Source organism: Micromonospora sp. NPDC048063 (assembly GCF_043202855.1).
Classification (GTDB): domain Bacteria; phylum Actinomycetota; class Actinomycetes; order Mycobacteriales; family Micromonosporaceae; genus Micromonospora.
On record NZ_JBIDBG010000002.1, the window covers coordinates 320,560 to 376,794 of the forward strand.

Below are 56,235 nucleotides of genomic sequence, written 5' to 3' on the forward strand. Positions count from 1 at the left end.
CTCGCCGGTCGCCACGTCCAGCAGCCAGAGCGCGTCGGCCGGGTCCTCCGGGCCGGCCGAGCGCAGGAAGACCACCCGGGAGCCGTCGTCGGCCACGGCGACCGCGCGCGGCGCTCCGCGGCTGAACCGGCGGGTGCGGGCGGCCAGCTCCGGAAAGTCCACAGGCCAGATCGTAGAGCGGCGCCGGGGGTGATGTGGCCGACCTGCGTGGACGCGTCACGGCCGGCGGAGGAGAACCGCCGGATAGAGTGACCACCGTGACGACGCTGCCCGACCGCCGCCTCCTGCTGGTCCACGCGCACCCCGACGACGAGTCCATCGGCACCGGCTCGACGATGGCGCACTACGCCGCCGCCGGTGCCCACGTCACCCTGGTGACCTGCACGCTCGGCGAGGAGGGCGAGATCCACGTGCCGGCGCTGGCCCAGCTCGCCGCCGCCGAGGCCGACCAGCTCGGCGGGTGGCGGATCGCCGAGCTGAACGCCGCGTGCGCCGCGCTCGGCGTCACCGACCACCGCTTCCTCGGCGGCGCCGGCCGCTACCGCGACTCGGGCATGATGGGGCTCGCCACCAACGAGCACCCCCGGGCCTTCTGGCAGGCCGACCTCGACGAGGCCGCCGGCCACCTGGTGGAGATCATGCGGGAGGTACGCCCGCAGGTCGTCGTCACGTACGACGGCAACGGCTTCTACGGGCACCCCGACCACATCCAGGCGCACCGGGTGACGATGCGCGCCGTCGAGCTGGCCCGCGCCGAGGGCCTCGCCCCGGCCAAGGTCTACTGGACGGCCATGCCGCAGAGCGTCCTGGAAGCCGGCATGGAGCACTTCGCCGACTCGTCGGACAACCCCTTCGCCGGCATCGACCAGGCCACCGAGCTGCCGTTCTGCACGCCCGACGCGCAGATCGCGGCGCGGATCGACGCCACCGACCAGCATGCCGCCAAGGAGGCGGCGATGCGCGCGCACGCCACCCAGATCCCCGACACCTCCTGGCTCTACTCGATCGCCGGCAACTTCGGCAGCGAGTTCATGGGCGTGGAGTACTACACCCTCGCGGTGGGCGGGAAGGGCCCGGGCAGCGGGCCGTACGGCTGGGAGGACGACCTCTTCGCCGGGCTCGATGTCGCCGACGGCCCGGACCGGTCCCCGGTCGGGGCGGCCGGCCTCCGGTGACACCGCCCGCCGCGCCGATGTCGGTCGTCCCCGAGGAGAGCGCCCCGCCACCGCCGCCCGGCCGGTCCCGGCTGCTGCTCGACCTGGCCCTGCGGGTGGCCGGCGGGCTGGTCGCCGTCCTCGGCGGGGTGCTGACCGGTGTGCTGGAGCTGCTGCTCGCCACGCTCCGGGTCGGCGGGCAGCTGATCGGCCTCTCGGTGGTCCTCGCCGTCGCCGCCAACATCGCGCTGAGCTGGTTCGCCCACGAGGCGGTCGGCCGTCGCTGGGCGGTGGCGCTGCCCGCGCTGCCCTGGTTCGTCCTGATGGCGGTCGCGGCGGTCCGCACCACCGAGGGGGACCTGCTCGTCGCCGGCGACAACTGGGTCGGCCTGGCGATGATCGTGGCCGGCGCGATGACCTTCGCGGTGATGGGCTTCCGGCAGGTCCTGGCGCCGCCGCCCGTCCGTCCGGGGGACTGACGAGACACCGGATCCGGTGGTAGACATTCCTGCCAGGAAGCCCGCCGCGGAGGCGGGCGGTACGGCGGGAGGCGTGCGATGAGGGAGCGGTGGCGCGCGATCGGGATACTCGCGATCGCGCTGTTCGGGGTCAACGTGGTCGCCCGGCTGGTCATCCGGTTCGGCTTCGACGGTGACGACACCGCCGCCGCCGACCGGGTGTCGCTCGGGATGTTCGCGGTGATCGGGCTGGTGCTGGCCGTGGTCGCCTTCCTCTGGGGCAGGCGTCGGCCGGTCGCCGCCTGGGGGTCCGACATGGCCGCCGCGGTCGGCGTCGCGCTGCTGCTGACGGTGCTGGTCGGGCCGCTGCTGGTCGGGGAGAACCCGTTCGGCGGGGGCGCGGGCACGTTCTTCGCCCAGATCTGGCTCTACCTCGCGGCCACCGGCGTCGGGGTGCTGCTCGGCTACCTGCTGCTCACGGCGCTCGGCCTCGACCACCGCTCGCAGTCCCTCAAGCGGTACGCCGAGCTGAAGGCCACCAAGCCCCGCAAGGTCGTCCGTCGCTGACCCGCGCGGCTCCGGTCCACGGGCGCGCGCCGGCCGCGCCGGGACCGGCCCTGGCGCTCGTGGCGGCAGCATGGCCCTGTGCGGCTCCTGTCGAGCTGCCCCACAGATGGGGCAGGGCCCCCGCCCAGAGGGCGCGGCCCGGATGCCGGGCGCGCCTCCCGTACGCGGCGGAAGGCGACGCGGTCAGTGCGGGGCGGTGCGGGTCAGGTAGGTGTGGTGGGTGGTGAAGCCGAGAGCCCGGTAGAGGGCCACCGCCGGGGTGTTGCGCTGCTCGACCTGGAGGAAGGCGCGCGAGGCGCCGGTCGCGGCGCCCCAGTCGGCGAGCGCGCGGATGACCCGGCCCGCCAGGCCCTGCCGCCTCGCCTCGGGCCGCACCTCGATCAGGCTGAGCCCGAGCCAGCGCCCCGACCCGGTGACCGTGCCGCGGCCGATGGCGACCAGCGCGCCGTCGGCGTACACGTGGGCGAAGCGGACCTGGCCCACGGCGGTGAGCACGTGCCGGGCGGCGTCCGGCAGGCCGCCCTTGCGGCCCGCGACGACGGCGAGCCAGTCGTCCGACGGCGCGGTGGCCAGCTCGACCGGCGGTGACCCGGCGGCGGCCGGCGGCAGCCCCGCCAGGGGCACGGTCTGCACCAGCACGGGCGGGCCGCTGCCCCAGCCCCGCGCGTCCAGTTCGGCGCCGACCGGGGCGGCGAGCGGCAGCGGGGTGTTGACCAGCGCCGGTTGGCCGAGGTCGGCGTACCAGCGCTCCACCGCGTCGAGCGCGGCGGGCAGCGGCCGGTCCGGGTCGCCGACCGGCAGCGCCGAGTTGGCCCGGCCGGTCCAGCCGTCGGCCGCGCGCAGCAGCCAGTCCCCGAGCCGACCCCGGACTGCGGCGGGCCACGCCTCGTCGGCGGCCAGTTCCAGCTCGACCACGGCCGCGGCGGTGGGCCGGCGGGTCGGCGGCACCCGCTTGGCCCGGTGCACCTCGGCCACCGGGACCCGGAGCCGGCCCTGTGCGGTGGCGAGAGTGAGATGGGTCTCGCTCAGCTCGACCAGCTCGCCGAGGGCGTCCGAGAAGAGGGGCCGGCCTTCGCGAATCCCCACAATCCGGCGAACCACGATCCGGTGTCCCACATCCTGCTGTCGGAGCACGATCGACCCCCTCCCCGGCGAGATACTAGGCTCTTACCGTCGCGGGTGATCGCGGCGTGTCTTGCGGAGGAGAAGACCGGTGACCTACATCATCGCCGAGCCGTGCGTGGATGTGCTCGACAAGGCATGCATCGAGGAGTGCCCGGTCGACTGCATTTACGAGGGCAACCGGATGCTCTACATCCACCCCGACGAGTGCGTCGACTGTGGTGCCTGTGAGCCCGTCTGCCCGGTCGAGGCGATCTTCTACGAGGACGACGTCCCGGAGCAGTGGAAGGACTACACCGGCGCCAACTACGAGTTCTTCGAGGACCTGGGCTCGCCCGGTGGCGCCTCGAAGATCGGCAAGGTGGAGAAGGACGCGTCCTTCGTCGCCGCGCAGCCGCCGCGCGGCGAGGGACACTGAACCGTCCCGTGCCGGTCTCGTCGCGGCTGCCCGAGTTCACCTGGGACACCCTGGACGCCGCGGCCGCGCTGGCCGCGGCGCACCCGGAGGGCCTGATCAACCTCTCCATGGGCACGCCGGTCGATCCGGTGCCCGAGGTGATCCGGCGGGCGCTCGCCGAGGCGGCGGACGCCCCGGGCTACCCGCTGACCGCCGGCACGCCGGCGCTGCGCGAGGCGATCGCCGCGTGGGTCGCGCGGGCCTGCGGGGCGGGCGTCGACGGCCTCGGCGTGCTGCCGACGATCGGCACCAAGGAACTCGTCGCCTGGCTGCCCACCCTGCTCGGGGTGGGCCCCGGTGACGTCGTCGTGGTGCCGTCGGTCGCCTACCCGACGTACGAGGACGGCGCCCGGCTCGTCGGGGCCACCGTCGTGCGCGCCGACTCGCTGACCGCGGTCGGCCCGACCCCCCGGGTGCGCCTGGTCTGGGTCAACTCGCCGGGCAACCCGACCGGGCGGGTACTGCCGGCGGCCCACCTGCGCAAGGTGGTCGACTGGGCCCGGGAGCGCGGCGCGGTGGTCGCCAGCGACGAGTGCTACCTGCCCCTGGGCTGGTCCGCCGAGCCGGTCTCGGTGCTCTCGCCCGAGGTCTGCGGCGGGTCGTACGACGGCGTGCTGGCGGTGCACTCGCTCTCCAAGCGGTCCAACCTGGCCGGCTACCGGGCCGGGTTCGTCGCCGGTGACCCGGCGCTCGTGGCGGAACTGCTCAAGGTCCGCAAGCACGCCGGCATGATCGTGCCCGCGCCCGTGCAGGCCGCGATGGTGGCCGCGCTGCGCGACGAGCGGCACGCCGACGAGCAGCGGGAGCGCTACCGGGCCCGGCGGGAGATCCTGCACGCCGCGTTCACCGGGGCCGGCTTCACCGTCGAGCACTCCGAGGCGGGCCTCTACCTCTGGCTGACCCGGGGTGAGGACGGCTGGGAGACGGTCGACTGGCTGGCCCGCCGGGGCATCCTGGCCGCCGCCGGCACCCTCTACGGCCCGGCCGGCCGGCAGCACGTCCGGGTGGCGCTGACCGCGTCCGACGCGCACGTGGCGGCGGTCGCCGGCCGGCTGCGCGGCTGAGCACGGCCGGCGTCCTCGACATGTACCGACCGAAACGCCGAGGTGCCTGATGCGTGAGAGACCCGGCGGGCCGTTGCGGGCCGCCGTGGTGGGCACCGGCCTCATCGGCGGGTCGATCCTGGTGCGGCTGCACGAGGCGGGCGTGGACGTCGCCGGCTGGGATCCCGACGAGGCCACCCGGGCGGAGGGGCGCCGGCGGGGGATCGCCTTCCCCGACGAACTGGTCGAGGCGGTGCGCGACCGTGACCTGGTGTTCCTCTGCGGGCCGCTGCCGACCCTGCCGGACGCCCTGGTCACCGTCGCCGCCCACACGCCCGAGGGCTGCGTGGTCACCGACGTGGGCAGCACCAAGGGCGGGTTGGCGGCCTTCGCCGTCGAGCGCGGCCTGACCGGCCGGTTCGTCCCCGGGCACCCGATGGCCGGCACGGAGCGGTTCGGGCTGACCGCCGCCGTGCCGGCGCTGTTCGAGGGGGCGGCCTGGGTGCTCTGCCCGGAGCCGGAGGGCATCGACGCGTTCCGGCTCCTGGCCGGCCTCGTCGTGGACGTCTTCGCGGCCCGGGTGGTGCCGATGTCCCCATCCGTGCACGACGCGGTGGTGGCCCTGTCGTCCCACGTCCCCCACCTGCTGGCCGGCAGCCTCGCCGGGGCGGTGGCCCGGTCGGACGTCCGGGACGCCGTGCTCGGGCTCGCCGCGGGCAGCTTCCGGGACGGCACCCGGATCGCCGGTACGCCCGCGAAGCGGACCGCGGACATGTTGTTCCACAACCGCGAGCAGGTCGTCCGGCAGCTCGACCGGGTGCGCGCCTACCTGGACGAGTTGTCGGCGGCATTGGTCGGCGACGACCTGGACGCGCTCGTCGAGGGCTACCGGCAGGCCCGCGACCTGCGGACGGCCCTGCTCGACCGGGACCTGCACGCGTCCCGGCGGGAGTTCCCGACGAGCGGGGACCACGCCGACGAGCTCGCGTACCTGCTGGCGCTGGGCGAGGCGGGCGGGCACCTCACCGGCTGCCGCGTCGGCCCCGGCACCGTCGCCTACACCGGCCACCTCCCGGCATCCGCCGACCCCGCCTGACCGGGCGGCCCGCAGGGTCTCCTGCACCCGCGAACCGGCGCCGAGGACGGTCGGCGCGCCGCGGCACGTCGGCCGGTCGTCGCGCGCGTCGCTTCCCGCGCGTGGCGGGCGGGCGGGCGGGAGCGCGGTTAGGGTGAGGGCATGGTGGACGGGCCGGTGGTGGCGGTGCGCGGCGAGGCGTACCGGGAGGTCCCTCCCGAGATCGCCCGGTTCACGGTGACCGCCACGGCCCGCGACCGGGACCGGGAGGCCACCCTGACCCGACTGGCCGAGCGGGCCGCCGCCGTCCGGGTGCTGCTCGACGGCTACGGCCCCGCGATCGACCGGCGGGAGACCGGCGAGCTGCGGGTCCGGCCGGAGACCCGGCGCTCCGGCGAGCGCGTGGTCGCGTACCACGGCAGCGTGGCGACCACCGTGACGGTCAGCGACTTCACCGCGCTCGGCGACCTGATGCTGCGCCTGGCCGACCAGGACCAGGTCGAGGTGGCCGGGCCGTGGTGGTCGCTGCGGCCGGACAGCCCGGCCCACCGGGAGGCCCGGCACGCCGCGATCGCCGACGCGCTGTTGCGCGCCCGCGAATACGCGGAGGCGCTCGGCGCCCGGGTGACCGCCCTGATCGAGCTGGCTGACGTGGGCGCGGCGGAGCGGCCCATGATGAGCCGGATGGCGTACGGGATGGGCGGCGGCGTCGAGGGCGGGCCGCCGGAGCTGGAGCTCGACCCGCAGCCGCAGACCGCGCAGGCGGCGGTGCAGGCGCGGTTCGCGATCAGCGAGCCGGTTCTCGGCTGATGACGGCCGCCCGGGTCGTCGGGGTCGACGAGTTGGTCGCGCGGGCGCGCGCCCTCGCCGACGCCGGCCCGCGTCAGCTGCTCGGCATCGCCGGGGCGCCCGGCGCGGGCAAGTCCACGCTGGCGGAGCGGATCGTCGAGGCGGTCGGCCCCGCCGCCCGGCTGGTGCCGATGGACGGCTTCCACCTGGCCCAGGCCGAGCTGCACCGGTTGGGCCGGGCCGAGCGCAAGGGCGCCGTCGACACGTTCGACGCCAACGGCTATGTCTCGATGCTGCGGCGACTGCGCCGGCTGGAGCCGACCGCCGTCTACGCGCCGGCGTTCCGGCGGGACCTGGAGGAGCCGGTGGCCGGGGCGATCGAGGTGCCGCCGTCGGTGCGGCTGGTGGTCACCGAGGGCAACTACCTGCTGCTGGGCGCGCCGCCCTGGGACGAGGTGCGGTCGTTGCTGCACGAGGCGTGGTTCCTCGACCTGGACGTCGAGCTGCGGCTGCGCCGGCTGACGGCCCGGCACCAGGCGTACGGGCGGTCGGCGGAGCAGGCCCGGGCGTGGGCGACGGGCAGCGACGAGGCCAACGCCGCCCTGGTGGCGGGCACCGCGCACGCCGCCGACCTGGTCGTCCGGCTCGACGAGCCGCCGCCGGCCTGACCCGCGCCCCGCCCACCGCCACCGGCCGGGGTCAGCCGGCGCCGCGCCGGGGCGCTGGCACGCCCCGCCGCAGCAGCCGCGCCACCCGCGAGCGCTCCCGCTGGAACTCGGCCGCCTCCGGATAGCCGCTGTGGTTGCGGATCGGCGGGTCGGCCACCTCCCCGTCGCTGGGGTGCAGCGCCTCCGGGTCGCGTACGGCGACCTCGCGTTCCCCCGCCGTCACCTGCCAGCCGAGGGGGTCGGTGGCCCGCCAGAAGTTGGTCCAGCGGCTGCGCCCACCGGGCGGCGTGAGCGCGTCGGCCAGCACCGGCAGCCGGTCGGGCCCGAAGTACGCCGGGAAGACGCGCCCGTAGAGCCGGGTGAGCTGGCAGCCGTAGGAGAAGTACCAGATCCGCCGCCGCGACCGGGCGGGAAGCTGGAGGATCACCGCGGCGCAGATCACCGTGCCCTGGCTGTGCCCGGAGAGGATGATCCCGTCCACGGCCCGGGGGTCGTGCTCGTCCAGCGCCAGCAGCCCGGCCGTACGGGTCTGCAACTCGGGCACGGCCCGCTCGGCGTAGCTGGGCGGGGCGAGCGGGTGCGCGGCCCGGGGCCAGAAGGTGCCGACGTCCCAGAGCACGCCGACCGAGCGGCGGACGAGGTCGTTCCGGTAGACCAGCAGACCCACCGCGCCGACGAGCACCGGCAGCCAGCCGAGCATCCGGTCGCCCACGCCGGAGATCCACTCGACCACGGCGGCGCCGCCGGTCGCCGCCGTGGGGTGGGGCCGGCCGCCGGAGAGCGCGGCGGCGTAGCCGAGGGTGACCAGCACCCCGGACGCGGCGGCGTAGCGGCCGACCAGTCGCACCGCGTGCTCGCCGACCAGGCGGTGCAGCGCCCGCCAGGCGCTCGCCTGCCGGCAGCGCCGCAGGTCGTGGCCGGAGAGCCGGTGACCGGCGGGCACCAGCTCCGCGTACTCGTGGCGGCGCAGGCGGAGGAAGATCAGGCCGGCCCGGGCGGCCGTGGCGACGAGCGTGAGCAGGGCGACGGCGAACGCGAGCCCGGCCCAGGTCACCGGGACCGGGGGCGTCACGGGGGAGACCGCGTCGGCCGTCGCGCCGCCGCCGAGCCGGCCGGTGACCCAGTAGAGCAGGCCGGCGCAGTAGGAGACGCAAAGCACCCAGCCGAAGCCGGCGATGAGCGCCGGGGCCCGGCCGCCCCAGGCCAGGTCGGTGTGGGGCTCCGGCGGCTGCCGCTCGGCCGGCGTCGGCACGCGCGGCAGCAGCAGGCCGGTCGCGGCGAGCGCGACGACCCCGACGGCGAGCATCCAGACCTCCAACGGCGGAGGCGCGGGCGGGATCCCGGGCAGTCGGCCCGCGATCCAGGCGACGCCGAGGGCGAGCAGCAGGGCGGCCGCCGCCGGCGCGGCGAGTGCCCGCCGCCCCGACCGGCTCACCGACCCGATCGCGATCAGCAGCAGCAGTTGCCCGGTGCCGAGCCAGGCGACGACCCGGTCGACGCCGGGCAGCGACCGGTCGGCCGGGCACGGTGGCGCGGCGGGCTGCCGGCCGCAGCCGGGAACCTGGCGCAGGTCGGCCAGCGGGGTGCCCGCGGGCCCGTCGGGCAGCAGCAGGATCAGCAGGGTGCCCGCCAGCCCGGCGCCGGTGAGCACGGCGACCGCCACGCTCCAGCGGCCGAGCGGGGTGCGGCCGGCGCGCCGGGTCAGCCAGGGCCGCGCGAGCGCCACGACCGCGATCAGCACGGCGGCGGCGAGCGCGGCCACGGTGGGCCAGGCGACGGCGGCCCGGGCGCCGTGGGGCGGGTCCATCGCGAGGACCGCGCCGAGCGGTACGGCGGCGGCCACGACGGCGCCGGTGCAGAGGTGCAGCACGGCCGCGCGGCGGAGCTGCCCCTCCCCGTCCCAGAAGGTGGGGTGCTGGAGCGGGTTGCCCAGCGGGCCGGGTGGCGGCTCGGGCGCCGGTGGCTCCGGCACGGGCTGCCCGGGCTCGCCCGTCGGGGTCCCGTCGGGCGGCCGGGCGCCGGTGAGGGGGACCGGCTCGGCCGGCATCTGCGCCTCGTACTGGTAGGTCCGCCAGCTCACCAGCCCGAGCAGGGCCAGCACGCCGAGCGGTGCGAGCAGGCCGACGGCGAGGGGCCGCGCGTCCTCGCTCCACCAGCCCTGCCCGAGGAACTCCCAGGGGCCGGGGATCCGGCGCAGGCAGTCCTCATCGACGCACTGCCAGCCCACGAGGTCGACGCCGACACCGGTGAAGGTGAGCGCGAGCGTGCCGGTGAGGCTCAGGCAGAACAGCCGGATCAACCAGGCGGTGACCCCCGACCTGCCGGCCGGGCGTTCGTCGTCCGGGTCCGCCGGGATGCCCGGCCGGGCGTGCAGCGCGACGTTGGCCAGGGTGAAGGGCAGCAGCAGCGTCCACAGCGCCCGTTCCACGTCACGCGCGGTCCGCCCGCCGGAGGTCAACTGCCCCCAGCTGTACGCCTCGACGACGATCGGGTCGTCCGGCCCGGCGGCGGGGGAGCGGTAGAAGCCGGTGACCGGGTCGCCCGCGACGCGCCACGGCGGGGGCGGGTCGGCCCCCGGCGCGGGCCGCAGGCCGAGGATCTGGCCCGGGGGCGTGTTGGAGACCCCGTGCACGCGCAGTTCGAGCACCCGACCGATCATCCCCGCCTCCTGGTGACGACGTCACCACCCACAGTGCCGTGGACGGGTTGTCCGCGCCAGTCGCGGATGGACGTTTGTGCAGGTGGTGGGCTTGATCGGGGGTCAGTCGAGCTGGCGTACGACGCGAGCCGGATTACCCAACGCGACGACGTTGGCCGGCAGGTCCTTCGTCACGACGGCACCCGCGCCGACGACGGTGTTCTCCCCGACGGTGACACCGGCGAGCACGATCGCGCCGCCGCCGAGCCAGACGTTGTCGCCGATGGTGATCGGCTTGGCCGCCTCCCACTTGTCGCGGCGCGGCCCGGGCTCGACGGGGTGGGTGGGGGTGAGCAGTTGCACGTTCGGTCCGATCTGGACGTCGGCGCCGATGGTGATCGGGGCGACGTCGAGGAAGACCGCGTTGAAGTTGACGAAGCTGCGCGGCCCGATCCGGATCTGCCAGCCGTAGTCGCAGTGGAAGGGTGGCCGCACCCAGGCCTCCTCGCCCACCTCGCCGAGCAGGTCGCGCAGGGCCGCGAGCCGGCCCTCGGGGTCGGCTGCGGGACTGGTGTTGAAGCGTTCCATCAGCCGCGCGGCGCGGTCCAGGTCGGCGACGATCTCCGGCTCGTTGGCGATGTACGGCTCGCCGGCCAGCATGCGTTCCTTCATGGAGGTCACCGGTCGATCTTCCCGGAGGGCGGGCACGTCCGTTGGTTGGTTCGTCATCTTCGCGTCTTCATTTTGCATACCCGGTATGTAAATATGATGACCGTCAATGCGCGTCTCTCCACAGGTAGTAACGCCCGACGAGGAGGATCCGTTGCAGCGAACAAGAAAACTGGCCGGTCTCGGTCTCGTGCTCGGCCTGGTGCTCGGCACTCCGGGAATGGCCGTGGCCCAGGCGCCCGTCGGCCCCGCCGCCCGTCCTGACCCGACCGCCGGCCCCGGTGCCGCAGCCCCGGCGCCGCAGCCGGGCAGCCGTCCCACCACCGTCACCCTGATCACCGGGGACCGGGTCACCGTGACCGGCGCCGGGGCGAGCGTGCGTCCCGGGCCGGGGCGCGAGAGGATCCGCTTCCTGACCCGCCGCGAGCAGGGCCGGCTCAGCGTCGTGCCGCAGGACGCGGTGGCGCCGATCCAGGCGGGGCGGGTCGACCGGCGGCTGTTCGACGTCACCGGGCTGATCGAGGCCGGCTACGACGACGCCCGCCGCGACGACCTGCCGGTGCTGATCACCGGCGGGTCGGGCGCCGCCCGGCGTGTGGCGGCGCCGGCCGGGGTGACCGTCACCCGCGAGTTGCCCGCCGTCCGCGGGGTCGCCGCGACGGCGGCCAAGGACCGGGCCGGCCAGGTGTGGGCGGCGGTCACCGCCGCCGGGGCTCGGGTCGGCGCGGCGGGGGGTGTCGACCGGATCTGGCTCGACGGCCGGCGGCGGATCACCCTCGACCGCAGCGTGCCGCAGATCGGCGCGCCGGCCGCCCACCAGGCCGGTCTCACCGGCCGGGGCGTGCGGGTGGCGGTGCTGGACACCGGGCTGGACGCCACCCACCCGGACCTGGCCGGCCGGGTGGCGCAGGCGCACAACTTCACCGAGGAGGCCGCGTCCGGCGACGTGGTCGGGCACGGCACCCACGTCGCCTCGATCATCGCCGGCAGCGGCGCCGCCTCCGGTGGCCGGCACCGGGGCGTGGCCCCCGACGCGACGCTGCTCGACGGCAAGGTCTGCGAGACGTACGGCTGCCCCGAGTCGGCGATCCTCGCCGGCATGCAGTGGGCCACGGTCGAGCAGCGGGCCGACGTGGTCAACCTGAGTCTCGGTGGCTTCGACACCCCGGAGATCGACCCGCTGGAGGAGGCCGTCAACGCGCTCACCGCGCAGACCGGCGCCCTCTTCGTGATCAGCGCCGGCAACGACGGCACCTTCGCCCCGGTCAGTTCCCCCAGCACCGCCGACGCCGCCCTCTCGGTGGGTGCCGTCGAACGGGACGACAGCCTCGCCAACTTCTCCAGCCGTGGCCCCCGGGTCGGCGACGACGGGCTCAAGCCGGACCTCACCGCCCCCGGCGTGGGGATCGTCGCGGCGCGCAGCCGGGACGGGGTGATCGGCGAGCCGGCCGGGGACGGGTACGTCGCCCTGTCCGGCACGTCGATGGCCGCCCCGCACGTCACCGGCGCGGTGGCGCTGCTGGCCCAGCAGCACACCGACTGGACCGCCGGCCGGCTCAAGGCCACCCTGATGGCCTCGGCGAAACCCCGCCCGGAGCTGACCGCGTACCAGCAGGGGGCCGGGCGGGTCGACGTGGCCCGCGCGATCGGCCAGACGGTGACCAGCGACCCGCCGAGCGTCTCCTTCGGCCGGGCGCTCTGGCCCCACCACGACGACACCCCGATCACCCGCACGGTGACCTGGCGCAACGACGGCCCGGCCGCGGTCACCCTGGACCTGGCCGTCGAGGTGAGCCGCCCGGACGGCGAGCCGGCCCCGGCCGGCATGTTCGCGCTCGACGCCGAGCGGGTCAGCGTGCCGGCCGGCGGCACGGCGAGCGCCACCGTCACCGCCGACACCCGGGTCGACGGGCCGGACGGCCACTACACCGGCCGGGTCGTCGCCCGCTCCGGCGACACGGTGGCGGTCACCCCGCTGGCCGTGCACCGGGAGGTGGAGAGCTACAACGTGACGGTCCGCCACCTGGGCCGGGACGGCGCGGCCGTCGGCGAGCACGGCACCACGCTGGTCTCGCTGGACGGATTCGCCACGTACGACGTGTACGACCCGGACGGCACCGCCGAGCTGCGGCTGCCGAAGGGCCGGTACGGCCTGAACAGCCTCGTGTTCGAGCTGGACGGCGAGCAGTTCGCCGGGGTCACGCAGATCGTCCAGCCGGAGCTGGTGGTCGCCGGGGACACCCGGGTCACCGTGGACGCCCGGCAGGGCAGGCCGGTCCGGATGAGCGTCCCGCAGGGCGCGGCCACCCCGGTGCTGGTCGACACCGGCGCGAACTTCCTCCTCGACGAGGGCAGCTACGGCTTCGGCCTGCTGGCCTCCGACTTCGACGGTCTCTTCAGCGCCGGTCTCGGCCGGTCGGTGTCCGGGGAGCGCTTCGTCGCCACGATCAGCAGCCAGTGGGCCGACCGGGAGGCCGCCAGCAGCCCCTACCTCTACGCCCTCAGCGAGGCGACGCCCGGCCGGATGCCGACCGGCTTCGTCCGGGACTATCGGGCGAAGGACCTGGCGACCGTCACCCACCGGTTCCGGGCCGCACCGTCCGGGCTGGTGACCGAGCGGATGGTCTTCCCGCACCTGGAGCCCGACGTCGGCGGCTGGGCGGTCGTCCTGCCCACCGCGACGCCGGGGCAGCGGGTCGAGCACTACAACACGCGGGGCGTGCGCTGGTCCTCCGAGCTGAACTTCGGGGTGCCGACCGAGGACGGCTGGACCGACGTCAAGGCCGTGCTCGTCTCCGAGGAGCGGAGCCTGCGGGCCGGCCGGCACTACCGGGAGAGCTGGAACGGCGCGCCGTACGGGCCGTCCCTCCCGGGGGCCGCGATCACCCGCCAGGGCGACCACATCGAGGTCGGCGTACCGTTGCACGGTGACGCCGAGGGGCACCCCGGCGGCTCCGTCGCCGACACCGCCCGCACCGCCCTCTACCGCGACGGCGAGCTGGTCGGGGAGACCCCGGAACCGGCGTACGGCCGGTTCGAGGTGCCGCCCGGCGCGGCGGACTACCGGCTGGAGGTGCTGTCGAAGCGGAGCTTCACCGACCTCGCCACCGAGGTCGCGGCGACGTGGACGTTCCGGTCCCGGCACGTCGCCGGGGACGACCCGGCCGCACTGCCGGTGTCGGCGATCCGCTTCGCGCCCCGGCTCGACCAGGACCACGCGGCCCCGGCCGGGCGCACCTTCGCCATCCCGGTGCTTGTGCAGCGGCAGCCGGGCGCACCGTCGGCCCGGGTGGCCGCGTTGACCGTCGACGTCTCCTACGACGGCGGGAAGACCTGGCAGCCGGCCCGGGTCCGGCCCGGCGGGGACGGCTGGACGGCCATCGTCGAGCACCCGGTCGGCGCCGGACACGTCTCGCTGCGGGCCACCGCCCGGGACACCGCCGGCAACACGGTCACCCAGCGCGTCATCCAGGCGTACCGCCTGCGGTGAGGCGTACCCCCTCCGGGTCCGCGGCCGGCCGCGGACCCGGAGGGGCGGCCGTCAGTCGTTGGCGTGCAGGGCGGCGTTCAGCTCGATGCCCCGGCCGGTGCGCTGCTTCGCCTCCAGCGCCCCGGTGACCGAGTTGCGCCAGAACAGCAGCCCGTCCACGCCGGAGAGCTCAAGGGCCTTGACCACCCGGCCGTCCGGCAGCGTGATCTTCGACGCGGCGGTGATGTAGCACCCGGCCTCGACCACGCAGTCGTCGCCGAGGGAGATCCCGACGCCGGCGTTCGCGCCGATCAGGCTCCGCTCGCCGATGCGCACCTTCTCGGTGCCGCCGCCCGAGAGGGTGCCCATGATGGAGGCACCCCCGCCGATGTCGGAGCCGTCGCCGACCAGCACGCCCTGCACGATCCGCCCCTCCACCATCGAGGTGCCGAGCGTGCCGGCGTTGAAGTTCACGAATCCCTCGTGCATGACGGTGGTGCCGGCGGCCAGGTGCGCGCCGAGCCGCACCCGGTCGGCGTCGGCGATCCGGACCCCGGAGGGCACCACGTAGTCGGTCATCCGGGGGAACTTGTCCACCCCGTAGACGGCCAGGTGGCGGCCCGCCGCCCGCTCGACGACCCGCAGCTCGTCCACCCGCTCCGGCGGGCACGGCCCGGCGGAGGTCCACGCGACGTTCGCCAGCTTGCCGAAGATGCCGTCGAGGTTCAGCTCGTTGGGACGCACCAGGCGGTGCGAGAGCAGGTGCAGCCGCAGGTACGCGTCGGCGGCGTCCTTGATCGGGTCGTCCAGCGAGCCGATCACGGTGACCACCTGGACGGTACGCAGCCCGGGCAGCGCCCGGTCGCCGACCGCCCCCGGCGGCAGGTCCAGCACGTCCGCCTCGTCCTCGCCGGCGACCAGCGGCAGCTCGCCGAGCCCCAGCTTGCCGGTCGGGTACCAGGTGTCGAGCACCTGGTCGTCAGCGGTCACGGTGGCCAGGCCGATGCCCCAGGCGGATTCGGACGTCACTGATTCACCTCTCGTTCGTGACTGCGGGTCGCGGGTTCCCCTCGCCCCCGCGCGGCCGTGTCCCACGCCGGCCGCCCGGGGAGCGCTCGCTCCTCGCGCTCACCCGACCTGACGGTACCGTGCGAACCATGGAGAACCCGCTGACCCCCGAGGTCCTGGCCGATCCGGTGGCCCTGACCCGTGCGTTGGTCGACATAGAGTCCGTGTCCCTCGACGAGAAGGCCATCGCCGACTGCGTGGAGGAGGTGCTGCGGGGCGTGCCGCACCTGACCACCTACCGGCACGGCAACACGGTGATGGCGCGGACCGACCTGGGCCGGGACCAGCGGATCGTGCTCGCCGGCCACCTGGACACGGTGCCGCTGAACAACAACTTCCCGTCGAGCATGCGCGGCGACCTGATGTACGGCTGCGGCACCTCCGACATGAAGTCCGGGGTGGCGTACGCGCTGCACCTGGCGGTGACGCTGCCGGACCCGCGCTACGACGTGACGTACTTCTTCTACGAGGCCGAGGAGATCGAGTCGAAGTACAACGGCCTCTTCCTCGTCGCCGAGGCGCACCCGGAGTGGCTGGAGGCGGACTTCGCGGTGCTGCTGGAGCCGACGTACGGGATCGTCGAGGCCGGCTGCCAGGGCACCATGCGGTGCGTGGTCACCACCACCGGCGTACGCGCCCACTCGGCCCGCTCGTGGCACGGGGTGAATGCGATCCACGCGGCGGGCGAGGTGCTCGACCGGCTGACCCGGTACGAGGCGCGGCGCGTCACCATCGACGGCTGTGACTACCGGGAGGGGATGAACGCGGTCCGCATCAACGGCGGCGTGGCCGGCAACGTGGTGCCGGACCGGTGCGAGGTCGAGGTCAACTACCGGTTCGCGCCGGACCGTACGCCGGCCGAGGCCGAGGCGCACCTGCGGGAAGTCTTCGCCGGCTTCGACGTGCGGGTCACCGACTCGGCCGCCGGCGCCCCGCCCGGGCTGGAGGCGGCCCCGGCCCGGGAGTTCCTCGCGGCGGTCGGCGCCGCGCCGATCGGCAAGCTGGGCTGGACGGACGTGGCCCGGTTCGCGGCGATGGGCATCCCGGCCCTGAACTTCGGCCCCGGCGACCCGAACCTGGCCCACCACCCGGACGAGCACGTCGAGATCAGCAAGATCCGGGACGGCGCTGCCACGTTGCACCGCTGGCTCGCCCCCGCCTGACGGACTCCTGGGCGGTCGTCCTGGCGTCTGCCGGCCGCCCGCCCCGGTGGTCGCCCCGTGCGCGACCGGGAGGCCCGCGTCACTGGGCGGTGCCCGGTGACGCGAACCTCCCGGTCGTGTGTCGTCGGTGCGGTCGGACGGCGGCGGTGCGGTCAGACGGCGGCGGTGCGGTCGGACGGCGGTGTGGTCAGACGGCGGCGGACGCGTCGGCGGTGGGCCGGGCGTCGGCCGGGCCGCCCTGGTCGGCGGCGGACGGCTCCATCAGGCGGGCGCGGCGGCGCTCGGCCACCACGTCGCGGATCCGGCGCTGCATCTGTCGCCGGATCCGGATCATCTCGCTGTTGCTGATCACGCTGGCTCCTCCCCCGAAGGCGCGCGCCGGGGCATACCCGGTATGTGAATAGTAAGACGTGCGGGCGACCGAATTAGTTGCCCATGATCCGGAACTAATTTCCGGGCTCGTCGCCCCGCGCACCCGACGGGTGTCGCTCCACTACGGTTGCTCCCATGGGTCAGAGCAACGGGCGGGAGGCCGGCCGCGAGCCGGGACGGGAACGGCACCGGGGCGCCGTGACGCTGCGTCGGCAGGCGATCACGAACAGCACCGCAGACCAGCGCCTGCTCGACTCGCGGGGGCGCGGCGACTGGAAGACCAAGGACGCCTGGCGGGCCCTGCGCATCCTCTCCGAGTTCGTGGAGGGCTTCGACACCCTCGCCGACCTGCCCCCGGCGGTGAGCGTCTTCGGCTCCGCCCGCAGCCGGCCCGAGAGTCCGGAGTGCCGGCTGGCCGAGGCGCTGGGCGGGGCCCTGGCCCGGGCCGGCTACGCGGTGATCACCGGCGGCGGGCCGGGCGTGATGGAGGCGGCCAACCGGGGTGCCAGCGAGGCGGGCGGGCTCTCCGTCGGGCTCGGCATCGAGCTTCCCTTCGAGCAGGGCCTCAACGACTGGGTCGACCTGGCCATCGACTTCCGCTACTTCTTCGCCCGCAAGACGATGTTCGTCAAGTACGCGCAGGCGTTCGTCGTGCTGCCCGGCGGGTTCGGCACCATGGACGAGCTCTTCGAGGCGCTCACCCTGGTGCAGACGGGCAAGGTCACCCGGTTCCCCGTGGTATTGATGGGCGCCGACTACTGGCGTGGCCTGCTCGACTGGCTGCGCGACACCATGGCCGCCGACGGCAAGATCGGGTCGATCGACCTGGAACTGATCTGCGTGACCGACGACGTCGACGCGGCGGTCCGGCACATCGTGGAGGCCGAGGCCGCCCTCTCCGTCGAGCAGGACGCGGTCCGCGATGAGGCCGTCGCCGTCGCCGCCGCCGAACAGCAGGCTGCCGCCGCGGCCGGGGCGGCGAACGGCGCCGGGTCGACCGGCGGCGCCGACGTGCCCGGCGACGCCCCGTCGCGCGGCGCTGCTTCGGGTGGCGCTGCTTCGGGTGGCGGTGCGTCGGCCGGGGCCGCGTCGGCCGGGCCGCGCCGGGCGGGCGACGCGAGCGGGGAGCGCTGAGGCGTGGCGGCGATCTGCGTGTTCTGCGCCTCCTCCCGTACGCTCGACCGCCGCTGGCTGGACCTCGCGGCCGAGACGGGCGCGGAGATCGCCCGGCGCGGGCACACGCTGGTCAGCGGGGGCGGGTGCGTCGGCATGATGGGCGCGTTGGCGGACGGCGCGCGGGCCGCCGGCGGGCGGACGATCGGGGTGATCCCGCAGTCGCTGGTCGACCTGGAGGTCGCCGACCTGGCGTCGGACGAGCTGCTCGTGACCGACTCGATGGCCAGTCGCAAGACTTTGATGATCGACAAGTCGGACGCGTTCCTCACGCTGCCCGGCGGCCTCGGCACCCTCGACGAGCTGTTCGAGGTCTGGACGACGGCGACGCTCGCCCTGCACGCCAAGCCGATGGTGCTGGTCGACACCGACGGCTTCTACCGCCCGATGCTCGACTGGCTGCGCGCCCTGGCCGACCAGACCTTCCTCAAGCCCGCCGGCCTGGACCTGCTCACCCTGACCGACACGGTCCCCGCCGCCCTGGACACCCTCGAACTCCGCCTAACCTGACACACCCCACCCTCCCCTGTCCCGCCGCGATCTTGCACTTGTGGCCCCTGTTGTGCCCCTTTCGTATGCGTTCGTCGGGGCCGAAAGTGCAAGATCGCGGAAGGAAAGGAGGCGGGGCGGGGTGGCGGGGCGGGGCGGGGGTGTCGTACCGGCGTGGTGGGATGGGGGGATGCAGGCGTACCGGCTGGTGCGCCGGCCCGCCGAGGCGGCCCCGGGGGGCCACCGGTCCGGTGGGCCGGCCCGGGGGGACGGGCGGCCAGGTGGGCCGGCCGGCGGTGACGCGCACCGGGGGACGGCGCGGCTGACCGACCCGCGCCAGGCCGAGATCGTCGCGCACACCGACGGGCCGATGCTGGTGCTCGGCGGCCCCGGCACGGGCAAGACCAGCACCCTGGTCGAGGCGGTCGCCGCGCGGGTGGCCGAGGGCGTCGACCCGGAGCGGATCCTGGTGCTCACCTTCGGCCGCCGGGGCGCCACCGCGCTGCGCCAGCGGATCGAGGCCCGGGCCGCCCGGGGCGGGCACCGCGTGCTGCGCGAGCCGCTGGTGCGCACCTTCCCGGCGTACGCCTTCGGGCTGCTGCGCCGGGCCGCGGCCGAGCGGGGAGAGCCGTCCCCCCGGCTGCTCACCGGCCCCGAGCAGGATCTGATCATCCGCGAGCTGCTCGACGTGGTCGGCGAGGAACCGGGCGACGACCCGGTCGGCTGGCCGGAGGACCTGCGCCCCGCGCTGCGCACCCGGGCCTTCGCGGCACAGCTACGCGACCTGCTGATGCGCGCCGCCGAGCGCGGGGTCGGCCCCGTCGAGCTGGCGCGGCTGGGCGAGAAGCTCGGCCGCGCCGACTGGCCCGCCGCCGCACGCTTCCTCCGGGAGTACGTGGCCGTGCTCGCCCTGCGCGACGTCAGCAACCGCGGCTCCGTCGCGTACGACCCGGCCGAGCTGGTCCGGGCCGCCACCGGGATGCTGCTCGACGACCCCGAGCTGCTCGCGGCCGAGCGACGCCGGCTGGCGTACGTCTACGTCGACGAGCTGGCCGACACCGATCCCGCCCAGCAGGAACTGCTCGCGACGGTGGCCGGCGGCGGCAAGTCCCTCGTCGCGTTCGCCGACCCTGATTCGTCCACGTACGCCTTCCGCGGCGCGGACCCCGCCGTGGTGACCACGTTCCCGCACCGCTTCCGCACCGCCTCCGGTGCGCCCGCGGCGCAGGTGGTGCTGACCACCTCCTACCGGGCCGGCCCCCGGCTGCTCGCCGCGTCCGGTCGGCTGGCGCGGCGGCTGCGCGGCCCGGCGGCGCACCGCAGGCCGCACCCGCTGCCCGACGCGCCGCCCGGCTCGGTGGAGGTGCGCACCTTCCGCTCGGCCACCAGCGAGGCGGCCTGGCTGGCCCATGCCCTGCGCGAGGCGCACCTGCTCGGCGGCGTGCCGTGGTCGGAGATGGCCGTGCTGGTGCGCTCCACCGGGCGGCAGCTGCCCTCGCTGCAACGCGCGCTGCACGCCGCCGGGGTGCCCACCGTGGTGCACGGCGAGGACCTGCCACTGCACCTGCAACCGGCGGTCGCGCCGCTGCTGCTCCTGTTGCGCTGCGCGCTGGAGCCCGAGCGGCTCGACGAGGAGGCCGCGGTCGCCCTGCTGCACTCGCCGCTCGGCGGCGCCGACCCGCTGGCCGAGCGGCGGCTGCGGCAGGGGCTGCGGGCCCTGGCGCTGGCCGCCGGCGACCGCCGGCCCTCGGGCGAGCTGATCGTCGAGGCGCTGCGCGACCCGGCCGAGCTGGCCGGGATCGAGCGGCGCTGGGCCGAGCCGGCGCAGACGGTGGCCGGCCTGCTGGCCGTCGCCCGGGAGACCGCCGCCCGGCCCGGCGCCACCGCGGAGGACGTGCTGTGGGCGGTCTGGCGGGCCAGCGGGCTGGCCGAGCTGTGGTCCGCCGCGATCGGCCGGGGCCAGACGGTGGCCGGCGAGGGGGACGTGGCCCGGCGCCGGCGCGCCGAGGCTGCCGACCGGGACCTCGACGCCGTGATGGTGCTCTTCGACGCGGCGGCCCGGTTCACGGACCGGCTGCCCGGCGCGCGCACCGAGGTCTTTCTCGACCACGTCCTCGGCCAGGACCTGCCGGCCGACACGATCGCCCCCACCGCCGACCGGGGTGAGGCGGTCCGGCTGCTCACCGCGCACGCCGCGAAGGGGCTGGAGTGGGACCTGGTGGCGGTCGCCGGGGTGCAGGAGGGCGTCTGGCCCGACCTGCGGCTGCGCGGCAGCCTGCTCGGCTCCGAGCGGCTGGTCGACGTGCTCGCCGGCCGGGCGGCCGGCGCCGGCACGGTGGCCACCCTGGTCGGGCAGACCTCGGCGCTGCTGGACGAGGAGCGGCGGCTGTTCCACGTGGCGGTCACCCGGGCCCGGCGCCGGCTGCTGGTCAGCGCGGTCGCCTCCGCCGCCGTCGGCGGCGACGACCACGAGGAACAGCCGAGCCGCTTCCTCTACGAGCTGGGCCCGACCGACCCGCCCGCGCCGGACGACGGCCCCCCGCCCGGCCGGCCGGACCCGGCGGGGCCGACGCAGGCCGGGTCGACGCAGGCCGGGTCGACGCAGGCCGGGCCGGGCGCCGCGGGGCCGGTCCCGCCGGGGGCGGGCGACGGCCCAGTGGTGACGGGCGAGGAGGAACCGGACCGGCCGAGGACGCTGCCGGTGAGCCGGCCGCCCCGCGCGCTCACCCTGCCGGCGCTGGTGGCGGAGCTGCGTACGGCGGTCAGCGACCCGGACGCGCCCTACGCCCGGCGGCAGGCGGCGGCGGCCGAGCTGGCCCGCCTCGCGGCCGCCGGGGTCGCCGGTGCGCACCCGGACGACTGGTGGGGGCTGCGGCAGCTCTCCGACGACCGCCCGCTCGTCGACGAGGGGGAGCCGGTCCGGGTCACCCCGTCGGGCATGGAGAGCGCGCTGCGGTGCAGCCTGCGCTGGCTGCTGGAGCGGCACGGCGGCAGCGCTCCGGCCAGCGCCGCCCAGGGGGTCGGCAACCTGGTGCACGCCGCCGCGATGCTCGCCGAGGACGCGAGCGTCGACCGGGGCGCCCTGCTGGACTACGTCGCCGCCCGGTTCGACGCGATCGAGCTGGCCGCCCGCTGGATGGTCGGGCCCGAGCGGGCCCGCGCCGAGGGGATGGTCGACAAGCTGCTGCGCTGGCTGGCGGCCAACCCTCGCCGGCTGCTCGCGATCGAGCACGAGTTCGCGGTGCGCCTCGACGACCCGCACCGGCCCGTCGAGCTGGTCGGCCGGGTGGACCGGCTGGAGGTCGACGCCGACGGCCGGCTGGTCGTGATCGACCTGAAGACCGGGAAGTCCACCGCGGTCACCGCGCACGACCTGGCCGAGCACCCGCAGCTCGGCGCGTACCAGGCGGCGGTCGAGGCGGGAGCGTTCGTCGAGTTCGGCGAGGAGTCCGGCGGGGCGGCGCTGGTGCAGCTCGGCACCGGGGCGAAGGACGCGAAGGAGCAGAGCCAGCCGCCGGCCGGGGAGGGCCCGGAGGCCGGCTGGGCGACCGCGCTGGTGCGGCGCACCGCCGATACGATGGCCGCCGCCACGTTCGCCGCCGTCGCCAACTCGAAGTGCCGGGTCTGCCCGGTGCGGTCGAGCTGCCCGGTGTCCGGGCAGGGCCGCCAGGTGGTCGAGCCCCCGACCGACCGCCGCCCCGACCAACCGTGAGCCTGAGTATGCGGTTGCGAGCCCCGCAGTCGCGAACCAGGACGGCACCGTGAGTGTGAGGAGTGAGCTTGCGAGCCCCGCAGTCGCGAACTGAGGCGGAGCGGTGACCCAGCCCGCCCTGTTCGGCACGGCGACACCGACGCCCCGGGTCGCCGACGCCGGCCCCCGGTACACGCCGGTGGAGCTGGCGAAGCTGCTGCGGCTGCCGGCGCCCACCCGGGAGCAGGCGGCCATCATCGCCGCGCCCGTGGAGCCCCTGCTGGTGGTCGCGGGCGCGGGCTCGGGCAAGACCGAGACGATGGCGGCCCGGGTGGTCTGGTTGGTCGCCAACTCGCACGTGCGGCCGGAGCAGGTGCTCGGGCTCACCTTCACCCGCAAGGCCGCCGGCGAGCTGGCGCACCGGGTGCGTACGCGGCTCGACCAGTTGGTGCGGCGGCTCGGGCGGCGGGGGCGGGACCCGCTCGACGACCCGCTGGTGGGGGAGCCGACCGTCTCCACCTACCACTCGTACGCGGGCCGGATCGTCACCGAGCACGGGCTGCGGGCCGGCTACGAGCCGTCCACCCGGCTGCTCACCGAGGCGTCCCGCTGGCAGCTCGTCGACCTGCTGGTGCGCAACTACGACGGCGACATGTCCGAGGTGGACCGGATGCCGAGCACGGTCACCGACGCCGTGCTGGCGCTCGCCGGCGAGCTGGACGAGCACCTGGTCGACCCGGACGAGCTGGCCGCCTGGACGGGCCGGTTCTTCGCCGAGGTGCAGGCCCGCCCCGGCCGGGTCTACGCCGACGTGCGCAGGGCCCTGGCCCTCCAGCAGACCCGGCTGAAGCTGCTCCCGCTGGTGCGCGCGTACGCCCGGCGCAAGGAGGACTTCGAGGCGATGGACTTCGCCGACCAGCTCGCCCGGGCGGCCCGGGTGGCCCGGGACCACCCCGGGGTCGGCGAGATCGAGCGGGACCGCTTCCGGGTGGTGCTGCTGGACGAGTACCAGGACACCAGCCACGCCCAGGTGGTGCTGCTCAACGCGCTGTTCGGCGGCGGGCACCCGGTGACCGCGGTCGGTGACCCGTGCCAGTCGATCTACGGCTGGCGGGGGGCGAGCGCCGGCACCCTGGACCGCTTCCCCACGGAGTTCGCCCGCGCCGACGGCGCGCCGGCCGAGGTGCTCGGCCTCACCACGAGCTGGCGCAACCGCCCCGAGATCCTCGGCGTCGCCAACGCCCTGGCCACCCCGCTGCGGGCCGCCGGCGCCCGGGTGCCGGAGCTGCGCGCCGCCATGAGCGTCAAGGACCCGGTGCCGCACCGCAGCGCCCGCGGAGCCGCCGGCGGCACCGTCCACTGCGCCCTGCTCCCGACGTACGCCGACGAGGCCGACTGGATCGCCGACAGCGTGCTGCACGCCTGGCGCGGGGCGGCTGCCATGCCCGGCGCGCTGCCCGAGCACATCCCGGTGCCGCTGCGGCCGACGACGGCCGTGCTCGTGCGGCTGCGCAGCCAGATCCCCGCGATCGAGTCGGCGCTGCGCGAGCGCGGGCTGCCCGTCGAGGTGGTCGGCCTGGGCGGCCTGCTGGACACCCCCGAGGTGCGGGACGTGGTGTGCACGCTGCGGGTGCTGGCGGACCCGACGGACGGGGCGGCCCTGCTGCGGCTGCTGACCGGGGCGCGCTGGCGGATCGGCCCACGTGACCTGGTGGCCCTGCACCGCCGGGCGAAGGGCATCGCCGCCGCCCGGCGGAAGCTCGCCGACGACGGCGGCCCGGAGATCACCCCCGACCTGCTCGACGAGGCGACCCTGGTCGAGGCGCTGGCCGACCTCGGCCCGGCGCAGGCGTACTCGGCGGAGGGCTACGCCCGGCTACGCGCGTACGCCCGGGAGCTGGGGCTGCTGCGCTACCGGCTGGACCAGTCTCTGCCGGAGCTGATCGCGGACATCGAGCGCACGATCGGCCTGGACGTGGAGGTGGCCGTACGCGCCGGCCGGGACGGCGCCGGGGACGCCGGCCTGGCCCGGGGCCACCTGGACGCGCTCGGCGACGTCGCCGCCCGGTTCGGCGGCGAGACGCCGGGCGCCACCCTGTCGGGCTTCCTGGCCTACCTCGCCGCCGCCGAGGACGAGGAGCGCGGCCTCAGCCCGGGCGAGGTGGAGGTGGTCGAGGGGGCGGTGCAGATCCTCACCGCGCACGCCGCGAAGGGCCTGGAGTGGGACGTGGTCGCGGTGGCCGGGCTGAGCCGGGGCGTGTGGCCGGGGCCGGTGCGCAACTCCGACCACTGGCTGGGCGGGCTCGGCGTGCTGCCGTTCCCGCTGCGCGGCGATGCCGACGGGCTGCCCGAGCTGGGCCTGGGCGGCACCGAGGACCAGCGCGGAGTGGCCCGGGCGCTGGAGGACTTCACCGACGCCTGGCGGGCGCACGACGAGCGGGAGGAGCGCCGGCTGGCGTACGTGGCGGTGACCCGGCCCCGCCGGCTGCTGCTCTGCTCCGGCCACTGGTGGGGGGAGGGGACCAAGCGGCCGCGCGGCCCGTCGGTGCTGCTGCGGGAGGTGCACGACGCCTGCCTGGACGGCCGCGCGGGGCACCTGGTCGACGAGTGGGCGCCGGAGCCGCCGGGCGACGCGGTCAACCCGACCACCGAGGTGGTGCTCCGCGCCGAGTGGCCGGCCGACCCGCTCGGCGCCCGCCGCCCGGCGCTGGCCGAGGCGGCCGTCCTGGTCCGCCGCTTTCTCGCCGACGGCGACGCGGCGGGCCGCCCGCCGGCCGGCGAGCGGGGCGCGGCCGGCCCGGAACCCGGCGACGGGGCGGGCCCGGAACGCCGGGCCGCCGGCGACGACGCCGCCGGGGCGGCAGCCGAGCCGCCGGCCGGCGACCCGGACGTGGCGCGGTGGCGGCGGGAGGCCGACCTGCTGCTCGCCGAGCGGGCCGAGCTGACCCGGCAGGGCGGCGCGGTCGAGGTGGCGCTGCCGGGGCAGCTCTCGGTGACCCAGCTGGTGGTGCTGCGCCGGGATCCGGCGGCGCTGGCCCGGGCCCTGCGCCGGCCGGTCCCCACCGAGCCGAGCCCGTACGCCCGCCGGGGCACCGCCTTCCACACCTGGTTGGAGCAGCGGTTCGGCGCCGACCGGCTGCTCGACCTGGACGAGTTGCCGGGCGCGGCCGATGCCGACGCCGCGCCCGACGAGGCGCTGGCCGAGCTCCAGGAGCGCTTCCTGGCCAGCGAGTGGGCCGACCGGGTGCCGGTCGAGGTGGAGGTGCCGTTCGCCACGGTGATCGCCGGGGTGGTGGTGCGGGGCCGGATGGACGCGGTCTTCGCCCGCCCCGGCGGGCGGTTCGACGTGGTCGACTGGAAGACCGGCCGGCAGCCTGCCGGCCCCGCCGCCGAGGTGGCCGCGGTGCAGCTCGCGGTCTACCGGCTGGCCTGGGCGGAGCTGGCCGGGGTGCCGGTGGAGCGGGTCGGCGCGGCGTTCCACTACGTGCGCGACGGCGTCACCGTGCGCCCGGCCGACCTGCTCGACGCCGACGGGCTCACCGCGCTGATCACCTCGGTGCCGGAAAATCCGGCAGACGGTGGGCCATCCGGCGAATCCGTGATAGGTTGATCGCGTTGCAGTTATGGTTCCCAGAGACTCTGTGTGCGCCTGGAGGATTGTGGCCCAGGCGCTCTTTGTTGTGTCCGGAGTTCTCCGGGCGGGGCGACCAGAAGCGACAAGCGAGCCAGGCAGTTCCGCGTGGCGCGCTCCTCTTCGAGCCCGCAACAAGTGCGGGTTCGACGTTCCGTCAAGGAGACGAAACAAAAATGGCTATTGGCACCGTCAAGTGGTTCAACGCTGACAAGGGCTTCGGCTTCATCACCCCGGACGGCGGCGGCGCCGACGTCTTCGCCCACTTCTCGGCGATCCAGTCCTCCGGCTACCGGAGCCTGGACGAGAACCAGCGGGTCGAGTTCGAGGTGACCCAGGGCCAGAAGGGCCCGCAGGCGGAGAACATCCGCCCGCTCTGATCTTCGGATCTTCCAGGTAACACCCACCGCGCCCTCCGGGCGCGGTGACGGGACCGGTCCGCCGCACCGTCGACCTGCGTGAGCAGGCGGCGAACGGCGGCGGGCCGGGGCCCGTACCCCTTTCGGTTCGTGCTTGTGAGTCACCCGCGGCCTGGTCCGCCGGTGACAGCGCCGCCTCCGGCGCCCTCCCTCGACACGTGCCGCGTCGAGGAAGGCTTCCGCATGACCACTGTCGTACCGTCGTTCGCCCATACCGGGCTGGCCCCGGCGCTGCTCGCCGAGCTGGCCGCCCAGGGCATCACCGAGCCGTTCCCGATCCAGTCGGCGACGCTGCCGGACTCGCTCGCCGGCCGGGACGTGCTCGGCCGGGGCCGCACCGGCTCCGGCAAGACGCTCGCCTTCGGGCTTCCCCTGCTGTCCCGCACCGCCGGCCGCCGGGCCCGCCCGGGACGGCCGCTGGCCCTGGTGCTGGTGCCGACCCGGGAGCTGGCCCAGCAGGTCACCACCGCGCTCGACCCGTACGCCCGGGCCGTCGGCCTGCGCTGCGCGACCGTCGTCGGCGGCCTGTCGCTGCAACGCCAGGCGGACGCCCTGCGCGCGGGCGCCGAGCTGGTCGTGGCCACCCCCGGGCGGCTGCACGACCTCATCAACCGCGGCGACGCCCGGCTGGACCAGGTCGCGATCACCGTGCTCGACGAGGCCGACCAGATGGCCGACATGGGCTTCCTGCCGCAGGTGACGAAGCTGCTGGAGCAGGTCGCCCCGGACGGGCAGCGGATGCTCTTCTCGGCCACCCTGGACGGCGGCGTGGACAAGTTGGTCCGTCGCTTCCTCACCGACCCGGTCTCGCACTCGGTCGACCCGGGCACCGCCACGGTGACCGCGATGACCCACCACGTGCTGCACGTCGACGCGGTGGACAAGCCGGCCGCGCTGACCTGGATCGCCGCCCGCGAGGGCCGCACCATCCTGTTCATGGGCACCAAGCACCGCGCCGACCGGGTCGCCCGCCAACTGTTGGCCAAGGGCGTACGCGCTGCCGCGCTGCACGGCGGCAAGTCGCAGCCGCAGCGCACCCGGATCCTGGAGCAGTTCCGCACGGGGCAGGTGACCGCGCTGGTCGCCACCGACGTGGCGGCCCGGGGCATCCACGTCGACGGGCTGGACCTGGTGGTCAACGTGGACCCGCCCACCGAGGCGAAGGACTACCTGCACCGCGGTGGGCGTACCGCCCGGGCGGGGGAGTCGGGCACGGTGGTCACCCTGGTCCTGCCGGAGCAGCGCCGGGACGTGTCCCGGCTGATGAGCACTGCCGGCATCCGCCCCGAGTCCGTCCAGGTGCGCCCCGGCGACGAGGCACTGGCCCGGGTGACCGGCGCCCGTGAGCCGTCCGGGGTGCCGGTGACGATCGCGCCGCCCCCGCCGCAGGCCGCCTCCTCGACGTCGGCCGCCGGACGCTCGGGTGGCCGGGCCGGCGACGGTGGGCGTGGCGGCGAGGGTGGTCGGGCTCCGCACCGCGCCTCGGGACGGCCCCGCCGCCCGCGGCGGCCCCGGACGCCCCGCGCCTCCTGACGCCCGCCCTCCCTCGGTCCGGCCCCGGTCGCTCTCGGGCGTGGGCAGGCACCAGTAACGGACCGGTCGTGCCGGTCCGTGAACACCCGTTCCAGACCGGCGTCGGCTGAGTCGGGAATCAGCGGACGTTACGTCCGATCGGCGACTGTTCCGGTGGCCGGTGGTGGTGGAAGCTGGGGGCCGGGGGGAACGACCCGGGCGGGACCGCCCGGCGCGGGAGGGGTGATCATGGCGGGCGACGTCGGCACGGGCGCGGTGCGTGAACTGCTGCTGGTGCTCGCGGTCGCGCTCGCCGGGCTGCTGCTCGCCATGGTCGCGGTCTTCACGCCGTGGCACGCCACCCCGGACGGGGCCGCGCCGGCCGCTCCGGTCGAGCTGCACAGCCCGACCGGGGGGCCGACCACCATCGCCGGCTGAGTCACGGCCATCGCGGTGAGCCACCGCCGTCGCCCTGGGCCGCGCCGTCGCCCTGCGTCATTGCCGTCGCTCTGGGCCGCCGCCGTCGCCGGCTGAGCCACCACCGTCCGAGCGCTGCGGCGGGGCCGCCGCCGGGGGCGACGGTCAGCGGGTGGGGGCCTGCCGCGTGTCGACCGCCGGGTGCTCCGTGCCCAGCAGGTCGGCGAGGGTGGTCCGGTCGACCACCAGGGCGACCGCGCCGTGCACGGCCAGCCAGACGTCCCGGAGGCCGGTCGCCGCGCCCCGGTAGCCGGCCTGTTCGGCCGGCAGCCCGCGGACCGTCGTCAGCGATCCGCCGACCGCGCGGAGCACGTCGCCGACGCTGATCTCGGCCGCGGGGCGGGCGAGGGTGTACCCGCCGTCCGTGCCGCGGTGGCTGTGCAGCAGGCCTGCCCGGCGCAGGTCGACCAGGATGCCCTGGAGGAAGCTCAGCGGGATGTCCTGGCGGCCGGCCAGGGCCGCGGCCTTGACCAGCCCGCCGCCGCCGACCGGGTCGGCGGCGGCGACGGCGAGCATGGCCTGGAGTGCGTAGTCGCTGCGCGCGGAGACGTACACGTCACTGACCGGCCTGGTCCAGTACGCCCCAGCGGCGCCGGATCGCCTTGTCGGCCGCCCCGAACGCGGCGTCGACCACCAGACCCAGGACCAGGATCACGATCATGGTGGAGATCAACCAGGGCGAGTCCGACAGCTCCCGGGAGTAGGTCAGCTGAGCGCCCAGCGAGGTCTGCGAGATGCCGACCACGATCAGCTCGCCGGCCATCAGGCTGCGCCAGGAGAACGCCCAGCCCTGCTTGAGGCCGGCCACGATGGCCGGCAGCGCGGCGGGCGCGATGACGTACCGGTACAGGTTCAGCCCCCGGGCGCCGAGGTTGCGGCCGGCGCGCAGCAGCAGCGGCGGCACGTAGTCCACGCCGGCGATCACGCCGTTGGCGATGGACGGGGCGGCGCCGAGCACCACCACGAAGAAGATCGCCTTCTCGCTCAGCTCGAAGAGCAGGATCGCCAGCGGGAACCAGGCGATCGAGGGCATGGTCTGCAGTGCCGTGATCATCGAGCCGATCGCCGCCCGCAGGATCCGCGACCGGGCCACCGCGAGGCCGACCAGCAGGCCCACGGCGACCGAGAAGAGGTAGCCGACCGCCGCCCGGCGCAGCGTGGTGGCGAGTCCGTCCCAGAGCTGGACGCCGCTGACCTGCCGGAGCAGCTCCTGCCCCACGGCGGCCGGGCCGGGCAACGCGTACTCGGGCTTCCAGCCGGTCCAGACCACGACCTGCCAGGCGCCGACGGCGATGCTGAGCGCGGCCAGCTTCGGCCAGGTCGCGGCCCAGAGCCGGGCGGCCCGCGGCCGGCTCTGCTCCCGGCCGGCCAGCTCCAGGGCGTCCAGCCCCGAGATCTCCGCGTCGGTACGCGGGACGGCGGCGAGGGTGTCACCGGCCATGGCGGCCCACCTCCGTACGCAGGCGGTCGGTGACCTCGGCGGCGACCGCGGCGACCTCGGGGGAGTCGATGCGTCGCGGCCGGGGCACGTCGACCGCGGTGGACCAGATGATCCGGCCGGGCCGGCTGGAGAGCAGGATGATCCGGTCGGCGAGCCGGGCCGCCTCCCGGACGTTGTGCGTCACGAAGAGCACGGTGAGCCGCCGCTCGGTCCAAATCCGTTCCAGCTCGTCGTGCAGGATGTCGCGGGTCATCGCGTCCAGCGCGCCGAACGGCTCGTCCATCAGCAGCACCGGCGTGTCCAGGGCGAGGGTGCGGGCCAGCGCCACCCGCTGGCGCATGCCGCCGGAGAGCTCGTGGGGGCGCTTGCGGCCGAAGTCGGCCAGGTGCACCGTGCCCAGCAGCTCGGCGACCCGTTCCCGGCGCGCGGCCCGGGGCAGCCCGCGCAGCTTGAGCGGCACCTCGACGTTGCCCTCGACGGTCAGCCAGGGGAAGAGGGCCGGCTCCTGGAACATCAGCCCCGGCTCGACCCCCTCGCCGAGGGCGATCCGCCCGCCGCTGGGCCGGTCCAGGCCGGCCACGAGGTTGAGCAGCGTGCTCTTGCCGCAGCCGGAGGCCCCGACCAGGCAGACGAACTCGCCGGGCGCGACGTCGAGGGAGACCCCGTCCAGGGCGAGGACGGCGTTCGCCCCGCGCCCGTACACCTTGGTGACGCCGTGCAGCGCGACCGAGCCGGTCGCGCTGCGGGGCGCCGTCGTCGTCGACGTCATGGTTGGACGACCTCGGCCTTGCCCTGGCCCTTGAGCACCTCGTTGAGGTACGTCAGGTCGTAGAGCCCGTCGAGGCTGACCGGCTGGGTCAGCCCGACCGCGACGGCGTGGTCGAGCCCGGTCTTCAGCGAGGAGGCGATGGGGTCGTTGGTGAACTCCAGCGTCGGCCAGGCCTGCTTGATCAGCTTGAGGTCCAGCGGCTTGCCGCTGATCTTGCCGATGTGGTCGGAGATGGCCTGCTGCGCCTCGTCGGGCTTGCCGTTGACGAACTCGTTCGCCGCCACCTGCCCCTCGACCAGCTTCTTCACCACGTCGGGGTGGGCCTTGAGGAACTTGGTGCTGACGATCAGGTTGGTGATCACGAACTTGCCGTCCGGCCAGAGGTCGCGCTCGTCGACGAGCACCTTGCCGCCCGCGTTGACCAGCCGGGAGACGAACGGCTCGGGCACCCAGGCGCCGTCGATCGCCCCGCTGCCGAACGTCTCCACCGTCTGGGCGTTCTCCTGCGGGATGATCTTGACGTCGCCGCCGCCCTCCTTGGTCGTCGTGAGGCCCTTCTCCTTGAGCCAGTGGCGGATCGCCACGTCCTGCGTGTTGCCCAGCTGCGGGGTGGCGATCTTCTTGCCCCGCAGTTGCTCGACCGACGTGATCTCGGGCTTCACCACGAGCGCGACGCCGCCGGAGGCCGCGCCGGAGACGACCCGGACCGCCTCGCCCTTGGACTTCGAGAAGGCGTTCACGGTGGGGTTCGGGCCGATGTACGTGGCGTCGAGCGCGCCGGAGAAGATCGCCTCGATCGCGGCGGGGCCGGCGTTGAAGGTCTTCGTCTCCAGCGTGACGCCGGTGCCGAGCTTCTCGGCGAAGATGCCCTTCTCCACGCCGACCACCGCCGGCGCGTGGGTGATGTTGGGGAAGTAGCCGAGCCGCAGGGTCACCGGGCCGGAGCCGCCACCCGCGCTCTCGCTGTCGTCGCCGCAGGCGGCGGTGCCCAGGGTCGCCGTGCCGACGACGGCGAGGGTGGCCAGGGAGACCAGCCGACGCAAGGGGAGCCGTCTCATCGTCCATCCAATCCGCAGTATTCCTACTTAGTTGGTAGGAAGAATGGGTCAGGCGGTGAGCTGGCGTCAAGGGTCAACCGCATGACGGGACTGGCGTCTCATCAAAGACGGCAATCTCTACCTATTGGATGGGTTTCGCGGCGTCCGGGACCGGCGTCGCCGCCGGCCGCCGAGACCGGCGGGCGCGCCGGTTGGTACGCCGGCCGCGGCGGCTGGCCGAAGGTCGGCGATGGCGCGGGTGTCGACGCGCTAGGGTCGATCCCGTGGCGGCGCGGAGATCGAGAATTCCAGCGACGAAGTACCCGGTCGAGCGGTTCACCCTCGACAACGGCCTGCGGGTGGTCCTGACCCCCGACCGCAGCGCCCCGGTGATCGGGGTGGCGGTGGTCTACGACGTCGGCATCCGCTCGGAACCGGAGGGGCGCACCGGCTTCGCCCACCTCTTCGAGCACCTGATGTTCCAGGGCTCGGAGAACCTGGAGAAGCTGGCCCACTTCCGGCACGTGCAGGGGGCGGGCGGCACCTTCAACGGCTCGACCCACCTCGACTACACCGACTACTTCGAGACGCTGCCGAGCAACGCCCTGGAGCGGGCGCTGTTCCTGGAGGCCGACCGGATGCGCGGCCCGCGGCTGACCGAGGAGAACCTGCGCAACCAGGTCGACGTGGTCAAGGAGGAGATCCGGGTCAACGTGCTCAACCGGCCGTACGGGGGCTTCCCCTGGCTGACCCTGCCGCCGGTCATGTTCGACACCTTCCCGAACGCGCACGACGGCTACGGCTCCTTCGTCGACCTGGAGTCGGCCACCGTCGCCGACGCCGCCGACTTCTTCCGCCGCTACTACGCCAGCGGCAACGCGGTGCTGGCCGTCAGCGGCGACATCGACGTCGCCGAGGCGACGGCGCTGGTCGAGCGGCACTTCGGCGACGTGCCGGCCCGGCCCGCGCCGGAGCGGCCCGACTTCGCCGAGCCCGACCTGACCGCGGAGCGGCGCACCTCGTGCACCGACAGGCTGGCCCCGCTGCCGGCGGTGGCCGGCGCCTGGCGGGTGCCCGACCCGGTCACCGACTTCGCCGGCTACCTGCCGTACGTCGTGCTGGCCGAGGTGCTCACCGACGGCGACGCCTCCCGGCTGGTGGAGCGGCTGGTGCAGCGGGACCGGGCGGTGACCAGCCTCGGCGGTTACCTCGGCTTCATGGGCGACCCGTTCGACGTGCGGGACCCGACGGCGCTGCTGCTCCAGGCGCACCTCCCACCCGGCGGGGACGTGGACAAGGTGCTGCGCACCATCGACGAGGAGCTGGACCGGCTGGCCACCGACGGTCTGACGGAGGGTGAGCTGGCCCGCACCCAGGCCCGGATGGCGACCCACCTGCTGCGCGACACCGACGCGGTGCTCGGCCGGGCGCTGCGGATGGCCGTCCTGGAGCAGCAGCGCGGCGAGCCGGGGCTGCTCAACGACCTGCCCCGGCTCGTGGGCGAGGTCACCGACGAGCAGGTCCGGGCCGCCGCGGCCACCCTGCGGCCCGAGCGCCGTGCGTCCATCGAGGTCATCGCCGGAGGTGCCCGGTGAGCGCGAGGAGTGAGCCGGGTTTGCGAGCCCCGCAGTCGCGAACGAAGGCGGGTCCGGTGAGCGCGAGGAGTGAGCCGGGTTTGCGAGCCCCGCAGTCGCGAACGGAGGAGGGCCGATGACGGTAACCGCACCGGCCGGGCCGCGGGAGCTGCCGCCGCTCGGCCCGAACCGCAGGCTCAAGCTGCCGAAGCAGGCCGAGCGCACGCTGGGCAACGGGCTGACCGTGATCGCCGTACGCCGGCCGGCGGTGCCCCTGGTCGAGCTGCGGCTCTGGATGCCCTTCGGCCGCAGCCACCTCGCCCGGGGCGCGATGCTCGCCCAGACCCTGCTCTCCGGCACCGAGGGCATGTCCAGCGTGCAGATCGCCGCCGAGCTGCAGAAGGTCGGCGGCGGGCTGTCCGCCGGGATCGACCCGGACCGGCTGATGCTCTCCGGCGCCGGCCTGGTCACCGGACTGGACCGGATGCTGGAGATCCTCGCCGACGTGCTCACCGGCGCGACCTACCCGAACGAGGACGTGGCGACCGAGCGGGACCGGCTGGTCGACCGGATCCAGGTCGCGCAGAGCCAGCCCTCGCACCTGGCCCGCACCGCCCTGCTCAAGCGGGTCTACGGCAGCCACCCGTACGCGGTGCAGACCCCGGACCCGGAGGCGGTCCGCGCGGTCCGGCCGGGGGTGTTGCGCACCCTGCACGCCCAGCGGGTGCATCCCGCCGACGCGGTGCTGGTGCTGGTCGGCGACGTGCAGCCGGAGCGGGCGCTGGACGCCGCCGAGAAGGCCCTGTCGGGGTGGAACGGCGCCGGGCACACCGCCGACCTGCCGCCCGCCCCGCCGCTGGAGCCCGGGCCGCTGCTGCTGGTCGACCGGCCGGGGTCGGTGCAGTCCTCACTGCGCATCGCGCTGCCGGCGGTGCCCCGCACCCATCCCGACCACGCCGCGCTGCAACTGGCCAACCTGCTCTTCGGCGGCTACTTCTCCTCCCGCTGGGTGGAGAACATCCGCGAGGACAAGGGCTACACCTACGGCCCCCACTCGCTCGTCGAGCACTCGGTGGCCGGGTCGGTGCTGGTCGCCGCCGCCGAGGTGGCCACCGAGGTCACCGGGCCGGCGTTGCTGGAGACGACGTACGAGCTGGGCCGGCTGGCCAGCCTCCCGCCCCGCGAGGACGAGCTGGAACAGGCCCGCCAGTACGCGCTCGGCACCCTCCAGCTCGGCATGTCCACCCAGGCCGGGCTGGCCTCGTTGACCAGCGCGTACGCCGGCAACGGGCTGCGGCTGGAGTTCCTGGCCGAGCACGCCGCCCGGCTGGCGAAGGCCACCGTGGCCGACGTGGCGGAGGCGGCGGCCCGCTACCTCGCCCCGGCCCGTGCGGTGACCGTGGTGCTCGGCGACGCCGAGCGGATCGCACCGCAGCTCGCCGCGCTGACCCCGGTCGTCACCGAGCCGGCGCGGCCGTGAGCGGGGAGCCCACGCCGCCGCTGGCCCGCTCCACCCTGGACCGGGCGGCGCACCGGCGCACGGACCCGGGATGGCTGGCGCAGGCGTGGGCCAGGGCGCGGGTGCTGGTGCTCGACTCCGGCGACGAGGGCCGGGCGCTCGTGCGCACCGACACGTCGCCGCCGGCGTTGGTGCTGCTGGACGCGGCCGACCTGCCGCCGGCGGCGTCCCCGATGTTCCTCGGCGTCGAGCCCGACGGCGTGCCGGTCTTCGCCGTGGACGCCCCGCTGCCGGCGGTGCCCGGGGCCCGGCCGGCGCACCTGCGCGAGGTCGGTCACCTGCTGGTCGACCGGGACGCCGGGCTGTTCACCACCGCGCTGGCGCTGGTCAACTGGCACCTGCGGCACCGTTACTCGTCGGCCACCGGGCATCCGACGGAGGTGGACGAGGCCGGCTGGTCCCGCGTCGACCGGGCCGGGGAGCGGATCTGGCCGCGTACCGACCCGGCGATGATCGTGCTCGTGCACGACGGCGTGCCGGGGCCGGGCGGGCGGTGTCTGCTCGGCAACAACGCCACCTGGCCGCAGACCCCCGGCGAGCGCCGTTTCTCCTGCCTCGCGGGCTACGTCGAGCCGGGGGAGTCGGCCGAGGCCGCCGTGCTGCGTGAGGTCCGTGAGGAGGTCGGCGTCCCGGTCGAGGACATCGCGTACGCGGGCAGCCAGGCGTGGCCGTTTCCCGGCTCGCTGATGCTGGGCTTCCTCGCCACGGCCGACCCTGAGCACCCGGTGCGGCTCGACCCGGCGGAGATCGCGTACGCCCGGTGGTTCACCCGCGCCGAGATCGGGGCGGCCCTGGCGGGGCGGCCGGTGGAGGTGGGCGGCGCCCGACTGGTCCTGCCGCCGCGGTCGTCCATCGCACTGTTCCTGATCCACCGCTGGCTCGACGGCCACTGCTGAACCGGCACCTGCTAGGCCGGGCCGGTGACCGCGCGGACGTGCGGTCCCGGCCCGTGGCCGCCGTTGCCGCGACGGTCACGGGCCGGGAACACGGGCCGTCGTGGTCGGCTGGGCAAGGAACGCGGCGGGGGAGCCGGTCGGCCACGACGGACGTCTCGGGCCGGGTCAGCTACCCCGGTCGCTTCGGGTTCGCCAGCCGAGGGCCGGCTCGTCGAGCGGGAGCACCTTGACCCGCTGTTTCCCGGAGCGGACCGCGCCCACCGTGGACAGGGCCCGGGCCAGCAGCAGCGCGGCGTCCCGGTCCTCGGCGTGCACGATCTGTCGGCGTGGTTCGGGCGTGGTGGTCTCGTCCCGCAGGCGGCCACCGCACGCCCAGGTGGCGGCGATGTCCACGTCGGCTGCGGCGCGGATGTCGGTGCGAACGATCAGGAAACGCATGTGGGTCTCCGGATGAACCGCGACGGTGGGGAACGGGTGGAAGTTCCACGTCACACTCTGTCGCCATGCTACGCCCCGCACACGTCTCAGCAAGTGAAACCCGACGATCGGTGCGGAGCCTCGTCCGATCAGCGGATGCCTGGTCAACGCGGACGCGGGCCGGAGACGCGGCGGGGCCGCCGGCATCGTGCCGGCGGCCCCGCGACGGTCGGCGGATCAGTTCAGATCGAACTGTCCGTTCTTGGCACCGGCGATGAAGCCCAGCCAGCCCGCCCGGTTGAACAGCAGCACCGGGCCGCCCTGGTCCTTGCTGTCCCGCAGGGCCACCGCGGCCGGCCCCGTCCCCAGTGGCGCGACCTCGACGCAGTTCGAGGTCTGGCTGCGCGTGCTCTTGCGCCACGGGGCGTCGGCGAGCCGCGCGCGGACGGACGGCGTGTTGCGGATCTCGTTCATGGTCTCACTCCTGAGGTGAACTGCACCGATGGAACGAGTGGCGTCGCACGACCCGACGGTGGTCCCCCGTGATCACCGTTCCGTCAGGCGCCCTGAGTGCCGGCGGCGCTGGGTCGGCGCCGTTGCCGACCCGTACGCCACCGTGGACGCGGTCGCCGTGCCGGGCAGCCGCCCCGTCGCCTCGATCAGCCAGGAGAGGGTGTCCGATGCGGAGAGTGCCGCCGTGCATAACCACTCGAACACCACTTTATAGCGATTTAGCGCGTTTACCTCGGTCGACATGACGTCGGTGAACCCCCCTTCGATGGCCAGCGTCTCCGGATCGAGGGGGTCCGCGAACCGGTAGACGGAGAACGCCGTCGGCGGGAGGTACCAGTTGTCGATCTGGGTGTCGCGGGGCAGCACGTGCAGCGTGATGTTCGGCAGCATCGCCAGCTCGCAGAGCTGCCCCAACTGCTCGCGCAGCACCTCGGGCGGCGCGGTCCGGACGCCGAGCGCCGCCTCCTCCAGCACCGCCGTGTAGCGGGGCGCGTCGGACGTGCGGGTCAGCAGCGACTGGCGGGCCAGCCGGGCCCGCACCTCGGTGTCGACGTCCTCCCCGGCCTCCGGGTCGCCCGCCTCCTCGTCGACCTGGCGGGCCGAGGCGATCCGCACCGACGCGTAGCCCGGCGTCTGGAGCAGGCCCGGGACCAGGACCGGGTTGTACTCGGAGATCTCCGCGCAGCCCGCCTCCAGCTCGGCGAAGCTGCGCTGCTGCTGGGTCATCACCGGGTAGTTCTTCAGCCAACCGCGTATGTCGCCGGCCTCCTGGGTGATGCCGAGGAGTTCCTCGCGCAGCGCTCGCTCGGCGCCGTAGAGGTCGAGCAGGACGCGGACGTCGTCGGGATCCGGACGGCTGCGGCCGTTCTCCAGGCGGGACAACTTGGACGCGGAGGCCCAGCCGATCCGCTCGATGACCTGGTCCCCGGTGAGACCGCTGGCCTCGCGCAACCGGCGCAGTTCGGTGCCCAACCTGCGGCGGCGCAGGATCGGGCTGGGTGAGGCAGGAGGCACGACGTCCTCTTTTCCGTGGACCGCCGCAGACGCGACGGTAACTGTATGAAATTCGCCCCCCACGGTCAGTATGGACGGCGCAACCCCCGCCGGAGGTCCCGGCGGGGGCGTGTCTCGCAGAAAAGAGGACCGTGGAAGGGCGTGGCGGCCGGTACGACGCCGTCCCGACCCGACCGTGGGACTCCCGACCGCGCCGAGGCGCGCACCACCCCGCCGGAGGGACCCCATGCGCACCGTCCTGCGCCGCCCGGATTTCCGCCTGCTCTTCGCCGGCCTGCTCGCCAGCATGGCCGCCGAGTCGATCCTGCTGCTCGCCCTCGCCATCTGGGTGAAGGACCTGACAGGGTCGGACGGGCTGGCCGGAGCCACCATCTTCGCGGTCATCGCGCCGATGACACTGGCCCCGCTGGTCGGGTGGTTCGTCGACCGCTACCCGCGCCGCCCGTTCTTCGTGGCGGCGAACCTGGTGACGGCGGTGCTGCTCACCCCGCTGTTAGCCGTCCGCGACCGGGCCGACGTGTGGATCATCTACGCGGTGGCGGCCCTGTACGGCCTGTCGTACATCACACTCAGCGCCGCGCTCAGCGGCCTGATCCGGCAGCTCGTGCCGCTGGACCTGCTGGCCGAGGCCAACGGCGTGCTCCAGACCGTACGCCAGGGGCTGCGGCTGATCGGCCCGCTGGCCGGCGCCGGCCTCTACGCCGCCGTCGGCGGGTGGATGCTGGCGGCCATCGGGATGGTCGGGTTCCTGTCCGCGGCAGCCGTGGTCGGGGCGCTGCGGACGACGGAGTCGCCGCCCGCCGGGTCCGGCACGCGCTGGCTCGCTGAGGTGGGCGCCGGGCTGCGGCACCTCGCCCGGGAGCCGGCGCTGCGCCGGGCGCTGTTCGGCTACGGGCTGGGCTCGCTGGCGATGGGTTTCAGCGAGTCGCTGATCTTCGCGTACGTCGACCGGGGTCTCGGCCGGGACGCCGCGTTCGTCGGCGTGCTGGTCACCGTGCAGGGGATCGGCGGGCTGGTCGGCGGGCTGCTCTCCCCGGCGGTGGTGCGCCGGGCGGGCGAGGTGGGCACGCTGGCCGCCGGGGTGGCGTTCTTCGGGCCGGCCTCGCTGGCGCTGACGTACCCGAACCTCTGGCTCGGCTTCGTCGCGGTGCTGCTGGCCGGGGTGTCGTTGCCGCTGACCATGGTCGGCCTGCACACGCTCATCCAGCGACGCACCCCGCCCGGGCTGCTCGGCCGGGTCGCCGCGGCCTCGGAGGCCGTGGTGAGCGGCCCGCAGGCGTTCTCCATCGGCGCCGGGGCGCTGCTCGTCGGGGCGCTGGACTACCGCCTGCTCTTCGCCCTGATCGGCCTGGCCACCCTGCTCGCCGGCGGCTACCTCTGGCACGGCCGCACCCTCAGCCCCCCGCCGGTGGCCCGGATCCCCGCCCCGCGCCGCCCGGTCGACCGGCCCGGCCCCGCCGAGGGGCTCACCCCGGCCGACCGGCCCGGCCCCGCCGAGGGGCTCGCCCCGGCCGACCGGCTCGTCCCCGCAGGGCAGGAGGCCGTCGGCACGAGTCGCCCGCGTCGGGGCCGGTGACGGCTCCCGGCGGGGTCGGCCCCGCACCCGTCCGCCCGGGCCGCCGGGCCGCCGGGCGGCCGGACGCGACGAGCGGCCGACCCGTCCGGGCCGGCCGCTCGTCGGGTGGTGCGCCAGGTCAGGCGGACAGGCCGGCCAGGTGCTGCTTGACCTGCGTGATCGAGGGGTTGGTCAGGGCGCTGCCGTCGGCGAAGCGCAGCGTCGGGACGGTCTGGTTGCCGCCGTTCACGCTCATCACGAAATCCGCGGCCTTCGGGTCCTGCTCGATGTCGACCACCTCGTACCCGATGCCCTCCCGGTCGAGCTGCGACTTCAGCCGGTGGCAGTAGCCGCACCAGGGGGTGGAATACAGCGTCAGCATGGTCAGATCCTCCAACGGTCCGCCCGGCGGCTTGCCGATCAAGCCCAGGCTAACCGCTGCAACGCCCGGCGGAGCTGAGACAATTCCTCGCTGTGGTGGTTCACTCAGCGTCCGAACGCGTGCTCGCCGGTCTGGATCCGGAGCAGCGGTCGGCGGTGACCGCCCCCGCCGGCCCCGTCTGCATCCTGGCCGGCGCCGGCACCGGCAAGACCCGGGCCGTCACCTCCCGGATCGCCCACCGGGCGTTGTCCGGGGAGATCTCGGCCCGGCACGTGCTGGCGGTGACCTTCACCGCCCGGGCCGCCGCCGAGATGCGGAGCCGGCTCGCCGTGCTCGGCGTGCCGGGGGTGCAGGCGCGGACCTTCCACGCGGCGGCGCTGCGCCAGGTGCGCTACTTCGCACCCCGGCTGCTGGAGGGGCGGGCCATGCCCGAGCTGCTGGACAGCAAGGTCCGGCTGGTCACCCTCGCCGCGGCCAAGGCCGGCCTGCGCGCCGACCGGGCGGCGGCCCGGGACCTGGCCGGTGAGATCGAGTGGGCCAAGTCGTCGCTGGTGGAGCCGGCGGAGTACGTCGTCGCGGCGGCCAAGGCGCTGCGGGACACCCCGCACGAGCCGGCGAAGGTCGCCGACGTCTTCGCCGCGTACGAGCGCCTCAAGCGGTCCAACGGCGTGATCGACTTCGAGGACATGCTGCGTGCCGCGGTCTGGGGGATCGAGGAGCACCGGGACGTCGCCGAGCAGGTCCGCGCCCAGTACCGGCACTTCGTGGTCGACGAGTACCAGGACGTCAACCCGCTCCAGCAGCGGCTGCTGGAGGCGTGGCTGGGCGGCCGGGACGACCTGACCGTGGTCGGCGACGCCAGCCAGACGATCTACTCGTTCACCGGGGCCACGTCGTCCTACCTGGTCGACTTCCCGCGCCGGTACCGCGGGGCGACGGTGGTCCGGCTGGTCCGCGACTACCGCTCCACCCCGCAGGTCGTGGGGCTGGCCAACGCGGTGATCTCGCAGGCGCGGGGCGCCGAGGCGCGGCTGCGGCTGGAGCTGGTCGGCCAGCGCCCGCCCGGCCCCGAACCGGAGCTGCGGATCTTCACCGACGAGCCGGCCGAGGCCAACGCGGTCGCCGCCCGCTGCCGCGCGCTGGTCGACGCCGGCACCCCGGCCAAGGAGATCGCCGTGCTGTTCCGGACCAACGCGCAGTCCGAGGCGTACGAGAAGGCGCTGACCGAGGCGCGGGTGCCGTACGTGGTGCAGGGGGCCGAGCGGTTCTTCGAGCGGGCCGAGGTACGGCAGGCGATGGTCGCGCTGCGGGCCGCCACCCGCGCGATCCCGGGGGAGACCCCGCTGCCGGCCGCCGTGGTCGAGGCGCTCGCGGCGGTCGGCTGGGCCCCCGACGCCGCCCCGGCCGGTGGCGCCGCCCGCGAGCGGTGGGAGGCGCTCGCCGCGCTGGTCCAGCTCGCCGAGGAGTACGCGGCCACCCCGGAGGTGCTGCCGATCGGGCCGGCCGCCTCCGTCGAGCGCCCGGTCAGCCTGGCCGACTTCAACGACGAGCTGGCCCGGCGGGCCGCCGCCCAGCACGTGCCGACCGTCGACGGGGTGACCCTGGCCTCGCTGCACTCGGCGAAGGGGCTGGAGTGGGATGCGGTCTTCCTGGTCGGCCTCTCCGAGGGCACCCTGCCGACCACGTACGCCAAGACCGTCGAGCAGGTCGAGGAGGAGCGCCGGCTGCTCTACGTCGGCATCACGCGGGCGCGGGAGTGGCTGTGGCTGTCGTACGCCTCGGCCCGTTCGCCGGGCGGGCGGGCCCGGCGGCCGTCGCGGTTCCTGCCACAGCTGGACCGCTCGGGCGGCGCGGAGCGGGCCGGCGCCGGCCCGGGGCGGCGGCCGGAGCGGCGACGGACCCAGATCGTGTCCTGCCGGATCTGCGGCGCCACCCTGCTCGCCGGGCCGGACCGCAAGCTCGGCCGTTGCCCCACCTGCCCCTCCGACATCGACGACGAGCTGCACGAACGGCTGCGCGAGTGGCGCCAGCGGGTGGCCGGCGGGCAGCGGGTTCCGGCCTATGTGGTCTTCACCGACGCCACACTGGTCGCGCTGGCCGAGCGGCGTCCCGCCCGGGCGGAGGAACTGATCGCGATCGCCGGCATCGGGCCGCGCAAGCTCGGCCTCTACGGGGAGGCGGTGCTGGCGCTGGTGGCGGGCGCGGCGGTCGACGACGTCTGCCCGGAGAAAAACTTCGAAATCTCGTCGTAAATTCGTTTGCCCTCGCCCCCGGGCGAGGAATAGCCTCATGGCACACCTCGCGAGCGGCGCCATTCGGGCTGCTCATGAGGGGTCGAGACCGTGTCGGCACGAGAGAACGTCAGGGAGGTGGCACCAATGGAGATCTTCTACACCAACGAGCGTCCGGCGGCGCTGCCCGCTGCCGTCGTTCCGCTGTCGGCTGTCCGGGTGGCCCTCGCCGCTCCGCGACCGTCGGTTCCGCAGGTGCACCAGGTCGAGGCTCAGGCCGAGCTGATCCTCGCCCCCGCGCCGACCGGAATCCAGGGGACCAGTGGCTTCACGGGCAAGGGCGTCGATGTCGCCAACAAGCGCATGGACGTCCGCGGAGTTCCACCTCGAGGTAGACCAGTCTGATTCATCAGACGACCGGCTCACCTCGAGGCCGCGGAACCCGCTACCGGGATCCGCGGCCTCAGTTTTTTGCCCGCCAAGTACGTCGGAAGTGCGATCCACGAGATCGAAAACGAGAGAGAGGTGACCGGGCGATGAGTCTGGCGTTGGCCCCGCTCGACGTGAGCGTCGAGGTGGAGGCGAACCTGCCCTGCCGGAAGTTCGACCCCGACCTGTGGTTCTCCGACTCGCCCGCCGAGCTCGAGCTGGCCAAGTCGCTCTGCGGGGACTGCCCGCTGCGCGTCGAGTGCCTGGCCGGCGCGGTGGAGCGGGCCGAGCCCTGGGGCGTCTGGGGCGGCGAGATCTTCGAGCGTGGCGCGGTCGTCCCGCGCAAGCGGCCCCGTGGTCGCCCGCGCAAGGAGGACCTCGCCCGCGACGCGGCGCTCCGGGTCGAGGCCGAGGCGCGGCTGGCGGCCAGTGGGCTGTCCGAGTCGCGTAACGCGGTCCGGCTGGCGGCCTGACATGAACCCGATCCGTCCCACCCACGCCGGTCTCGCACCGGCGACGAGAGAGCTGACCACCATGCTGAACGTTCTTAACGGAGTCGCCGAAATGCAACTACTTCACGAAGCGTTGTCCCGGGCTCGAATGCGCCGGCCTCAGGCCGGTCGTACCACCACGAGCACTGAGGCAACCCGTTCCGCCCGTACCGTCGCCATGAGTAGCCGCAACCGATCGGCTCGCGACCTGGGCGTTCTCTAGATCCACACTGATGCCCGAGGGGCGGTGGCCGGTTCGGCCACCGCCCCTCGGCGTGTTTCGTGCGTCGTCCTCCGGCGCCTGTCGCGCGTTGTCGCGTCGCGGGGCCGGTCAGGGGACCGGGGCGAAGCCCGGCAGCCAGCGCTCCAGGATGCCCCGGTAGGGCGCCTTGGCCTCCAACTGGCAGAGCACGCCGATCGACCCGAGCGTCACCCGGTGGATGAGCAGGTACGACGGCGGCAGGTTGAGCTGCCGGCTCAGTTGGTACGCGGGGGAGCGGGGGCTGGCCAGCCGGGTCGCCTCGGCGCGCAGCCAGGCCCGGCTGAACCGGAATTCCTCGGCGGCGATGGGCTCCAGCATCGGGCGGAGGAAGTCGAGCACCGCCTGGGCGTCGATCTCCTCGGTGGAGGCGATGAAGCCCTCGGAGCGCAGGCCCGCCACCACCTCGTCGGCGTTGCCCCGCAGGGCCAACGCGGCGATCCGGCCGATCGGCTCGGGAGTGCCCTCCGGCATCCGGGCCACCGCGCCGAAGTCGATCACGCCGAGCCGGCCGTCCGGCAGCAGCCGGAAGTTGCCCGGGTGCGGGTCGGCGTGCAGCAGCCCGGCCCGCTGCGGCGCGGACAGGTGCAGGATGGCCATCAGCCGGCCGGCCTCGTCGCGCTGCTCCTCGGTGCCCTCGCGGATGATGTTCGCCAGCGGGGTGCCCTCGACCCACTCGGTGACCAGGACCCGGGGCGACGCGGAGACCACCGCCGGGATGTAGATCTCCGGGTCGTCGGCGTACGCGGCGGCGAAGGCGCGCTGCGACTCGGCCTCCAGCTCGTAGTCGAGTTCCTCGGTGATCCGTTCCCGCAGCTCGACCAGGAGCGGCTTGACGTCCAGCCCGGGCTGGATCGCCCGGAACATCCCGCCCAGCCGGGAGAGCTGCTTGAGGTCGGTGAGCAGGGCGTCGCCCGCGCCCGGGTACTGGATCTTCACGGCGACCTCGCGGCTGTGCGGCGCGCCCGACGGGCCGTAGCCCGGCTCCCGCCACACCGCCCGGTGCACCTGGCCGATGCTGGCCGCGGCGGCCGGCGCGTCGTCGAACTCCACGAACCGGTCCCGCCAGTCCGGGCCGAGCTGCTCGGTGAGCACCTTGTGCACGCTGGCCGCCGGCAGTGGCGGCGCGGCCTCCTGGAGCTTGGTCAGCGCCTGCCGGTAGGGGGCGGCGATCTCCTCGGGCAGGGCGGCCTCGAAGACCGACAGCGCCTGGCCGAACTTCATGGCACCGCCCTTGAGCTGCCCCAGCACGCTGAACAGCTGCTCGGCGGTGCGCTGCTGGATCTCGGCGGAGATCACGTCGGAGGCGAGGCCGGTGACGCGCTTACCCATGCCCAGGACGGTCCGACCGGCGAAGCCGAGCGGCAGAGCGGCGAGCTTGGCGGTCCGGGACACGGCCCGGCGCGGGATGTCGGTCACCCGGTCATTGTTACCGACTCAGGGGGCCTGCGGCTGCTCTGCCGCCGGGCTGGGTGGCTGGACCCCGCCCTTCGCGGGCCGCCGGCCGGGCCCGGGGGCCCGGCGGACGGCCGTCGCCGCGTCCCCGCGCGGGTCACCATCGGCCGGCCCGGCCCACTTGCGGTGGTCACCGGCGTCCGCCGGGGCGGCCCACTTGCGGTGGTCACCGGCGTCCGCCGGGGCGGCCCACTTGCGGCGGTCACCGGCGTCCGGCGGGGCGGCCCACCGGTGGTGGTCACCGGCGTCCCCGCGCGCAGCCGCAGGAGGGGTGCGGGGGCCACACCCGGCGGCGGAACCGGCCGGGCCCGGGGATCTCCACCGCGCAGCCGAGCGTCTCCGGGGCGCTCCCGTCGAGCTGGGCGAGCGCCTCCGCCGCCGCGTACGCCCCGGCCGCGAGGAGCGTCGCGGCGGCGCACGCCTGCTCCGCGCCGCCGGCGAGCTGGGCGGCGAGCGCCGGCCAGTCCGGGTCGAGGTCCGTCCGGTGCAGGTCGAGGCAGTTCAGGCAGGGGCCGGCGGGCGGGCGGACGAGCGGGCCGACCACGGGCACGCCCTCCCGGAGGGCGACCAGCAGGTGCGGCTGGCGGCGCCGGGCGTGCGCGGCGGCGAGCAGGGCGGCCGGGCGGTCCGCGCCGAGCAGGACGACCAGGTCGGCCCGACCGGGCCGGAGCGGACCCGTGCCCGTGCCCGGGGCGGCGCGCTCGACGGCGTCGCGTACCGCCGGGGCCAGCGGACGGCCGATCGCGGCGGCCGGGATCCCGGTGCCGACCAGGTCCGCCGGGCGGACCGGGCCGGTCAGGTCCGGGTGCACGTGCCCGACTCCGGCCTGGGCCAGGGCGAGGGCGATCGGGGCGCCGAGGCGGCCGGCTCCGCTGACCACGACCCGGGCGGCCAGCCGGCGGCGCAGCACCTGGGCGGGCGTGCCGGGCAGCCGGGCGGCGACCAGCGCCAGCGCCCCGGCCTCGGCGGCGAGCCGGGCCCGGGACGGGCCGGCCAGGTCCCTCGGCAGCAGCGTGTGCGCGGGTACGACCAGGCCCGCGGCCCGCAGGGCGTCGAGCAGGGTGCGGGCCGCGTCGGGCGCCACCTCGGCGGTGACGGCCTGCTCCAGCACCAGCCGCTCGCTGCGGGTGCCGTCGAGCAGGTCGAGCAGCCGGGCCGCCCGGGGATCGGCGATCTCCAGCAGGACGGCGCGGCCCGGCTCGACGCCGAGCTGGAGGGTGTGCCGGTCCCGCCAGAGGCGGGTGAGGCCGGGCAGCAGCGTGGGGCGGGGGAGCGGGGCTCGACGCATGACAACGAATCGTGACCGCGTCCGTGCTGTCCGTCGATCGTTGTCCACAGGTGCGCGGGTCTCTGTCCAGCGCTGCCCACAGGACTTCCCGCGATATCCACAACCGGCCGGTAACCATGTCGGTGAGCCGACAGTGGCGACGGGTGGGGGAGCGCGACCGGCGCGCGACCGGCGCCGGCCGGGTCGTTCGGCCGGGTCGTTCGGGTGGTGGCCGCGACCCGGACCAGGTGCGGGGACGCCGGAGGGGGCGGCCGGCGGCCACCCCCTCCGAAGCACCCGTACGGGTCAGACCTTCGCCTTGCCCAGGATGCGGTTCACTGTTGTGCCGCACACCGGACACTTGCCCTTGGCCATGTTCATCCCGGTCTTCGAGACCTCGACGCGTCCCTCGAAGTCCCGCTTCTCCTTGCACTTGACGCAGTAACCGTTGTAGGTCTGGGCCTGGTCGGCCACGGTGCCCTCCTCGTCTCGTCCGCCGGCCGATGCCGTCCCGGCGGGTTGCCCGGCGGCGGGCCACGCGGGCGCCGGCGCTGGGTCGTTCTCCCGCAGCCACCGTCGTGACCGCTGGTGCGCGGACCCTACCCAGGTCTGGGCGGTTCCATGTCAGCTGTGCTTCGCCACTGTGAGCAAGTCGACGTCGAGAGTGTGCATGGCGAATTACGTCTGATAAGTCAGTTTGGCGGGGACACGCCGACCGAACCCGGTCGAATGCCCCGTGCGGGGGCCCCGAGCTGCGCCCCGCCGGGTGATCACCTACGGTTGTGGTGCGTCGGCGCCCGCCCGTCGTCGGTCGCCACGAAGGGTGACGACGGCGATTCTCGGCCACCCGTTCAAAGTTTTTTCGGGACTCTGCCGACCAATCATCATTTTCCGGGCGCGTGTCGTCGTGTTGACTCTTGCGGACCCCTGGTCAGTACGCATTAGCTTTCCTTCGTGGCAGGAATCCGAGGCTGCGCGGTCTGCTGATGGCAGGGGCGCGCAAGCCGGTCGTCGAGGTACGGCGCAGCCAGCGCCGGCGACGGACGGTGTCCGCGTACCGCGACGGTGAGCGTGTCGTCGTCCTCATTCCGGACCAGTTCTCCCGGGCCGAGGAGAGCGAGTGGGTCGACCGGATGCTCGCCCGGCTGGCCGCCCGGGAGGGGCGCCTCGCCCGGTCCGACGCCGAGCTGCTCGCCCGGGCCACCCGACTGATCAGGCTCTATCTGGCCGACCACGGCACGCAGGCGGTGCCGACGAGCGTCCGCTGGGTGACCAACCAGAACGGCCGCTGGGGGTCCTGCACCCCCGCCGACGGCACCATCCGCATCTCGCACCGTGTCCAGGACATGCCGGACTGGGTGATCGACTACGTGCTCCTGCACGAGCTCGCGCACCTCATCGTGCCCAGCCACAACGCCCGGTTCTGGGCGCTCGTCGCGCGCTACCCGAAGACCGAGCGGGCGCGCGGCTATCTGGAGGGCGTCGCCGCGGTCGCCGGCGCCCCGCTGGCCGACTGACACCCGCCGCCCGCGCCGTCGCCGGCCTGCCGGCGCCGGGCCGACCTACTCTGCCGCGCGTCGGTACCCCGTCGGCCGGCTTCCGTGCCTCCGCATCCCGCGCCTTCGCTCGTCCCGGGGCGGCGGGCTAGGGTCGCGGGGTGGCCCGACGTGTGGTGGTGGCGTTGCTCGGACCGGTGACCTGGTCGCCGCCCGGCATCGACCCGGTGGACTGGCGGGCCGCGCTCGCCGAGGACGTGGTCGACCTGTTCGCCACGCTCAACGAGGTCGAGACGGCGGTCGCCGTCACGCCGGAGGATCGCTGGCTGGCCGACGCGGTGGTCTGGCCGGACACGGCCGTCCACGAGGTGCCCGAGCCGACCCCGAACGCCGTCTTCGCCGCCCTCGCCGGCACCGGGTACGACCAGGTGGCGGTGGTCGCCGGGGACGCCCCCGACGTGCCGGGCCTGACGATCGGCAAGCTGCTCCGCCCGCTCACCACCCGACCGGTGGCGGTCGCGCCGGTCGAGGGCGACGGACCGGGGCTGCTCGGCGTGGCCGTGCGGCTGCCCGTGCCGGCGTGGCTGCCGCCGCTGGACCTGGACACCGCGCGGCCCGCGGCCGTGCGCGCGGCGGCGCCGCGCCCCGGCGACCTGGCGGTCACCCCGGCGTGGCGTCGCCTGCGCGGACCGGCCGACCTGGCCTTCCTCGACCCGGCCGTGGAGGGCTGGGAGACCACCCGCGCCCTGCTCTCCGGCACCGGTCGGCCCTGCTGACGGCACCGCGAGGGGGGCGCTGACCGGGCGTGCCGCCCGACCCGGGCAGGTCGGGCGGCACCCGTCGGTGGCCACGGGTCAGGGGCGGGCGTCGCCGCCCTCGGTGTCGTCCGGGCGCTGCTCCGGCTCGCCCGGGGCCTTCTCCTCCGGGCCGCCCGGCGCGCTGAAGTCGAAGCTCTCCAGCTCGCTGAGGTCGAACTGGGCCATCGCGAAGGCCACCGGGTCGGCGAAGTCGGCGTCCGAGGGGAGCAGGTCGGGGTGGCCCCAGAGGGCGTCCCGGCCGGCGATGCCCCGGTGCTCGGTGAGCGCCGCCCAGAGCGCCGCCGCCTCGCGCAGCCGGCGTGGACGCAGTTCCAGGCCGACGAGGGCCGCGAAGGTCTGCTCGGCCGGGCCACCGGCCGCCCGGCGCCGGCGGAACGCCTCGCCCAGGCTGACCACGCTGGGCAGCCGGCCGCCGGCCGCGCTGTCCACCACGTGGCAGACCCACCCCTCCACCAGGGCCAGGGCGGTCTCCAGCCGGGCCAGGGAGGCCTTCTGCGCCGGGCTGTCCTCCGGGGTGAAGATGCCCTCCAGCGCGATCGCCTGCATCGACTCCGGGTCGGTCGGGTCGACCCGGCCCATCGCCTCCTCGATCGCCTCCCGGTTGACCCGGATGCCCGCGGCGTACATCTCCACGGCGCTGAGCACGTGCCCGCGCAGCCACGGCACGTGCTGGAAGAGCCGCTGGTGGGCGGCCTCGCGCAGGGCCACGTAGAGGCGGACCTCGTCCTCCGGCAGCTCCAGGCCCTCGCCGTACGCCCGGATGTTGGCGGGGATCAACGCGGCCGTGCCGGCCGGGCCGAGCGGCAGCCCGATGTCGCCGGCGGAGAGCACCTCCGCGGCGAGCGAGCCGAGCGCCTGGCCGAGCTGGCCGCCGAAGAGCGCGCCGCCGAGGGTGGCGACCATGGACTGCATCGGGCCGAGCTGGGCGCGCGCCTCCGGCGGCACCAGGTCGCCCATCGCGCCGACCATCCGGCTGGCCACCGGGTCGCAGAGCTTGCGCCAGACGTCGAGGGTCTTGAAGATCCACTCGTTGCGGTTCCAGGCCACCGAGGTCTGGATGCCCGAGGGCAGGGCGGACGCCGGCTCCAGCCACAGGTCGGCGAGCCGCAGCGCCTCCTCCACCGCGTTGCGCTCGTAGGGCGAGACCGCCGGGTCACCGGCGGCGGCGAGCTGGCTGGCGGCCACCTGCCGGGCCAGGTCCCAGTTGACCGGCCCGCTGCCCGACGCGGAGAGCAGGTGCTGCAACTGCGACATGAACTGCTGCATCTGCGCGGGATCGTTGGGGTCTGGTGGTTGCCCACCCGGGAGCGCGAAACCGAACGGAATATCAGGCACGACGTCTACGGTACGCGCGCCGCGCCCCAGGTCGCCGCCGCTGGCGTTCCGCTGAGGGCGAAGTCGCGGTTCGCCCGCCGGGGCGTCCCACCCCGGTCGGTACGCTCTGCCGCATGAGACGTCGTGGCGTGACCGTCCTGCTCGGTGCTCTGCTCACCACCCTGCTCAGCATCGGCGTGCTCGGCGCGCCCATCCCGTACGTGGTGCTCGGTCCCGGGCCGACCGTGAACACGCTGGGCAAGGAGAACGGCAAGGAGGTCATCCAGGTCAGCGGCCGGGAGACCTCCACGTCCGCCGGGCAGCTCCGGTTGACCACGGTCGGGGTGCAGCCCACGGTCAAGCTGCGCTCGGCGATCCAGGGCTGGTTCTCCGACGACGAGGCGGTCGTGCCGCGCGAGCTGGTCTACCCGCCCGGGGAGAGCCGCGAGGAGGTCGACGAGCGCAACGCCGAGGACTTCAAGGTCTCGCAGACCAGCGCGGAGACCGCGGCGCTGAGCGAGCTGGGGTACCCGGTCCAGGTGGTGGTCAAGACCGTGGCCGCCGACGGACCGGCCGCCGGCGTGCTCAAGCCCGGCGACGTGGTGACCTCGGTGGACGGGCAGCCGGTGCCGGTGGCCGCCCGGCTCACCGAGCTGGTCCGGGCCAAGCCCGCCGGGACCGCGCTGGAGATCGGCTACACCCGGGGCGGCGCCGCCGCCACGGCGAAGGTGACCAGCCGGGAGCAGGACGGCCGGCCCCGCATCGGCATCGAGATCGAGCAGCAGCAGCCGCACCCGTTCACCCTCAACATCGACCTGGAGGACATCGGGGGGCCGAGCGCGGGCCTGATGTTCGCCCTCGGCATCGTGGACAAGCTGACCCCGGAGGACCTGACCGGCGGGAAGATCATCGCCGGCACCGGCACCATCGACGACGCCGGTCGGGTCGGTCCCATCGGCGGCATCGCGCAGAAGCTCGTGGGCGCGAAGGAGGCCGGCGCGGTGGCGTTCCTGGTGCCGGCGGACAACTGCGCCGAGGCCGTCCGCAACCCGCAGCCCGGGCTGCCGCTGCTGCGGGTCGGCTCGCTGGACGAGGCGCTGACCGCCCTGGAGACGCTGCGCGCCGGTGGCCAGCCGACCCGCTGCTGACCGCCGCACGCGGCCGGTTCCGCCGCTGACGTCGACCCCGTCGCCTCGGGGAGCGCGCGCCGATCAGGTGCGGAGACGGTCGCCGCGACGAGGGCCGTCGGCCGAGCGTGGGGCGGCTCCGCGTGGTCGCCACGTGACCTTGGACCGACGCGTTCAGGAACACCCCGTACTCTGGGTGCCTGGTCGGAGCCGATCACATCGAGCGTGCGGAGCCAACAGTGGTCATGCGTAGCAGCAGCCCCCTGCCGAGGATGAGCCGACGCGGACGCGTCACGATCGGTGTGCTGGTCGGGGTGTTCGTGCTCTTCACCCTGCTCGGCTGGGGTGTCCAGGCGTGGACGGACTGGCTGTGGTTCGACGAGGTCCGCTACACGCAGGTCTTCACCGGCGTGCTGGCGACCCGGTTGCTGCTCCTCCTCGCCGTCGGCCTCGGCATGGCCGTGATCGTCGGCGGGAACCTCTGGCTGGCCCACCGGCTGCGCCCCCGGATGCGGCCGCACTCGCCGGAGCAGGCCACCCTCGAGCGCTACCGGATGCTGCTGAGCCCCCGGCTCGGCCTGTGGATCGCGCTGGTCGCCGGCGTGGTCGGCCTCTTCGCGGGGCTGTCGGCGCAGAGCCGGTGGAACCAGTGGCTGCTCTTCCGCAACGGCGGGGACTTCGGCGTCGAGGACCCGGAGTTCGGGGTGGACGTCGGCTTCTACGTCTTCCAGCTGCCGTTCTGGCGCTACCTGCTCGGGGTCGGCTTCACCGCGGTGGTGCTGTCCGTGGTCGGCGCGCTGGCCGTGCACTACATCTTCGGCGGCGTCCGGCTCCAGGGCGTCGGCGACCGGATGACCAACGCCGCCCGGGCCCACCTGAGCACGCTGGTCGCGGTCTTCGTCCTGCTCAAGGCCATCGCGTACGTGCTGGACCGGCGGGCGATGCTGCTGGAGTACAACGACGGCGCCAACGTCTACGGCGCCGGCTACGCCGACGTCAACGCGCTGCTGCCGGCCAAGGAGATCCTCGCGTACATCTCCATCGTGGTGGCCATCGCGATCATCGTCTTCTCCAACGCGTGGATGCGGAACCTGGTCTGGCCCGGCATCTCGCTCGCCCTGCTCGGCGTCTCCGCGGTCGCCATCGGCGGCATCTACCCCTGGGCGGTGCAGACCTTCGAGGTCAAGCCGAGCGCCAAGGAGAAGGAGGCGCCCTACATCGATCGCAGCATCAAGGCCACCCGGGCGGCGTTCGGGCTGGGGTCGGTGACCACCACGCCGTACGCGGCGAACAACCTGACCCCGCCGGCGAGCCTGGCCACGGACACCTCCGTGGTGCCGAACATCCGGCTGCTCGACCCGCAACTGGTCTCGGAGACCTACACCCAGCGCCAGCAGGTCCGGCAGTTCTACGACTTCGGCGAGAAGCTGGACGTCGACCGGTACGGGGTCAACGGCAAGGTACAGGACTACGTGGTCGGCCTCCGCGAGGTCAACTACCGGCAGCTGACCCCCCAGCAGAACACCTGGATCAACCGGCACACCGTCTACACCCACGGCTACGGGCTGGTGGCGGCGCCGGGCAGCCGGGTGGTCTGCGGCGGCCAGCCGTTCTTCGTCTCCGGCTTCCTCGGCGACCCACAGGAACAGCAGAAGCAGCAACAGGGCCAGGCGCAGACGAACGAGCAGTGCGCCGCGCAGACCGAGCAGATCTCGGCGAAGCAGCCCCGCGTCTACTACGGCGAGCGGATGGACGAGGGCGACTACGCGATCGTCGGCCAGACCGACCCGGAGCGGAAGGCGGAGTTCGACCGCCCCGTCGGCGAGGGTGGCGAGTCCTACACCTACACCGGTGAGGGCGGCGTCGAGATCGGTTCGTTCACCCGCCGGCTGCTCTACGCGATCAAGGAGCAGGAGTCGAACTTCCTGCTCTCCGACGCGGTCAACGACAACTCGAAGCTGCTCTACGTTCGCAACCCGCGCGACCGGGTGGAGAAGGTCGCCCCGTTCCTCACCCTCGACGGCGACCCGTACCCGGCGGTGGTGGACGGCCGGATCCAGTGGATCATCGACGGCTACACCACGGCGGCGACATACCCGTACGCCGAGCGGATCAACCTCCAGGAGCAGACGGCCGACGAGCTGACGGGGCGGGGCACCTTCCAGCTCGCCCGCGAGAACGTCAACTACATCCGCAACTCCGTGAAGGCCACCGTCGACGCGTACGACGGCACGGTCCGGCTCTACGAGTTCGACGAGACCGACCCGGTGCTCAAGGCGTGGAACAAGGCGTTCGGCGGCGACCTGGTGGTGCCGAAGTCGGAGATCCCGGCCGAGCTGGCCGAGCACTTCCGCTACCCGTCCGACCTGTTCAAGGTGCAGCGCAACCTGCTGACCCGGTTCCACGTGACCGACCCCGGCGCCTTCTACTCGGAGACCGACTTCTGGCAGGTGCCGAACGTGCCGGACGCCCCCGACACCGGCCAGAAGCAGCCGCCCTACTACCTCTTCACGCAGTTCCCCGGTCAGGAGTCGCCACGCTTCCAGCTCACCTCGGCGGTCACCCCGAACGGCCGGGAGAACCTCGCCGCGCTGATCTCCGGGTCGTACGTGGACGGGCAGCCGAAGCTCGAGGTGCTCGACCTGCCCGACCAGACCCGGGTCTCCGGGCCGGTCCAGGTGCACCAGTCGATGACCCAGAACGGCAACATCCGGCAGCAGCTCAACCTGCTCCAGTCCGCGCAGGCGCAGGTGCAGTACGGGAACCTGCTCTCGCTGCCGTTCGGCGACGGCATGCTCTACGTCGAGCCGGTCTACGTGAAGACCGCCGCGCAGAACGCGCCGCCGCTGTTGCAGCGGGTGCTGATGTCCTACGGCGACGGCGGCTCCTACGTGGTGCTGGCCAACAACGTCGCCGACGGCATCAAGCAACTCGTCGAGCAGGGCAAGCAGGCCGCCACCCCGGGCGCGCCGCCACCGACCGGCGGCACCCCGCCGGGCGGCACGCCGCCGGGCGGCACGCCGCCCGCGCTGACCGGTGAGTTGGCCGAGGCGGCCAACCGGGTCCAGACCGCCATCGCGGAGGTCCGGGCCGCGCAGACGTCCGGCGACTTCGAGCGGTACGGGCGCGCGCTGAAGGCGCTGGACGAGGCGCTCACCGCCTTCCAGCAGGCCCAGCGGGCGGCGACCGCCCCGGCGCCCGGCGCCACGCCCAGCGGCAGCCCGCCGGCGTCCCCGGCGGCCAGCGGCAGCGCCGCACCGACGCCGAGCGGCTGACCAGGCAATCCGCCGCAGCGCCCCCGGCCCGCGGACCGATCCGGTCCCCGGCGCCGGGGGCGCTGTCGCTTTCCCGACCGGCGGCCGGACCCCCGCAACCCGCCCCCTCCTGACGCCGTCTTCCCTGCAAGAGGCGGGAACGGCCGGGGGAGCGTGGTCGGGAGATGAGGGACGCAACAAGCTTCGACGAGTTCTACCGGAGCACCTCGCGGCGGATGCTCCGCTACGGCTACGCCGTGGCAGGCGACCACACCGAGGCGCAGGACCTCGTGCAGGAGGCGTACGCCCGGGCCTGGCGGCAGTGGGGCCGGCTGACCACCCACCCGGCGCCGGAGGCCTGGCTGCGGCTCGTGGTCGCGCGGCTGGCCACCGACCGGTGGCGCCGGCTGCACGGCTGGCGCGCGATGCTGAGCCGTACGGGTCCGCCGGAGCCGGTGCCGCCGCCGGGCGAGGAGGGCGTGCTGCTGGTGGGCGCGCTGCGCCAACTGCCGGCCGCCCAGCGGCAGGCGCTCGCCCTGCACTACCTCTTCGACATGTCGGTGCAGGACATCGCCCGGGAGACGCAGGTGCCCACCGGCACCGTGAAGTCCTGGTTGGCGCGGGGGCGGGCCCGGCTGGCCACGCTGCTGCCCGACCTGTCCGTCGAGGATCTGGAGGCGAACGATGTCGCGTGAACTGTCCGATCTCTACCGGTCGCTCGCCGAGGACGCCGACGGCCGCACCCTGGCCGCCCCCGAGCAGGTGCGGCGGCGCGCCGACCGGCGGGCCCGGGTCCGGATCACCGGTGCCGCCCTCGCGACGGCACTGCTGGTCGGTGGGCTGGCGACCAGCACCCGGCTGGTGCTGGCCGGGGATGCCACCCCCCTCCCGCCGCCCGCCGGCACCCCGGCGCCGCCGGCGACCGCCCCGTCCCCGTCCTCGGCGGCGACGGGCGGGCCGTCGGTGACGGGCACGCCCCCGACGAGGGGCACGCCCGCGACGACGGCGGGGAGCACCGGCGCCGCGCCGCCGCGTACGCCCACCTCGGTTCCGGACCGGGCCTTCTTCGTCCAGGCGGCCGCGAACCGGACGGGCATCGACCCGGTCTTCCGCGACACCGTGGCGCTGCCGGGGCTCTGCGACGCCCGGTACGGCAGCGACGCCGGGATCGTGCAGCGCCGCACCCGGAACCTCGCCTACAAGCTGCCGCAGACCCCGCAGGGGTACGTCCCCGACGGCAGCTACGCGCACAGCGTCACCGTCTACCGTTCGGGCCGGGCCGACGACTTCCTCCGCGAGCTGCGGGCGGCGGTGCGAGCCTGCCCCGAGCAGCCGGGCGTGAGCGGCGGCAACCCGTCGACGTCCCGGGTGCGGCTGCTGGCCGATGGCGGATTCGGCGACGACTCGGTGCTGTTCGAGATCCGGACGCCGGGCCGGGACGTCGAGGGCGAGCCGACGGGCGGCGAGGAGGTCCGGCTGATCCGGGCGATCCGGGTGGGGGACGTGGTGACCGTGCTCTGGGAGCAGGGCTGGGAGGGCACCTCCGCCGAGCGGTCCCAGGTCGACGCCGACAGCCGGCGGGCGGTCGACGCGATCGAGGAGTGGCTGGGTTGAGCCGTACGGCGTCCGGGCGGCGGCGCGCGGCCCGGACCGCCCCGCTCGGGGGTCGTTTTGCGGCGGCCGGGGGTGGTGAGATACGGTATACGAGCCGACGCGGGGTGGAGCAGCTCGGTAGCTCGCTGGGCTCATAACCCAGAGGTCGCAGGTTCAAATCCTGTCCCCGCTACCACATCGAAACGGCCCCGAGGGAAATCCTCGGGGCCGTTTCGCGTTCTCGGGCGGGCAGCGGGCTCCGGCCGTGCCTCCGGCGGCGGACGCGACCGGAATCCCCGCCAGTCCCCGGGCCCCGGGTCAGGCGTCCCCGGCTGCCTCGGCGGCGCGGCCCGGGAGGGAATCCGGGTGGGATCGGGGGCCCGCTGATCATCGGGGCGGGGGATGCGATAGAGTAAACGAGCCGACGCGGGGTGGAGCAGCTCGGTAGCTCGCTGGGCTCATAACCCAGAGGTCGCAGGTTCAAATCCTGTCCCCGCTACTCTCGCGAAAAACCCCGGAGACGATCTCCGGGGTTTTTCGGCGTTCGCGGGTCTTTTGGCGTCTCCGGGTTCCTTCGGCGCCTCCGGGCCCGACCGCGCCGGATCCGGATCCTGCGGGCGAGTCCCCGCCGACCGGCGTGCCAGGGTTGCGGTCGTCGGCGAGGATGTCAGCATGTCTTCCTTCGGTAAGTGGTGGGGCCGGCTCAGCACAGTCCTCGGTGCCGTCGTGCTGTCGGTGTTCGTGCCCGTCGCGGCCTGGGCGTCCACCGGCACGGGTGAGCTGGTGGTGGAGGCCGCGCGGCGCCGCCGCAGTGGCGGCTTCGGCTTCCTCAGCCTGCTCTGCTGCCTCGTCGTGGTCGCCGTGATCGTCTTCCTGGTCCTGCGGATGATGCGCAACCGGCGCGGCGGCCCGCCGCGCTGAGCCGGACGGGTCGGCGCCTGCCGGTCGGCCGCTATCCGGCCAGGGCGGCTTCCGCCCTGGCCATGAAGCGCGACGTCGCCGCCCGGCTGCCGGCCGCCCCGCTGCGGATGCTCTCGGCGGCCTCCAGCAGCAGCGCGCGCACCCGGGGATGGCCCTGCGGTGGCGGGCTGGGCGCCGGCCCCAACCGGGCGTCCAGTGCGGTGCCGAACGCCGCCGCGCGCTTCTGCGCCGGGTCGGTGATGCTGCCCTCCACGTAGCGGCGGACGGCGAGGCTGGGGCTGAGCCCGCGTTCGTGACCGAGCACCGCGCCCGCCTCGCCGTTGCCGGTCAGGAAGTTGATCACGTCCGCCACCACGGCG

At 74.9% G+C, this 56,235-nt stretch carries 49 protein-coding genes, 2 tRNA genes and 1 pseudogene (2 of these 52 cut by a window edge); 33 read left to right on the plus strand and 19 right to left on the minus strand.

The genetic code is table 11. From position 1 onward, the window contains the following. A protein-coding gene (locus ACGFZ2_RS06245; RefSeq protein ID WP_393450745.1) for a prolyl oligopeptidase family serine peptidase crosses the window boundary here: on the minus strand, positions 1–162 show its 5' portion. The gene continues 1,980 nt to the left of window position 1, outside the view; 162 of the gene's 2,142 nt are visible here — the first part of the coding sequence; its start codon is at positions 160–162; the stop codon falls past the left edge of the window. A gap of 86 nt (positions 163–248) precedes the next feature. On the opposite strand from ACGFZ2_RS06245, the gene mshB reads away from it, so the two are divergent. The 3 genes from mshB to ACGFZ2_RS06260 all read left to right on the plus strand — a co-directional run bounded on the left by mshB (position 249) and on the right by ACGFZ2_RS06260 (position 2,179). Then, the gene (gene mshB / locus ACGFZ2_RS06250; protein WP_393261356.1) at positions 249–1,175 is read left to right on the plus strand and encodes an N-acetyl-1-D-myo-inositol-2-amino-2-deoxy-alpha-D-glucopyranoside deacetylase; all 927 of its coding nucleotides are present in this window, start codon (positions 249–251) and stop codon (positions 1,173–1,175) included. Between the two features lie 17 nt (positions 1,176–1,192). Beyond that, a complete protein-coding gene (locus ACGFZ2_RS06255; protein ID WP_393261687.1) occupies positions 1,193–1,633 on the plus strand; it encodes a hypothetical protein in 441 nt (146 codons plus the stop codon). Positions 1,634–1,711: 78 nt separating this feature from the next. Beyond that, positions 1,712–2,179, plus strand: a complete 468-nt coding sequence (locus ACGFZ2_RS06260; RefSeq protein WP_393450748.1) for a hypothetical protein — start codon at positions 1,712–1,714, stop codon at positions 2,177–2,179. A 183-nt stretch (positions 2,180–2,362) separates the two neighbouring features. Here the strand turns inward: ACGFZ2_RS06260 and ACGFZ2_RS06265 are convergent, their stop codons facing one another. After that, positions 2,363–3,313, minus strand: a complete 951-nt coding sequence (locus tag ACGFZ2_RS06265; RefSeq protein WP_393450751.1) for a GNAT family N-acetyltransferase — start codon at positions 3,311–3,313, stop codon at positions 2,363–2,365. A gap of 79 nt (positions 3,314–3,392) precedes the next feature. On the opposite strand from ACGFZ2_RS06265, the gene fdxA reads away from it, so the two are divergent. The 5 genes from fdxA to ACGFZ2_RS06290 all read left to right on the plus strand — a co-directional run bounded on the left by fdxA (position 3,393) and on the right by ACGFZ2_RS06290 (position 7,333). Beyond that, positions 3,393–3,719: a ferredoxin gene (fdxA, locus tag ACGFZ2_RS06270; RefSeq protein ID WP_089005361.1), complete on the plus strand. Its 327-nt coding sequence runs from the start codon at positions 3,393–3,395 to the stop codon at positions 3,717–3,719. Continuing rightward, positions 3,716–4,822: a succinyldiaminopimelate transaminase gene (gene dapC, locus ACGFZ2_RS06275; protein ID WP_393451441.1), complete on the plus strand. Its 1,107-nt coding sequence runs from the start codon at positions 3,716–3,718 to the stop codon at positions 4,820–4,822. Before fdxA ends, dapC begins: the two co-directional genes overlap by 4 nt. A 49-nt stretch (positions 4,823–4,871) precedes the next feature. Continuing rightward, positions 4,872–5,897 (plus strand): prephenate dehydrogenase, encoded by a 1,026-nt coding sequence (locus ACGFZ2_RS06280; RefSeq protein ID WP_393450754.1) that lies wholly within the window; start codon positions 4,872–4,874, stop codon positions 5,895–5,897. A 141-nt stretch (positions 5,898–6,038) separates the two neighbouring features. Continuing rightward, a complete protein-coding gene (locus ACGFZ2_RS06285) occupies positions 6,039–6,686 on the plus strand; it encodes an SIMPL domain-containing protein (protein WP_393261346.1) in 648 nt (215 codons plus the stop codon). Then, a complete protein-coding gene (locus tag ACGFZ2_RS06290; protein WP_393261344.1) occupies positions 6,686–7,333 on the plus strand; it encodes a nucleoside/nucleotide kinase family protein in 648 nt (215 codons plus the stop codon). Before ACGFZ2_RS06285 ends, ACGFZ2_RS06290 begins: the two co-directional genes overlap by 1 nt. A 31-nt stretch (positions 7,334–7,364) precedes the next feature. On the opposite strand, the gene ACGFZ2_RS06295 is transcribed toward ACGFZ2_RS06290, so the two are convergent. Both ACGFZ2_RS06295 and ACGFZ2_RS06300 read right to left on the minus strand, forming a co-directional pair. Further along, complete coding sequence (locus ACGFZ2_RS06295) at positions 7,365–9,992, minus strand: hypothetical protein (RefSeq protein WP_393450757.1); 2,628 nt, start codon at positions 9,990–9,992, stop codon at positions 7,365–7,367. 102 nt (positions 9,993–10,094) lie between these two features. Beyond that, entirely contained in the window at positions 10,095–10,652 is a 558-nt protein-coding gene (locus ACGFZ2_RS06300) for a sugar O-acetyltransferase (RefSeq protein WP_393261339.1), read from the minus strand. Positions 10,653–10,749: 97 nt separating this feature from the next. Between ACGFZ2_RS06300 and ACGFZ2_RS06305 the strand changes: the two genes are divergently transcribed. Next, on the plus strand, positions 10,750–14,130 hold the full coding sequence (locus ACGFZ2_RS06305; RefSeq protein WP_393450760.1) for a S8 family serine peptidase: 3,381 nt from the start codon (positions 10,750–10,752) through the stop codon (positions 14,128–14,130). 51 nt (positions 14,131–14,181) lie between these two features. Here ACGFZ2_RS06305 and dapD read toward each other — a convergent pair whose 3' ends face one another. Continuing rightward, positions 14,182–15,138, minus strand: coding sequence for a 2,3,4,5-tetrahydropyridine-2,6-dicarboxylate N-succinyltransferase (dapD, locus tag ACGFZ2_RS06310; RefSeq protein WP_393450763.1), 957 nt, complete (start codon positions 15,136–15,138; stop codon positions 14,182–14,184). Positions 15,139–15,266: 128 nt separating this feature from the next. On the opposite strand from dapD, the gene dapE reads away from it, so the two are divergent. Beyond that, positions 15,267–16,340 carry a succinyl-diaminopimelate desuccinylase gene (gene dapE, locus ACGFZ2_RS06315; protein ID WP_393261331.1) on the plus strand — a complete coding sequence of 358 codons (1,074 nt, stop codon included), beginning with the start codon at positions 15,267–15,269 and terminating at the stop codon, positions 16,338–16,340. A 187-nt stretch (positions 16,341–16,527) separates the two neighbouring features. Here the strand turns inward: dapE and ACGFZ2_RS06320 are convergent, their stop codons facing one another. Continuing rightward, positions 16,528–16,692: a hypothetical protein gene (locus ACGFZ2_RS06320; protein WP_357455643.1), complete on the minus strand. Its 165-nt coding sequence runs from the start codon at positions 16,690–16,692 to the stop codon at positions 16,528–16,530. 155 nt (positions 16,693–16,847) lie between these two features. Here ACGFZ2_RS06320 and ACGFZ2_RS06325 point away from each other — a divergent pair. The 7 genes and pseudogenes from ACGFZ2_RS06325 to ACGFZ2_RS06355 form a co-directional block, all read left to right on the plus strand. Further along, positions 16,848–17,687 (plus strand): annotated as a pseudogene (locus tag ACGFZ2_RS06325) (TIGR00730 family Rossman fold protein); the annotation flags it as partial. Between the two features lie 162 nt (positions 17,688–17,849). Then, positions 17,850–18,395 carry a TIGR00730 family Rossman fold protein gene (locus tag ACGFZ2_RS06330; protein ID WP_393261329.1) on the plus strand — a complete coding sequence of 182 codons (546 nt, stop codon included), beginning with the start codon at positions 17,850–17,852 and terminating at the stop codon, positions 18,393–18,395. A 169-nt stretch (positions 18,396–18,564) separates the two neighbouring features. After that, complete coding sequence (locus ACGFZ2_RS06335; protein WP_393450766.1) at positions 18,565–22,086, plus strand: ATP-dependent helicase; 3,522 nt, start codon at positions 18,565–18,567, stop codon at positions 22,084–22,086. Positions 22,087–22,189: 103 nt separating this feature from the next. Continuing rightward, the gene (locus ACGFZ2_RS06340) at positions 22,190–25,675 is read left to right on the plus strand and encodes an ATP-dependent helicase (protein ID WP_393450769.1); all 3,486 of its coding nucleotides are present in this window, start codon (positions 22,190–22,192) and stop codon (positions 25,673–25,675) included. 197 nt (positions 25,676–25,872) lie between these two features. Beyond that, complete coding sequence (locus ACGFZ2_RS06345; RefSeq protein WP_007464836.1) at positions 25,873–26,076, plus strand: cold-shock protein; 204 nt, start codon at positions 25,873–25,875, stop codon at positions 26,074–26,076. A gap of 222 nt (positions 26,077–26,298) precedes the next feature. After that, entirely contained in the window at positions 26,299–27,648 is a 1,350-nt protein-coding gene (locus ACGFZ2_RS06350; protein WP_393450772.1) for a DEAD/DEAH box helicase, read from the plus strand. 228 nt (positions 27,649–27,876) lie between these two features. Beyond that, on the plus strand, positions 27,877–28,065 hold the full coding sequence (locus ACGFZ2_RS06355) for a hypothetical protein (protein WP_357455658.1): 189 nt from the start codon (positions 27,877–27,879) through the stop codon (positions 28,063–28,065). 144 nt (positions 28,066–28,209) lie between these two features. On the opposite strand, the gene ACGFZ2_RS06360 is transcribed toward ACGFZ2_RS06355, so the two are convergent. From ACGFZ2_RS06360 to ACGFZ2_RS06375, 4 genes are read right to left on the minus strand one after another with little or no spacing between them, the layout of a single operon-like run. Next, a complete protein-coding gene (locus tag ACGFZ2_RS06360; RefSeq protein ID WP_393261318.1) occupies positions 28,210–28,659 on the minus strand; it encodes an RrF2 family transcriptional regulator in 450 nt (149 codons plus the stop codon). Between the two features lies 1 nt (position 28,660). Beyond that, positions 28,661–29,545, minus strand: coding sequence for an ABC transporter permease (locus ACGFZ2_RS06365; RefSeq protein ID WP_393261316.1), 885 nt, complete (start codon positions 29,543–29,545; stop codon positions 28,661–28,663). Further along, a complete protein-coding gene (locus tag ACGFZ2_RS06370) occupies positions 29,535–30,314 on the minus strand; it encodes an ABC transporter ATP-binding protein (RefSeq protein ID WP_393261313.1) in 780 nt (259 codons plus the stop codon). Before ACGFZ2_RS06370 ends, ACGFZ2_RS06365 begins: the two co-directional genes overlap by 11 nt. Then, positions 30,311–31,372, minus strand: coding sequence for an ABC transporter substrate-binding protein (locus tag ACGFZ2_RS06375; protein ID WP_393450775.1), 1,062 nt, complete (start codon positions 31,370–31,372; stop codon positions 30,311–30,313). Before ACGFZ2_RS06375 ends, ACGFZ2_RS06370 begins: the two co-directional genes overlap by 4 nt. Positions 31,373–31,635: 263 nt before the next feature. Here ACGFZ2_RS06375 and ACGFZ2_RS06380 point away from each other — a divergent pair, with 263 nt between their 5' ends. The 3 genes from ACGFZ2_RS06380 to nudC all read left to right on the plus strand — a co-directional run bounded on the left by ACGFZ2_RS06380 (position 31,636) and on the right by nudC (position 35,340). After that, positions 31,636–32,946, plus strand: coding sequence for a M16 family metallopeptidase (locus ACGFZ2_RS06380; protein ID WP_393450778.1), 1,311 nt, complete (start codon positions 31,636–31,638; stop codon positions 32,944–32,946). Between the two features lie 115 nt (positions 32,947–33,061). After that, complete coding sequence (locus tag ACGFZ2_RS06385; protein ID WP_393450781.1) at positions 33,062–34,405, plus strand: M16 family metallopeptidase; 1,344 nt, start codon at positions 33,062–33,064, stop codon at positions 34,403–34,405. Continuing rightward, a complete protein-coding gene (gene nudC, locus ACGFZ2_RS06390) occupies positions 34,402–35,340 on the plus strand; it encodes an NAD(+) diphosphatase (RefSeq protein ID WP_393450784.1) in 939 nt (312 codons plus the stop codon). The genes ACGFZ2_RS06385 and nudC overlap by 4 nt, the downstream gene beginning before the upstream one ends. Before the next feature lie 165 nt (positions 35,341–35,505). On the opposite strand, the gene ACGFZ2_RS06395 is transcribed toward nudC, so the two are convergent. The 3 genes from ACGFZ2_RS06395 to ACGFZ2_RS06405 all read right to left on the minus strand — a co-directional run bounded on the left by ACGFZ2_RS06395 (position 35,506) and on the right by ACGFZ2_RS06405 (position 37,284). Beyond that, a complete protein-coding gene (locus ACGFZ2_RS06395; RefSeq protein ID WP_393450787.1) occupies positions 35,506–35,778 on the minus strand; it encodes a hypothetical protein in 273 nt (90 codons plus the stop codon). A 216-nt stretch (positions 35,779–35,994) separates the two neighbouring features. Next, the gene (locus tag ACGFZ2_RS06400) at positions 35,995–36,231 is read right to left on the minus strand and encodes a DUF397 domain-containing protein (RefSeq protein ID WP_350682274.1); all 237 of its coding nucleotides are present in this window, start codon (positions 36,229–36,231) and stop codon (positions 35,995–35,997) included. Positions 36,232–36,303: 72 nt separating this feature from the next. After that, a complete protein-coding gene (locus tag ACGFZ2_RS06405) occupies positions 36,304–37,284 on the minus strand; it encodes a helix-turn-helix domain-containing protein (RefSeq protein ID WP_393261301.1) in 981 nt (326 codons plus the stop codon). Positions 37,285–37,510: 226 nt separating this feature from the next. Here ACGFZ2_RS06405 and ACGFZ2_RS06410 point away from each other — a divergent pair, with 226 nt between their 5' ends. Next, complete coding sequence (locus ACGFZ2_RS06410) at positions 37,511–38,860, plus strand: MFS transporter (protein WP_393450790.1); 1,350 nt, start codon at positions 37,511–37,513, stop codon at positions 38,858–38,860. Between the two features lie 118 nt (positions 38,861–38,978). Here the strand turns inward: ACGFZ2_RS06410 and ACGFZ2_RS06415 are convergent, their stop codons facing one another. Beyond that, positions 38,979–39,221 carry a mycoredoxin gene (locus ACGFZ2_RS06415; protein ID WP_393261298.1) on the minus strand — a complete coding sequence of 81 codons (243 nt, stop codon included), beginning with the start codon at positions 39,219–39,221 and terminating at the stop codon, positions 38,979–38,981. 92 nt (positions 39,222–39,313) lie between these two features. Here ACGFZ2_RS06415 and ACGFZ2_RS06420 point away from each other — a divergent pair, with 92 nt between their 5' ends. The 3 genes from ACGFZ2_RS06420 to ACGFZ2_RS06430 all read left to right on the plus strand — a co-directional run bounded on the left by ACGFZ2_RS06420 (position 39,314) and on the right by ACGFZ2_RS06430 (position 42,354). Then, complete coding sequence (locus ACGFZ2_RS06420) at positions 39,314–41,473, plus strand: ATP-dependent DNA helicase UvrD2 (protein ID WP_393261296.1); 2,160 nt, start codon at positions 39,314–39,316, stop codon at positions 41,471–41,473. Positions 41,474–41,599: 126 nt separating this feature from the next. Beyond that, entirely contained in the window at positions 41,600–41,857 is a 258-nt protein-coding gene (locus ACGFZ2_RS06425; protein WP_393450793.1) for a hypothetical protein, read from the plus strand. Between the two features lie 131 nt (positions 41,858–41,988). Next, positions 41,989–42,354: a WhiB family transcriptional regulator gene (locus ACGFZ2_RS06430; RefSeq protein ID WP_350682265.1), complete on the plus strand. Its 366-nt coding sequence runs from the start codon at positions 41,989–41,991 to the stop codon at positions 42,352–42,354. Positions 42,355–42,703: 349 nt separating this feature from the next. Here ACGFZ2_RS06430 and ACGFZ2_RS06435 read toward each other — a convergent pair whose 3' ends face one another. The 3 genes from ACGFZ2_RS06435 to ACGFZ2_RS06445 form a co-directional block, all read right to left on the minus strand. After that, a complete protein-coding gene (locus ACGFZ2_RS06435) occupies positions 42,704–44,050 on the minus strand; it encodes an ABC1 kinase family protein (RefSeq protein WP_393261291.1) in 1,347 nt (448 codons plus the stop codon). Positions 44,051–44,324: 274 nt separating this feature from the next. Further along, a complete protein-coding gene (locus tag ACGFZ2_RS06440) occupies positions 44,325–45,374 on the minus strand; it encodes a hypothetical protein (RefSeq protein WP_393261289.1) in 1,050 nt (349 codons plus the stop codon). A gap of 285 nt (positions 45,375–45,659) precedes the next feature. Continuing rightward, positions 45,660–45,827, minus strand: a complete 168-nt coding sequence (locus ACGFZ2_RS06445; protein WP_012014940.1) for a DUF5679 domain-containing protein — start codon at positions 45,825–45,827, stop codon at positions 45,660–45,662. A gap of 512 nt (positions 45,828–46,339) precedes the next feature. Between ACGFZ2_RS06445 and ACGFZ2_RS06450 the strand changes: the two genes are divergently transcribed. Both ACGFZ2_RS06450 and ACGFZ2_RS06455 read left to right on the plus strand, forming a co-directional pair. Continuing rightward, positions 46,340–46,870, plus strand: coding sequence for a M48 family metallopeptidase (locus ACGFZ2_RS06450; protein WP_393261286.1), 531 nt, complete (start codon positions 46,340–46,342; stop codon positions 46,868–46,870). Between the two features lie 140 nt (positions 46,871–47,010). Beyond that, positions 47,011–47,625, plus strand: coding sequence for a hypothetical protein (locus ACGFZ2_RS06455; RefSeq protein ID WP_393261284.1), 615 nt, complete (start codon positions 47,011–47,013; stop codon positions 47,623–47,625). A 78-nt stretch (positions 47,626–47,703) separates the two neighbouring features. Here ACGFZ2_RS06455 and ACGFZ2_RS06460 read toward each other — a convergent pair whose 3' ends face one another. Beyond that, positions 47,704–49,002, minus strand: coding sequence for a zinc-dependent metalloprotease (locus ACGFZ2_RS06460; protein WP_350703824.1), 1,299 nt, complete (start codon positions 49,000–49,002; stop codon positions 47,704–47,706). 113 nt (positions 49,003–49,115) lie between these two features. On the opposite strand from ACGFZ2_RS06460, the gene ACGFZ2_RS06465 reads away from it, so the two are divergent. The 7 genes from ACGFZ2_RS06465 to ACGFZ2_RS06495 all read left to right on the plus strand — a co-directional run bounded on the left by ACGFZ2_RS06465 (position 49,116) and on the right by ACGFZ2_RS06495 (position 55,876). Further along, positions 49,116–50,129, plus strand: coding sequence for a PDZ domain-containing protein (locus tag ACGFZ2_RS06465; RefSeq protein WP_393261281.1), 1,014 nt, complete (start codon positions 49,116–49,118; stop codon positions 50,127–50,129). Between the two features lie 224 nt (positions 50,130–50,353). Continuing rightward, positions 50,354–53,383, plus strand: coding sequence for a UPF0182 family protein (locus tag ACGFZ2_RS06470; protein WP_393261279.1), 3,030 nt, complete (start codon positions 50,354–50,356; stop codon positions 53,381–53,383). A 164-nt stretch (positions 53,384–53,547) separates the two neighbouring features. Continuing rightward, the gene (locus ACGFZ2_RS06475; RefSeq protein ID WP_393261276.1) at positions 53,548–54,057 is read left to right on the plus strand and encodes a SigE family RNA polymerase sigma factor; all 510 of its coding nucleotides are present in this window, start codon (positions 53,548–53,550) and stop codon (positions 54,055–54,057) included. Then, a complete protein-coding gene (locus ACGFZ2_RS06480) occupies positions 54,047–54,976 on the plus strand; it encodes a hypothetical protein (RefSeq protein WP_393450796.1) in 930 nt (309 codons plus the stop codon). Before ACGFZ2_RS06475 ends, ACGFZ2_RS06480 begins: the two co-directional genes overlap by 11 nt. 98 nt (positions 54,977–55,074) lie before the next feature. After that, positions 55,075–55,151 (plus strand) — tRNA-Met (locus ACGFZ2_RS06485). A 229-nt stretch (positions 55,152–55,380) separates the two neighbouring features. After that, positions 55,381–55,454 (plus strand) — tRNA-Met (locus ACGFZ2_RS06490). A gap of 173 nt (positions 55,455–55,627) precedes the next feature. Continuing rightward, positions 55,628–55,876, plus strand: coding sequence for a hypothetical protein (locus ACGFZ2_RS06495; protein WP_393261272.1), 249 nt, complete (start codon positions 55,628–55,630; stop codon positions 55,874–55,876). Between the two features lie 31 nt (positions 55,877–55,907). On the opposite strand, the gene ACGFZ2_RS06500 is transcribed toward ACGFZ2_RS06495, so the two are convergent. Further along, positions 55,908–56,235, minus strand: the final stretch of a protein-coding gene (locus ACGFZ2_RS06500; protein ID WP_393450799.1) for an ABC transporter substrate-binding protein. 1,004 nt of this gene lie beyond the right edge of the window; only the last 328 of its 1,332 coding nucleotides appear in the window; the start codon falls outside the window, past its right edge — the gene reads right to left on this strand; its stop codon occupies positions 55,908–55,910.

What these genes read in the sequence shown, in the direction of transcription:
- ACGFZ2_RS06335 (WP_393450766.1), top strand. Translation starts at nt 18,565, where the DNA reads ATGCAGGCGTACCGGCTGGTGCGCCGGCCCGCCGAGGCGGCCCCGGGG.
- ACGFZ2_RS06355 (WP_357455658.1), top strand. Translation starts at nt 27,877, where the DNA reads ATGGCGGGCGACGTCGGCACGGGCGCGGTGCGTGAACTGCTGCTGGTG.
- ACGFZ2_RS06255 (WP_393261687.1), top strand. Translation starts at nt 1,193, where the DNA reads ATGTCGGTCGTCCCCGAGGAGAGCGCCCCGCCACCGCCGCCCGGCCGG.
- ACGFZ2_RS06470 (WP_393261279.1), top strand. Translation starts at nt 50,354, where the DNA reads ATGCGTAGCAGCAGCCCCCTGCCGAGGATGAGCCGACGCGGACGCGTC.
- ACGFZ2_RS06345 (WP_007464836.1), top strand. Translation starts at nt 25,873, where the DNA reads ATGGCTATTGGCACCGTCAAGTGGTTCAACGCTGACAAGGGCTTCGGC.
- ACGFZ2_RS06350 (WP_393450772.1), top strand. Translation starts at nt 26,299, where the DNA reads ATGACCACTGTCGTACCGTCGTTCGCCCATACCGGGCTGGCCCCGGCG.
- ACGFZ2_RS06415 (WP_393261298.1), bottom strand. Translation starts at nt 39,221, where the DNA reads ATGCTGACGCTGTATTCCACCCCCTGGTGCGGCTACTGCCACCGGCTG.
- ACGFZ2_RS06285 (WP_393261346.1), top strand. Translation starts at nt 6,039, where the DNA reads ATGGTGGACGGGCCGGTGGTGGCGGTGCGCGGCGAGGCGTACCGGGAG.
- ACGFZ2_RS06475 (WP_393261276.1), top strand. Translation starts at nt 53,548, where the DNA reads ATGAGGGACGCAACAAGCTTCGACGAGTTCTACCGGAGCACCTCGCGG.
- ACGFZ2_RS06385 (WP_393450781.1), top strand. Translation starts at nt 33,062, where the DNA reads ATGACGGTAACCGCACCGGCCGGGCCGCGGGAGCTGCCGCCGCTCGGC.
- ACGFZ2_RS06400 (WP_350682274.1), bottom strand. Translation starts at nt 36,231, where the DNA reads ATGAACGAGATCCGCAACACGCCGTCCGTCCGCGCGCGGCTCGCCGAC.
- ACGFZ2_RS06425 (WP_393450793.1), top strand. Translation starts at nt 41,600, where the DNA reads ATGGAGATCTTCTACACCAACGAGCGTCCGGCGGCGCTGCCCGCTGCC.
- ACGFZ2_RS06375 (WP_393450775.1), bottom strand. Translation starts at nt 31,372, where the DNA reads ATGAGACGGCTCCCCTTGCGTCGGCTGGTCTCCCTGGCCACCCTCGCC.
- ACGFZ2_RS06290 (WP_393261344.1), top strand. Translation starts at nt 6,686, where the DNA reads ATGACGGCCGCCCGGGTCGTCGGGGTCGACGAGTTGGTCGCGCGGGCG.
- ACGFZ2_RS06495 (WP_393261272.1), top strand. Translation starts at nt 55,628, where the DNA reads ATGTCTTCCTTCGGTAAGTGGTGGGGCCGGCTCAGCACAGTCCTCGGT.
- ACGFZ2_RS06480 (WP_393450796.1), top strand. Translation starts at nt 54,047, where the DNA reads ATGTCGCGTGAACTGTCCGATCTCTACCGGTCGCTCGCCGAGGACGCC.
- ACGFZ2_RS06430 (WP_350682265.1), top strand. Translation starts at nt 41,989, where the DNA reads ATGAGTCTGGCGTTGGCCCCGCTCGACGTGAGCGTCGAGGTGGAGGCG.
- ACGFZ2_RS06395 (WP_393450787.1), bottom strand. Translation starts at nt 35,778, where the DNA reads ATGCGTTTCCTGATCGTTCGCACCGACATCCGCGCCGCAGCCGACGTG.
- ACGFZ2_RS06440 (WP_393261289.1), bottom strand. Translation starts at nt 45,374, where the DNA reads ATGCGTCGAGCCCCGCTCCCCCGCCCCACGCTGCTGCCCGGCCTCACC.
- ACGFZ2_RS06295 (WP_393450757.1), bottom strand. Translation starts at nt 9,992, where the DNA reads ATGATCGGTCGGGTGCTCGAACTGCGCGTGCACGGGGTCTCCAACACG.
- dapE (WP_393261331.1), top strand. Translation starts at nt 15,267, where the DNA reads ATGGAGAACCCGCTGACCCCCGAGGTCCTGGCCGATCCGGTGGCCCTG.
- ACGFZ2_RS06370 (WP_393261313.1), bottom strand. Translation starts at nt 30,314, where the DNA reads ATGACGTCGACGACGACGGCGCCCCGCAGCGCGACCGGCTCGGTCGCG.
- ACGFZ2_RS06280 (WP_393450754.1), top strand. Translation starts at nt 4,872, where the DNA reads ATGCGTGAGAGACCCGGCGGGCCGTTGCGGGCCGCCGTGGTGGGCACC.
- ACGFZ2_RS06365 (WP_393261316.1), bottom strand. Translation starts at nt 29,545, where the DNA reads ATGGCCGGTGACACCCTCGCCGCCGTCCCGCGTACCGACGCGGAGATC.
- ACGFZ2_RS06410 (WP_393450790.1), top strand. Translation starts at nt 37,511, where the DNA reads ATGCGCACCGTCCTGCGCCGCCCGGATTTCCGCCTGCTCTTCGCCGGC.
- ACGFZ2_RS06465 (WP_393261281.1), top strand. Translation starts at nt 49,116, where the DNA reads ATGAGACGTCGTGGCGTGACCGTCCTGCTCGGTGCTCTGCTCACCACC.
- ACGFZ2_RS06305 (WP_393450760.1), top strand. Translation starts at nt 10,750, where the DNA reads ATGCGCGTCTCTCCACAGGTAGTAACGCCCGACGAGGAGGATCCGTTG.
- ACGFZ2_RS06450 (WP_393261286.1), top strand. Translation starts at nt 46,340, where the DNA reads ATGGCAGGGGCGCGCAAGCCGGTCGTCGAGGTACGGCGCAGCCAGCGC.
- ACGFZ2_RS06260 (WP_393450748.1), top strand. Translation starts at nt 1,712, where the DNA reads ATGAGGGAGCGGTGGCGCGCGATCGGGATACTCGCGATCGCGCTGTTC.